At 40.5% G+C, this 57,671-nt stretch carries 57 protein-coding genes, 1 tRNA gene and 3 pseudogenes (1 of these 61 running past the window's edge); 56 read left to right on the top strand and 5 right to left on the bottom strand.

The genetic code is table 11. The features are described 5' to 3' along the window. The 25 genes and pseudogenes from HMPREF2571_RS08165 to HMPREF2571_RS08050 form a co-directional block, all read left to right on the top strand. On the top strand, positions 1-2,618 hold the 3' portion of the coding sequence (locus tag HMPREF2571_RS08165) for a glycoside hydrolase family 70 protein (protein ID WP_070847683.1). 2,185 nt of this gene lie to the left of the window's left edge; 2,618 of the gene's 4,803 nt are visible here — the last part of the coding sequence; its start codon lies off the left edge, out of view; its stop codon occupies positions 2,616-2,618. A gap of 140 nt (positions 2,619-2,758) precedes the next feature. Continuing rightward, positions 2,759-3,928: pseudogene (locus HMPREF2571_RS08160) on the top strand (FtsW/RodA/SpoVE family cell cycle protein); the annotation flags it as partial. A gap of 379 nt (positions 3,929-4,307) precedes the next feature. Further along, on the top strand, positions 4,308-5,546 hold the full coding sequence (gene hflX, locus HMPREF2571_RS08155; RefSeq protein WP_070847681.1) for a GTPase HflX: 1,239 nt from the start codon (positions 4,308-4,310) through the stop codon (positions 5,544-5,546). Further along, on the top strand, positions 5,539-6,180 hold the full coding sequence (locus tag HMPREF2571_RS08150; protein WP_070847679.1) for a cystathionine beta-lyase: 642 nt from the start codon (positions 5,539-5,541) through the stop codon (positions 6,178-6,180). Before hflX ends, HMPREF2571_RS08150 begins: the two co-directional genes overlap by 8 nt. Positions 6,181-6,211: 31 nt before the next feature. After that, positions 6,212-7,141 carry a ribonuclease Z gene (rnz, locus tag HMPREF2571_RS08145; protein WP_045001803.1) on the top strand — a complete coding sequence of 310 codons (930 nt, stop codon included), beginning with the start codon at positions 6,212-6,214 and terminating at the stop codon, positions 7,139-7,141. Then, positions 7,141-7,908, top strand: a complete 768-nt coding sequence (locus HMPREF2571_RS08140; protein ID WP_049528836.1) for an SDR family NAD(P)-dependent oxidoreductase — start codon at positions 7,141-7,143, stop codon at positions 7,906-7,908. The genes rnz and HMPREF2571_RS08140 overlap by 1 nt, the downstream gene beginning before the upstream one ends. Before the next feature lie 71 nt (positions 7,909-7,979). Beyond that, positions 7,980-8,117 (top strand): annotated as a pseudogene (locus HMPREF2571_RS11010) (class I SAM-dependent methyltransferase); the annotation flags it as partial. Between the two features lies 1 nt (position 8,118). Further along, a complete protein-coding gene (locus HMPREF2571_RS08135; RefSeq protein WP_045001800.1) occupies positions 8,119-8,523 on the top strand; it encodes a GNAT family N-acetyltransferase in 405 nt (134 codons plus the stop codon). A 305-nt stretch (positions 8,524-8,828) separates the two neighbouring features. Next, on the top strand, positions 8,829-11,030 hold the full coding sequence (recJ, locus tag HMPREF2571_RS08130) for a single-stranded-DNA-specific exonuclease RecJ (RefSeq protein ID WP_070847675.1): 2,202 nt from the start codon (positions 8,829-8,831) through the stop codon (positions 11,028-11,030). A gap of 118 nt (positions 11,031-11,148) precedes the next feature. Further along, on the top strand, positions 11,149-11,667 hold the full coding sequence (locus tag HMPREF2571_RS08125; RefSeq protein ID WP_048790968.1) for an adenine phosphoribosyltransferase: 519 nt from the start codon (positions 11,149-11,151) through the stop codon (positions 11,665-11,667). Between the two features lie 172 nt (positions 11,668-11,839). Next, a complete protein-coding gene (gene metA, locus HMPREF2571_RS08120; protein ID WP_070847673.1) occupies positions 11,840-12,784 on the top strand; it encodes a homoserine O-acetyltransferase MetA in 945 nt (314 codons plus the stop codon). 72 nt (positions 12,785-12,856) lie between these two features. Beyond that, positions 12,857-13,555 (top strand): DnaD domain-containing protein, encoded by a 699-nt coding sequence (locus tag HMPREF2571_RS08115; RefSeq protein ID WP_004182658.1) that lies wholly within the window; start codon positions 12,857-12,859, stop codon positions 13,553-13,555. After that, a complete protein-coding gene (gene nth / locus HMPREF2571_RS08110; protein WP_002884001.1) occupies positions 13,555-14,199 on the top strand; it encodes an endonuclease III in 645 nt (214 codons plus the stop codon). The genes HMPREF2571_RS08115 and nth overlap by 1 nt, the downstream gene beginning before the upstream one ends. 127 nt (positions 14,200-14,326) lie before the next feature. Next, positions 14,327-15,088: a hypothetical protein gene (locus HMPREF2571_RS08105; protein ID WP_070847670.1), complete on the top strand. Its 762-nt coding sequence runs from the start codon at positions 14,327-14,329 to the stop codon at positions 15,086-15,088. A 186-nt stretch (positions 15,089-15,274) separates the two neighbouring features. Continuing rightward, positions 15,275-16,603, top strand: a complete 1,329-nt coding sequence (gene xseA, locus HMPREF2571_RS08100) for an exodeoxyribonuclease VII large subunit (protein ID WP_070847668.1) — start codon at positions 15,275-15,277, stop codon at positions 16,601-16,603. Next, a complete protein-coding gene (locus tag HMPREF2571_RS08095) occupies positions 16,593-16,808 on the top strand; it encodes an exodeoxyribonuclease VII small subunit (RefSeq protein WP_002884058.1) in 216 nt (71 codons plus the stop codon). The genes xseA and HMPREF2571_RS08095 overlap by 11 nt, the downstream gene beginning before the upstream one ends. Further along, entirely contained in the window at positions 16,808-17,680 is an 873-nt protein-coding gene (locus HMPREF2571_RS08090; RefSeq protein ID WP_070847665.1) for a polyprenyl synthetase family protein, read from the top strand. Before HMPREF2571_RS08095 ends, HMPREF2571_RS08090 begins: the two co-directional genes overlap by 1 nt. Then, a complete protein-coding gene (locus HMPREF2571_RS08085; RefSeq protein WP_070847662.1) occupies positions 17,673-18,500 on the top strand; it encodes a TlyA family RNA methyltransferase in 828 nt (275 codons plus the stop codon). The genes HMPREF2571_RS08090 and HMPREF2571_RS08085 overlap by 8 nt, the downstream gene beginning before the upstream one ends. Continuing rightward, positions 18,487-18,933 carry an arginine repressor gene (locus tag HMPREF2571_RS08080; protein WP_002890762.1) on the top strand — a complete coding sequence of 149 codons (447 nt, stop codon included), beginning with the start codon at positions 18,487-18,489 and terminating at the stop codon, positions 18,931-18,933. The genes HMPREF2571_RS08085 and HMPREF2571_RS08080 overlap by 14 nt, the downstream gene beginning before the upstream one ends. Before the next feature lie 8 nt (positions 18,934-18,941). Further along, on the top strand, positions 18,942-20,612 hold the full coding sequence (recN, locus tag HMPREF2571_RS08075) for a DNA repair protein RecN (protein WP_070847659.1): 1,671 nt from the start codon (positions 18,942-18,944) through the stop codon (positions 20,610-20,612). 69 nt (positions 20,613-20,681) lie between these two features. Then, positions 20,682-21,524, top strand: a complete 843-nt coding sequence (locus tag HMPREF2571_RS08070) for a DegV family protein (protein ID WP_013990721.1) — start codon at positions 20,682-20,684, stop codon at positions 21,522-21,524. After that, entirely contained in the window at positions 21,517-22,392 is an 876-nt protein-coding gene (locus HMPREF2571_RS08065) for an SGNH/GDSL hydrolase family protein (RefSeq protein WP_004182649.1), read from the top strand. Before HMPREF2571_RS08070 ends, HMPREF2571_RS08065 begins: the two co-directional genes overlap by 8 nt. Further along, complete coding sequence (locus HMPREF2571_RS08060) at positions 22,385-22,957, top strand: YpmS family protein (RefSeq protein WP_013990720.1); 573 nt, start codon at positions 22,385-22,387, stop codon at positions 22,955-22,957. The genes HMPREF2571_RS08065 and HMPREF2571_RS08060 overlap by 8 nt, the downstream gene beginning before the upstream one ends. A gap of 136 nt (positions 22,958-23,093) precedes the next feature. Beyond that, complete coding sequence (locus tag HMPREF2571_RS08055) at positions 23,094-23,369, top strand: HU family DNA-binding protein (RefSeq protein WP_002884048.1); 276 nt, start codon at positions 23,094-23,096, stop codon at positions 23,367-23,369. A gap of 60 nt (positions 23,370-23,429) precedes the next feature. Next, positions 23,430-23,630, top strand: coding sequence for a hypothetical protein (locus HMPREF2571_RS08050; RefSeq protein WP_002883994.1), 201 nt, complete (start codon positions 23,430-23,432; stop codon positions 23,628-23,630). Positions 23,631-23,691: 61 nt separating this feature from the next. Here HMPREF2571_RS08050 and HMPREF2571_RS08045 read toward each other — a convergent pair whose 3' ends face one another. Beyond that, positions 23,692-24,627 (bottom strand): dihydroorotate oxidase, encoded by a 936-nt coding sequence (locus HMPREF2571_RS08045; RefSeq protein ID WP_004182647.1) that lies wholly within the window; start codon positions 24,625-24,627, stop codon positions 23,692-23,694. Positions 24,628-24,883: 256 nt separating this feature from the next. Between HMPREF2571_RS08045 and HMPREF2571_RS08040 the strand changes: the two genes are divergently transcribed. The 9 genes from HMPREF2571_RS08040 (at position 24,884) to pyk (ending at position 36,855) form a co-directional block, all read left to right on the top strand. After that, positions 24,884-25,576: a phosphoglycerate mutase gene (locus HMPREF2571_RS08040; protein ID WP_004182646.1), complete on the top strand. Its 693-nt coding sequence runs from the start codon at positions 24,884-24,886 to the stop codon at positions 25,574-25,576. A 346-nt stretch (positions 25,577-25,922) separates the two neighbouring features. Next, complete coding sequence (locus tag HMPREF2571_RS08035) at positions 25,923-27,479, top strand: 2-isopropylmalate synthase (protein WP_013990719.1); 1,557 nt, start codon at positions 25,923-25,925, stop codon at positions 27,477-27,479. Between the two features lie 18 nt (positions 27,480-27,497). Continuing rightward, complete coding sequence (gene leuB, locus HMPREF2571_RS08030; protein ID WP_013990718.1) at positions 27,498-28,535, top strand: 3-isopropylmalate dehydrogenase; 1,038 nt, start codon at positions 27,498-27,500, stop codon at positions 28,533-28,535. A gap of 4 nt (positions 28,536-28,539) precedes the next feature. Then, positions 28,540-28,821 (top strand): DUF1294 domain-containing protein, encoded by a 282-nt coding sequence (locus HMPREF2571_RS08025; RefSeq protein ID WP_013990717.1) that lies wholly within the window; start codon positions 28,540-28,542, stop codon positions 28,819-28,821. 30 nt (positions 28,822-28,851) lie between these two features. Next, positions 28,852-30,243, top strand: a complete 1,392-nt coding sequence (gene leuC / locus HMPREF2571_RS08020) for a 3-isopropylmalate dehydratase large subunit (protein WP_013990716.1) — start codon at positions 28,852-28,854, stop codon at positions 30,241-30,243. An 11-nt stretch (positions 30,244-30,254) separates the two neighbouring features. Beyond that, positions 30,255-30,845 (top strand): 3-isopropylmalate dehydratase small subunit, encoded by a 591-nt coding sequence (gene leuD, locus HMPREF2571_RS08015; RefSeq protein WP_013990715.1) that lies wholly within the window; start codon positions 30,255-30,257, stop codon positions 30,843-30,845. 214 nt (positions 30,846-31,059) lie between these two features. Beyond that, positions 31,060-34,170, top strand: coding sequence for a DNA polymerase III subunit alpha (locus HMPREF2571_RS08010; protein ID WP_013990714.1), 3,111 nt, complete (start codon positions 31,060-31,062; stop codon positions 34,168-34,170). A 93-nt stretch (positions 34,171-34,263) separates the two neighbouring features. Next, complete coding sequence (gene pfkA / locus HMPREF2571_RS08005) at positions 34,264-35,283, top strand: 6-phosphofructokinase (RefSeq protein ID WP_013990713.1); 1,020 nt, start codon at positions 34,264-34,266, stop codon at positions 35,281-35,283. A 69-nt stretch (positions 35,284-35,352) separates the two neighbouring features. Then, positions 35,353-36,855 (top strand): pyruvate kinase, encoded by a 1,503-nt coding sequence (gene pyk, locus HMPREF2571_RS08000; RefSeq protein ID WP_004182640.1) that lies wholly within the window; start codon positions 35,353-35,355, stop codon positions 36,853-36,855. A 358-nt stretch (positions 36,856-37,213) separates the two neighbouring features. Here pyk and tnpA read toward each other — a convergent pair. After that, positions 37,214-37,527 (bottom strand): annotated as a pseudogene (gene tnpA / locus HMPREF2571_RS07995) (IS200/IS605 family transposase); the annotation flags it as partial. 96 nt (positions 37,528-37,623) lie between these two features. Between tnpA and HMPREF2571_RS07990 the strand changes: the two are divergent. The 14 genes from HMPREF2571_RS07990 to HMPREF2571_RS07925 all read left to right on the top strand — a co-directional run bounded on the left by HMPREF2571_RS07990 (position 37,624) and on the right by HMPREF2571_RS07925 (position 48,890). Further along, positions 37,624-37,845 (top strand): DUF4649 family protein, encoded by a 222-nt coding sequence (locus tag HMPREF2571_RS07990; RefSeq protein WP_014633227.1) that lies wholly within the window; start codon positions 37,624-37,626, stop codon positions 37,843-37,845. 136 nt (positions 37,846-37,981) lie between these two features. Then, a complete protein-coding gene (gene trpX / locus HMPREF2571_RS07985) occupies positions 37,982-38,983 on the top strand; it encodes a tryptophan ABC transporter substrate-binding protein (protein WP_004182637.1) in 1,002 nt (333 codons plus the stop codon). Between the two features lie 9 nt (positions 38,984-38,992). Continuing rightward, positions 38,993-39,862 carry an ABC transporter permease gene (locus HMPREF2571_RS07980; RefSeq protein ID WP_002883493.1) on the top strand — a complete coding sequence of 290 codons (870 nt, stop codon included), beginning with the start codon at positions 38,993-38,995 and terminating at the stop codon, positions 39,860-39,862. Further along, a complete protein-coding gene (locus tag HMPREF2571_RS07975; protein ID WP_002883503.1) occupies positions 39,859-40,617 on the top strand; it encodes an ABC transporter ATP-binding protein in 759 nt (252 codons plus the stop codon). The genes HMPREF2571_RS07980 and HMPREF2571_RS07975 overlap by 4 nt, the downstream gene beginning before the upstream one ends. Positions 40,618-40,796: 179 nt before the next feature. Further along, entirely contained in the window at positions 40,797-42,458 is a 1,662-nt protein-coding gene (locus HMPREF2571_RS07970; RefSeq protein ID WP_049553841.1) for a ribonuclease J, read from the top strand. 134 nt (positions 42,459-42,592) lie between these two features. After that, positions 42,593-43,375 (top strand): alpha/beta hydrolase, encoded by a 783-nt coding sequence (locus tag HMPREF2571_RS07965; protein ID WP_049553840.1) that lies wholly within the window; start codon positions 42,593-42,595, stop codon positions 43,373-43,375. Positions 43,376-43,494: 119 nt separating this feature from the next. Further along, positions 43,495-44,214, top strand: a complete 720-nt coding sequence (locus HMPREF2571_RS07960; protein WP_049553839.1) for a matrixin family metalloprotease — start codon at positions 43,495-43,497, stop codon at positions 44,212-44,214. A gap of 12 nt (positions 44,215-44,226) precedes the next feature. Next, positions 44,227-44,598, top strand: a complete 372-nt coding sequence (locus HMPREF2571_RS07955; RefSeq protein ID WP_037611697.1) for a hypothetical protein — start codon at positions 44,227-44,229, stop codon at positions 44,596-44,598. Between the two features lie 85 nt (positions 44,599-44,683). After that, positions 44,684-45,127, top strand: coding sequence for a flavodoxin (locus HMPREF2571_RS07950; RefSeq protein ID WP_002888085.1), 444 nt, complete (start codon positions 44,684-44,686; stop codon positions 45,125-45,127). Between the two features lie 49 nt (positions 45,128-45,176). Continuing rightward, positions 45,177-46,712, top strand: coding sequence for a ClC family H(+)/Cl(-) exchange transporter (locus HMPREF2571_RS07945; protein ID WP_049553838.1), 1,536 nt, complete (start codon positions 45,177-45,179; stop codon positions 46,710-46,712). A 73-nt stretch (positions 46,713-46,785) separates the two neighbouring features. After that, the gene (locus HMPREF2571_RS07940) at positions 46,786-47,070 is read left to right on the top strand and encodes a chorismate mutase (protein ID WP_049553837.1); all 285 of its coding nucleotides are present in this window, start codon (positions 46,786-46,788) and stop codon (positions 47,068-47,070) included. After that, a complete protein-coding gene (locus tag HMPREF2571_RS07935; protein ID WP_049553836.1) occupies positions 47,067-48,293 on the top strand; it encodes a voltage-gated chloride channel family protein in 1,227 nt (408 codons plus the stop codon). Before HMPREF2571_RS07940 ends, HMPREF2571_RS07935 begins: the two co-directional genes overlap by 4 nt. Before the next feature lie 127 nt (positions 48,294-48,420). After that, positions 48,421-48,768: a 50S ribosomal protein L19 gene (gene rplS, locus HMPREF2571_RS07930; protein ID WP_002883489.1), complete on the top strand. Its 348-nt coding sequence runs from the start codon at positions 48,421-48,423 to the stop codon at positions 48,766-48,768. Positions 48,769-48,818: 50 nt separating this feature from the next. Continuing rightward, positions 48,819-48,890, top strand: a tRNA-Arg gene (locus HMPREF2571_RS07925). A gap of 11 nt (positions 48,891-48,901) precedes the next feature. Here HMPREF2571_RS07925 and HMPREF2571_RS07920 read toward each other — a convergent pair. Continuing rightward, positions 48,902-49,351 (bottom strand): site-specific integrase, encoded by a 450-nt coding sequence (locus HMPREF2571_RS07920; RefSeq protein WP_239665625.1) that lies wholly within the window; start codon positions 49,349-49,351, stop codon positions 48,902-48,904. A gap of 119 nt (positions 49,352-49,470) precedes the next feature. Between HMPREF2571_RS07920 and HMPREF2571_RS07915 the strand changes: the two genes are divergently transcribed. From HMPREF2571_RS07915 to HMPREF2571_RS07905, 3 genes are all read left to right on the top strand, one after another. Then, positions 49,471-50,184, top strand: a complete 714-nt coding sequence (locus tag HMPREF2571_RS07915; protein ID WP_014633218.1) for a phage minor head protein — start codon at positions 49,471-49,473, stop codon at positions 50,182-50,184. Positions 50,185-50,389: 205 nt separating this feature from the next. After that, entirely contained in the window at positions 50,390-50,632 is a 243-nt protein-coding gene (locus tag HMPREF2571_RS07910; RefSeq protein WP_013990700.1) for a hypothetical protein, read from the top strand. Positions 50,633-50,926: 294 nt separating this feature from the next. Further along, positions 50,927-51,076, top strand: coding sequence for a hypothetical protein (locus HMPREF2571_RS07905; RefSeq protein WP_371106576.1), 150 nt, complete (start codon positions 50,927-50,929; stop codon positions 51,074-51,076). A 363-nt stretch (positions 51,077-51,439) separates the two neighbouring features. On the opposite strand, the gene HMPREF2571_RS07900 is transcribed toward HMPREF2571_RS07905, so the two are convergent. Next, a complete protein-coding gene (locus HMPREF2571_RS07900; protein WP_003092510.1) occupies positions 51,440-51,616 on the bottom strand; it encodes a DUF3042 family protein in 177 nt (58 codons plus the stop codon). Between the two features lie 75 nt (positions 51,617-51,691). Between HMPREF2571_RS07900 and miaA the strand changes: the two genes are divergently transcribed. The 4 genes from miaA (at position 51,692) to HMPREF2571_RS10365 (ending at position 55,192) form a co-directional block, all read left to right on the top strand. Next, positions 51,692-52,603 carry a tRNA (adenosine(37)-N6)-dimethylallyltransferase MiaA gene (gene miaA, locus HMPREF2571_RS07895; protein ID WP_070847656.1) on the top strand — a complete coding sequence of 304 codons (912 nt, stop codon included), beginning with the start codon at positions 51,692-51,694 and terminating at the stop codon, positions 52,601-52,603. 33 nt (positions 52,604-52,636) lie between these two features. Further along, positions 52,637-53,137, top strand: a complete 501-nt coding sequence (locus HMPREF2571_RS07890; RefSeq protein WP_282098161.1) for a GAF domain-containing protein — start codon at positions 52,637-52,639, stop codon at positions 53,135-53,137. Then, the gene (gene dnaX, locus HMPREF2571_RS07885) at positions 53,137-54,789 is read left to right on the top strand and encodes a DNA polymerase III subunit gamma/tau (protein ID WP_013990696.1); all 1,653 of its coding nucleotides are present in this window, start codon (positions 53,137-53,139) and stop codon (positions 54,787-54,789) included. The genes HMPREF2571_RS07890 and dnaX overlap by 1 nt, the downstream gene beginning before the upstream one ends. 217 nt (positions 54,790-55,006) lie before the next feature. Further along, positions 55,007-55,192 (top strand): DUF3272 family protein, encoded by a 186-nt coding sequence (locus tag HMPREF2571_RS10365; protein WP_002883500.1) that lies wholly within the window; start codon positions 55,007-55,009, stop codon positions 55,190-55,192. Here HMPREF2571_RS10365 and birA read toward each other — a convergent pair. Next, positions 55,179-56,117 (bottom strand): bifunctional biotin--[acetyl-CoA-carboxylase] ligase/biotin operon repressor BirA, encoded by a 939-nt coding sequence (gene birA / locus HMPREF2571_RS07880; protein WP_013990695.1) that lies wholly within the window; start codon positions 56,115-56,117, stop codon positions 55,179-55,181. The genes HMPREF2571_RS10365 and birA overlap by 14 nt on opposite strands. A gap of 279 nt (positions 56,118-56,396) precedes the next feature. Here birA and metK point away from each other — a divergent pair, with 279 nt between their 5' ends. Then, complete coding sequence (metK, locus tag HMPREF2571_RS07875; protein ID WP_045772072.1) at positions 56,397-57,590, top strand: methionine adenosyltransferase; 1,194 nt, start codon at positions 56,397-56,399, stop codon at positions 57,588-57,590. The last annotated feature ends 81 nt before the right edge of the window (positions 57,591-57,671 follow it).

Below are 57,671 nucleotides of genomic sequence, written 5' to 3'. Positions count from 1 at the left end.
GTGGAAAATACGGTCGCAATTCAGGTATGTTGACCCTTATTGCTAATAACCCGGATTTGAAATTAGCAGATGGTGAAACTATTACTGTAAATATGGGTGCAGCTCACAAGAACCAAGCCTACCGTCCACTCTTGCTTGGTACGGATAAAGGTATCGTGTCATCATTGAATGATTCAGATACTAAGGTTGTTAAATATACAGATGCACAAGGAAATCTTGTCTTCACAGCTGATGAAATCAAAGGCTTTAAGACTGTTGATATGAGTGGTTACCTTTCAGTTTGGGTACCAGTAGGTGCGACTGAAGATCAAAACGTTCTTGCTAAACCATCAACAAAAGCCTATAAAGAAGGGGATAAGGTTTATAGCTCTTCTGCAGCACTTGAAGCACAAGTGATTTACGAAGGCTTCTCAAACTTCCAAGACTTTGTCAAAGAGGATAGTCAATACACTAACAAATTGATTGCAGCTAACGCAGACCTCTTCAAGTCATGGGGTATTACGTCATTTGAGATTGCACCTCAATATGTCTCATCTAAGGATGGCACTTTCCTTGATTCTATTATTGAAAATGGTTATGCCTTCACAGACCGTTATGACTTTGCTATGAGCAAAAACAATAAATACGGTTCAAAAGAAGATCTTCGTGATGCTCTCAAGGCTCTTCACAAACAAGGGATTCAAGTCATTGCTGACTGGGTTCCAGACCAATTGTATACTCTCCCAGGTAAAGAAGTAGTGACAGCTACTCGTACAGATACGCATGGTAAGGTGCTTGATGATACTAGCTTGGTTAATAAACTCTATGTGACAAATACCAAGTCATCAGGTAATGATTTCCAAGCCCAGTACGGTGGTGCCTTCCTCGACAAACTTCAAAAACTTTATCCAGAAATCTTCAAAGAAGTTATGGAAGCGTCTGGTAAGACAATTGATCCATCTGTGAAGATTAAACAGTGGGAAGCTAAATACTTTAACGGTACAAACATCCAAAAACGTGGTTCTGACTATGTTCTCAGCGATGGTAAATTGTACTTCACCGTTAACGATAAAGGTACCTTCCTCCCAGCAGTCTTGACTGGTGATACAAAAGCTAAGACTGGTTTTGCCTATGATGGTACAGGTGTAACTTATTACACAACATCAGGTACTCAAGCTAAGAGTCAGTTTGTAACTTATAACGGTAAGCAATACTACTTTAACGATAAGGGTTACCTTGTAACTGGTGAACAAACTATCGATGGTTCTAACTATTTCTTCTTGCCAAATGGTGTCATGTTTACTGATGGTGTCAGAAAAAATGCCAAAGGTCAATCATTGGTTTATGGTAAGTCAGGTAAATTGACGACTCAAACTGGTTGGAAAGAAGTTACCGTTAAAGATGATAGTGGTAAGGAAGAGAAATTCTACCAATACTTCTTCAAGGGTGGTATCATGGCTACTGGTTTGACTGAAGTAGAAGGTAAGGAAAAATACTTCTATGATAATGGTTACCAAGCTAAAGGTGTCTTCGTTCCTACAAAAGACGGCCATTTAATGTTCTTCTGTGGTGATTCAGGCGAACGTAAGTACTCAGGCTTCTTTGAACAAGATGGTAACTGGTACTACGCCAATGATAAAGGCTATGTTGCTACTGGGTTTACTAAGGTAGGTAAACAAAACCTTTACTTCAATGAAAAAGGTGTTCAAGTTAAGAATCGCTTCTTCCAAGTTGGTGATGCTACATACTATGCAAATAACGAAGGTGACGTTCTTCGTGGTGCTCAAACCATCAATGGAGACGAACTCTACTTTGATGAATCAGGTAAACAAGTTAAAGGTGAGTTCGTGAACAATCCTGATGGTACGACTTCATACTACGATGCAATCACAGGTGTGAAACTTGTTGATACATCACTAGTAGTTGATGGTCAAACCTTTAATGTCGATGCTAAGGGTGTTGTGACTAAGGCACATACACCAGGCTTCTATACTACTGGGGACAACAACTGGTTCTATGCAGACTCATATGGACGTAATGTCACAGGTGCTCAGGTCATCAATGGTCAACACCTCTACTTTGATGCTAATGGTCGCCAAGTTAAGGGTGGCTTCGTAACGAACACTGACGGTAGTCGTTCATTCTACCACTGGAATACCGGTGATAAATTGGTATCAACCTTCTTCACTACCGGTCATGATAGATGGTATTATGCTGATGATAGGGGTAATGTCGTTACAGGAGCTCAAGTTATCAACGGTCAAAAACTCTTCTTTGATACTGATGGTAAGCAGGTTAAAGGTGCTTTCGCAACAAATGCGAATGGTAGTCGCTCATACTACCACTGGAATACTGGTAATAAGTTAGTATCAACCTTCTTCACTAGTGGAGATAACAACTGGTATTATGCAGATGCCAAGGGTGAAGTTGTTGTTGGTGAACAGACGATCAACGGTCAACACCTTTACTTTGACCAAACTGGTAAGCAAGTGAAGGGGGCAACTGCTACGAATCCTGATGGCTCAATCTCTTACTATGATGTTCATACAGGGGAAAAGGCTATTAATCGTTGGGTTAAAATTCCTTCAGGGCAATGGGTATACTTCAACGCTCAAGGAAAAGGCTACGTGTCAAATTAAGAGTAATGAATGAAAGAAGTCAATCACTTTTGTGGTTGCTTTTTTCGTAAAAAATTGTCTAACTTTTATACATTCAGGTCATTTGTCTGGGTAAAAAAGTGGTATAATAACTCTTGCTAAATCTTTATTTTGGAGTACACATGGCTAAGTCAAAAAATACTATTGAAAGTCGGATAGATTACTCGATTCTCCTGCCAGTTCTCATATTGCTACTGGTTGGTTTGGTTTCGATATTTATAGCGACAAATTTTGATTACCCAAAGAATCTTGTGCAAGTCATGTCTCAGCAAGTACTATGGATTTTTCTAGGTTCAGTACTTGCTTTTGTTGTCATGTTATTTAATACAGAGTTTCTTTGGAAGGTAACCCCCTGGCTCTATATTTTCGGTCTGGGGCTTATGGTTCTACCTCTTGTTTTCTATTCTCCTGCTTTGGTTGCCTCAACAGGAGCGAAAAACTGGGTAAGCATTGGATCAGTCACCCTTTTCCAACCATCTGAATTTATGAAGATATCCTACATTCTCTTTCTATCGAGAATAGGTGTTTGGGCTAAGCAAGGTAAGGAAGTGACCAACCTTCAGGATGACTGGTTATTGCTCTTCCAATATGTTGCAGTCACGCTCCCTGTTTTAGGTTTACTAGTTCTTCAAGGAGATATGGGGACGGCCTTAGTCTTTCTGGCTATTTTAGCCGGTATCGTAGTGGTTTCGGGGATATCCTGGCGTATTATCTTGCCGGTAGTTCTAGCTTTTGCAACAGGGTTAGCCTTGTTTGTAATGGTATTTACTACAGATTGGGGTAAGGAAGCCATGCTCAAGATGGGGGTGCAAACCTACCAGATTAACCGTATCTCAGCTTGGTTGGATCCCTTCACTTATGCAGATGGTATCGCCTTTCAACAGACACAAGGGATGATTTCGATTGGTACTGGAGGAATCTATGGTAAAGGCTTTAATCATCTGGAGTTGAACGTACCGGTTCGTGAGAGTGATATGATTTTCACAGTCATTGCGGAAGATTTTGGTTTGGTAGGTGGTGGATTGGTTCTTCTAACCTATCTCTTCCTTATTTACCGCATGCTGCGAGTGACGTTTAAATCTAACAACCGTTTCTATACCTTTATTTCGACAGGCTTTATCATGATGATTGTCTTCCATATTTTTGAAAATATTGGGGCAGCAGTCGGAATTCTTCCTTTGACAGGTATTCCTTTACCCTTTATTTCTCAAGGGGGATCATCGCTCATCTCTAACTTGATTGGTGTTGGTTTGGTGCTTTCAATGGCTTATCAGACTAACCTGAACGAGGAAAATAAAATTCTCCTGGCTATGTCTCGTCGTATGCGTACATCTGGAACTAGTCAAGTGAAACCTGTTTCTAAGAGCAAGTCTAAGAAAAACAAGCCTTCGAAGAGTGTTACCAAGGCCTCTCAAGAATTGGTCAAGGCTAAAGATAAGGTTGATAAGGCTACTGAGAAAATGCGTCAAACCATTTCTCAAAATACGCCGAGCATTCATCAAGGCAAGCGTCGTAAGGGTTCGAAAAAGAAACCGACACGTAAACATTAAGAGAAAGCAAGTTGGTTAATCCAACTTGTTTTTCTTTGAAAAAAAAATTAAGGTCTGTGACCTTTTCTTTGCCCCTGCCTGTGGTATAATAGAAGTCGACTATTTCGAAAAGGGGTTTGCTATGATAGAGACAGCCAAACAGCAAGAACGTGCTATTTTAGTAGGTGTTGAATTGCAAGAAACAGAGCATTTTGACATGTCAATGGAGGAACTTGCCAGTCTTGCCAAAACTGCAGGAGCAGAGGTTGTAGCTAGCTATACCCAAAAACGTGAACGCTATGATAGTAAGTCTTTCGTAGGTTCAGGAAAATTAGAAGAAATCAAGGCCATGGTGGATGCGGATGAGATTACTACAGTCATTGTCAATAACCGTTTAACGCCTCGTCAAAATACCAATCTTGAAGCAGCATTTGGCGTAAAAGTTATTGATCGTATGCAATTAATTTTGGATATCTTTGCCATGAGGGCTAGAAGCCATGAAGGGAAACTTCAGGTTCACCTAGCTCAACTTAAATACATGTTGCCCCGTTTGGCTGGTCAGGGTATTATGCTCAGCCGTCAAGCAGGGGGCATTGGTAGCCGTGGACCTGGTGAAAGTCAGTTGGAACTCAATCGTCGTTCGATTCGTAACCAGATTGCTGATATTGAACGCCAGTTAAAAATTGTTGAGAAGAACCGAGAAACCATTCGCGAAAAGCGTGTTGATTCAACTACCTTTAAAATTGGTTTGATTGGTTATACCAATGCTGGGAAATCAACGATTATGAACCTTATGACGTATGATAAGCAATATGAGGCTAATGAACTTTTCGCGACCTTGGATGCAACGACTAAGAAAATTTACTTAAAGGATCAGTTTCAAGTGACCTTGACGGATACGGTTGGTTTTATCCAGGACTTGCCAACAGAATTGGTTGCTGCCTTTAAGTCAACACTTGAAGAAAGTCGTAATGTGGACCTTCTTTTGCATGTCATTGATGCGAGTGATCCTAATCACGAAGAGCATGAGAAGGTGGTCTTAGACATTCTCAAAGACTTAGACATGACTGATATCCCTCGTCTAGCAATCTACAATAAGATGGATGTAGCTGATAACCTAGTAGCAACAGTCTTTCCAAATGTTCGTCTCTCAGCACGTGACAAGGGAAGTCGTGAGGCACTCAGAAGACTCTTGATTGACGAAATTCAACAGATTTTTGAACCTTTTAGTATTAAGGTGCATCAGGATCAAGCTTATAAACTTTATCAGTTGAGTCAATTAGCCTTGCTAGATAGCTACACTTTTGAGACAGAAGTGGAAGAAATTACAGGTTATATTTCACCGAAAAATAAATGGAAATTGGAAGAATTTTATGACTGATTATATGGATTTAGCTTTAAAATATGGTGGTTTTACAAGTTTAGATAAGGTCTATTTGGAAAATACCTTGTCAGACCTTTCGGACAGTCAAAAATTGGCTTTCATTACGCCACCACCAAGCGTGATTAATGCTTATTTTGCAGAGATTTACCAAAAACAATCTCCTGAAGCAGCGACGGATTACTACTTGGACCTTTCAAAAGAGTTGAACCTCTTTAATTCTGCACCATCTTTTGATGAGTACAAGCCTTTTATTCGTCTCAATCTGTCAGGAAAATCTTATGGTTTTTGCTTTGAAAATGCTGATGAGGTGGCCTTAGTCTTTGCCGAGCATTTAGAGGTTCCAACGGCTAGCATTTTGTTTGAGCTTGCTCAAGTTTTCCCGCAGTATAAGGTTTATCTTGAAGGCACTCAAATTAAGATGACCAAGGTTGATTTTGACGAAGAAGTATTGGAAGAGTTAACACCTGAGACACAGTTACTTAGTCGTGTAACTAAGTTGAAAGGGAATGTCATTAAGTTGGCTAGCTTCAATCAAGATGAATTAGTGGAACTTTTGTCTCAATATAAAGGGCAAACCGTTTATTATGGCTTTGCTCAGCGTGAATGCTTGGCTTATATTGTCCAGAAATAAGAAGAACGATAGATAGAAAGTATAGGAAGTCATGGAATTACAATTTTTAGGGACGGGTGCCGGGCAGCCCTCCAAGGCCCGTAACGTGTCGAGTCTGGTTCTGAAGTTACTCGATGAAATCAATGAGGTCTGGATGTTTGACTGTGGAGAAGGTACCCAACGTCAGATTTTAGAAACAACAATCAGACCTCGTAAAGTTAAAAAAATCTTTATCACACATATGCATGGAGACCATATCTTTGGCCTACCTGGTTTCTTGGCTAGCCGTTCCTTCCAATCTAGTGAAGAACAAACAGATTTAGAGGTTTATGGTCCAGTTGGTATTAAACAATACGTTATGACCAGTCTTCGTACCTCTGGGACACGCCTCCCTTACCATGTACATTTTAAGGAAATTGATGAGCATAAGCTAGGCTTGGTTATGGAAAATGACAAATTCGCTGTTTATGCAGATAAGTTGGATCATACCATTTTTTGTATTGGTTACCGTGTGGTTCAAAAGGATCTTGAAGGAACCTTGGATGCTGAGGCCCTTAAAGCAGCAGGTGTGCCATTTGGTCCTCTTTTTGGTCAAATTAAGAATGGGCAAGATGTGGTTCTTGAAGATGGAACTAAAATCATTGCCAAGGACTTTATTTCCGCACCTAAGAAAGGTAAGGTTATTACTATCTTAGGTGATACTCGTAAGACGAATGCCAGTGTTCGTCTTGGCTTGGGAGCAGATGTCTTGGTGCACGAGTCTACTTATGGTAAGGGCGATGAAAAAATTGCCAAGAGCCATGGGCATTCAACCAACATGCAAGCAGCACAAGTCGCTAAGGATGCGTCAGCTAAACGTCTTCTTCTAAATCACGTATCAGCTCGTTTCTTGGGGCGTGATATCGGTAAGATGGCAGCAGATGCCAAAACGATTTTCGAAAACACCCACATCGTTCGTGACTTAGAAGAGGTAGAGATTTAATGGCTAAACAACGTATTATCGCTATTACTGGTGCTTCAGGAGGGCTTGCACAAGAAATTGTCAAGCAGCTCTCACCCAGTGATGGCATTATTCTCTTAGGACGAGATAAGGATAAACTTGAGAAATGTTATCGTCATGTGGAAAATAAAACCTGCCTTGCCATTGACCTTAGAGACGACAATGCCATTAAAAAAATGGTAGATTATCTCTATCAACGATTTGGACGTATTGACGTCTTTATCAATAATGCTGGTTTCGGTGAATTCAAGTCTTATGATCATTACACTAGCCAAGAGATCCGTGATATGTTTGATATCAATACCTTTGCGACGATGACCTTTTCACGTCTGATGGCTGAGAAAATGGTGGAGCAAGGCCGTGGTCATATCATCAATATTGCCAGTATGGCGGGAAAAATTGCGACAGCCAACTCAAGTGTCTATGCAGCGACAAAGTTTGCTGTGATTGGCTTCTCAGATGCCCTTCGTCTAGAGCTTGCTGATAAGGGAGTCTATGTGACAACAGTCAATCCTGGTCCAATTGAGACATCTTTCTTCGATCAAGCTGATCCTTCTGGAGCCTATCTTGAGAGTGTTAAGAAGTTTGTCCTCAGTCCTAAATACGTGGCTAAAAAGATTATCCGTATTCTGGGGAAAAACAAACGTGAAGTCAATCTACCACGACTCTTAGCGGCTGCGCACAAAGGATATACGCTATTTCCACGCATCTCGGACAAACTAGCTACCAATGTGTTTAACTACAAATAGGGGAATGCTAGATGGCAGTCAATATTCAAGTCTATTTAGAAACCATCCGGAAACCCGGAGGACAGGTATAATACGCCTTACAGGACAACCGCTTCAAGGGCCAAGAAGGCTGGCGAGAGTCTATGCTTCAGATGGAGCTGGCAGTCTGCCAAGAGTCCCCTTATCGGGATATCGCCCTCTTCCAGCACTATAGGTTAAAAAGGAGTTAAGATGTTAAATTATAAAAAAGAGATTCCAGAGATGACAGACCTACTCGCACTGTACAGTTCAGTCGGCTGGACCAATTATACTAACAATCCAACCATGTTGGAAGAAGCTGTCAAAGCCAGTCTCTGGCAGTTGGCAGTCTATGATGAGGAAGAGTTAGTAGCCTATATTCGCTTAGTAGGAGATGGCCACTCTGTCATTTTTGTACAGGACCTCTTGGTGCGACCAGATCACCAACGCCAAGGGATCGGAAAGAAACTCTTAGAAGAGGCTTTAGCAACTTTCCCCAATGTCTATCAAAGGCTCCTTGCAACTGATCGTAGCGAGAAAAATTTAGCCTTTTACCAATCCTTGGGCTTTGTCGAACTCTCAGAGCAAGCTTGTACAGGGATGATTTATAAATATTGATGAAAAGGATTTCCAAATAGGGAATCTTTTTCTTGTTTTTCCTAATATTACTTGAAAATGATAGTAGAATAGACCTAGATAAAAAGAAGAGAAGAATATTTGAGAAAACATAAGTCAAATAAGGAGCAATACCTAGTTTTTTATTTTGACTAGAAAAGCAGAGCTTTATTGGAAATGTAGCACGAGTCGAAGCACCTTTCGATGTTTTCCATTCTCTTTTTAGGAAACTTAGGCTTCTATCCACTATGATAAATTTATTCATGTTATAATAGGTAGACTAGATGACAGGGAGAAAATATAAAAACATGATTACATCAACGTATGATTGGAAAATAAATACAAAAGAGCCAGATGCTGGCTTTTTTAAACTTGCCAAAGAACATGGGCTGGCAGAAACAGCAGCCAAGATTGCTTATGAACGTGGCGTGACGACAGAAGAGGCCCTTGAAGACTTTCTTAAGGCTGATCTATCACACCTTCATGACCCTTATCTTCTTCATGATATGGATAAGGCAGTTGCTAGAATTCGTCAAGCCATTGAAAATTATGAGCAAATCTTAGTTTATGGAGATTATGATGCGGATGGTATGACGTCAGCCTCGATTGTCAAGGAAGCTCTTGAAATGATGGGCGCTGAGGCTCGAGTCTATTTGCCTAACCGTTTCACAGATGGTTATGGGCCAAACGAAAGTGTCTACAAGTACTTCATTGAGCAGGAAGGCATTTCACTCATTGTTACAGTGGATAATGGAGTAGCGGGTAATGAGGCTATTGCTTATGCGCAAGAGCAAGGTGTGGACGTTATCGTTACAGACCATCATAGTATGCCGGCACAGCTTCCAGATGCCTATGCCATTGTCCATCCAGAGCATCCGGATGCCGATTATCCTTTTAAATATTTGGCAGGATGTGGTGTAGCTTTCAAATTGGCAACTGCCCTCCTTGAAACTATTCCTACAGAGATGTTGGACTTGGTAGCCATTGGTACCATTGCCGATATGGTTAGCCTTACGGATGAAAATCGTATTATGGTCAAGGTCGGGCTGGAAATTCTCAAGACTACTGAGCGAATTGGGCTTCAAGAATTGCTCCGCATTTCAGATGTGGATCCAACAACGATTTCCGAAGAAACGGTAGGTTTTAAACTGGCTCCTCAACTCAATGCCTTGGGACGCTTAGATGATCCAAATCCAGCCATTGAACTGTTGACCGGATTTGACGATGAGGAAGCACAAGCCATTGCTCTGGAAATCAATGCTAAAAATGAAGAACGTAAGGAAGTTGTTCAAAAAATCTTTGATGAAGCTATGACCATGGTAGACTTGGACAAACCAGTTCAGGTTTTGGCCAAGGAAGGTTGGCATCCTGGTGTCCTCGGTATTGTGGCTGGGCGCATCATGGAGCAAATCAGCCAGACAGTAGTGGTTTTGAATATTGAAGATGGCTTGGCAAAGGGTTCAGCCCGTAGTTTGGAATCTATCAATATCTTCCATGCCCTTGATGATCACCGAGATATCTTTACTGCTTTTGGAGGACACGCTGGAGCCGCTGGGATGACCCTTCCGAAGGAAAATCTTGGTCAACTCTCAGATATTTTGTGTCATTATGTCTATGATAATGACATTGATACAAGTGCCAAAAATACGCTTAATTTAGACGAGGAGCTCCAACTCAGCGAGCTTAGCTTGGATACCATTAAGAGCCTTGAAAAACTAGCACCTTTTGGTATGGATAATAAAAAGCCAGTCTTTTGGCTACATGATATTACCGTTACTCAAGCTAGGACAATGGGACAAAATGGGGCTCATCTTAAGTTTAAGGTTAAGCAAGGTAAGGACAGCTTTGACGTTGTCGCTTTTAATAAAGGTAATCTACTTCAAGAATTTCAACAGGCTCAGGGTCTGGAATTGGCAGTGACCTTGTCTGTTAATGTTTGGAATGGACAGACAACGCTACAGCTTATGCTAGAAGATGTACGTGTGGATGGTGTTCAATTATTTGATTTCCGCTCAAAAAATATGGCACTACCTGAGGGCCTACCAACGGTAGAAGAAGCAGCAGACACAGAGCCTGCGGTTGTCCTCAACACCCTACCTGAATCAGCGACAGAATTAAAAGAGTGGTTTGAAGGTAAAGATTTCCAGGCTATCTATTTTAAAAATAGCATTAAGGAAGCCTATTATCTGACAGGTTATGGAACTAGAGAGCAATTTGCAAGGCTCTATAAAACCATTTACCAATTCCCAGAATTCGATGTCCGCTATAAACTGGATGAACTCAGTCATTACCTTAAAATCGACAAGATTCTCCTGATTAAGATGATTCAAATCTTTGATGAATTGGATTTTGTGACTATTGATAATGGTGTTATGACAGTCAATAAAGAAGCTGAGAAACGCGAGATTGAGGACAGTCAGATTTTCCAAGATCTGAAACGACTCGTTAAGTTCCAAGAACTCATGGCTTTGGGAACACCACAGGAAATTTATGATTGGCTGTATAAGTAGGGGAGTCTGAATTCAAAGGATTCGTCTCGAAATGAGGGTCAGCATTTTCTAAATTTACTATTTCATGCTATAATGATATGTAAATATTTTTTTGGCGAAAAGCCTATAGGAAGAACAAATGAAATTAGAAGATTATATTGCATCTATTGAAAACTACCCTAAAGAAGGGGTTACTTTCCGTGATATTAGTCCTTTGATGGCTGATGGAAATGCTTATAGCTATGCTATCCGTGAAATCGTTCAGTATGCGACTGATAAGAAGATTGACATGATTGTTGGTCCTGAAGCGCGTGGTTTCATCGTTGGTTGTCCAGTTGCTTTTGAACTTGGTATTGGTTTTGCTCCTGTTCGTAAACCTGGTAAATTGCCACGTGAAGTGATTTCAGCCGATTACGAAAAAGAGTATGGTGTCGATACACTTTGTATGCATGCCGATGCAATCAAGCCAGGCCAACGTGTACTTATCGTAGATGACCTTTTGGCAACTGGTGGTACCGTTAAAGCTACAATTGAAATGATTGAGCGCCTAGGTGGTGTCGTTGCTGGTTGTGCTTTCTTGATTGAGCTTGATGGTCTTAATGGACGTGATGCTATCGAAGGTTACGATACTAAAGTATTGATGAACTTCCCAGGATAAATCTATCTATGAATTAACAAAAGGCCTTAGGGCCTTTTTAACTCTTTTAAAACAAAGGTGGCCTCTAAATATAGTTTAAAGCTATAGCTAACTAGAGAAAATATATATTTGATAACAATACCTCCCCGGTTTATAATATGAAGATAGAATAAATAAGGATGGAGATATTGTTATGCCTATAAAACTTGATAATAAGTTACCAGCTCTTGATGTATTGCGTTCGGAAAATGTCTTCATCATGGATGAGAACAGAGCTAGTAGCCAGGATATTCGACCAATGGAGGTCTTAATCCTTAACCTTATGCCTACTAAAGAAGTTACGGAAACTCAATTACTACGTCTTTTGGCCAATACGCCACTTCAAATTAACGTCGAGTTTCTTTATATGGCTAGTCATAAGTCAAAAAATACCCATGCTGAACATATGGAAACTTTTTATAAGACTTTTGATGAAATTAAGCATAAGTATTATGATGGTCTCATCGTAACAGGAGCTCCTGTTGAGCAAATGCCTTTTGAAGAAGTTGATTATTGGCAAGAATTGACACAGGTTTTTGACTGGTCTAAAAAGCATGTCTATTCAACCCTTCATCTGTGTTGGGGAGCTCAAGCAGGTCTCTATTATAAGCATGGAGTCGACAAGGTCCCTTTGTCAGAGAAACTATCTGGTATCTATAAACAAACGGTTGACATGCCTGAAAACTTCCTTATGAATGGCTTTGATGATAGCTTTGTGTCACCACACTCTCGCTATACTGAGGTTACGCTCGAGGATATTAAAAACAAGACGGATTTAGATATTGTTGTGTCAGGACCAGAGGTCGGTTTATCCATCTTAGCAAGTAAGAATCTTCGTGAAGTATATAGTTTCGGTCATTTTGAATATGACCGTGATACTCTTGCCAGAGAATATCGAAGAGATTTGGATGCAGGGATTAATCCAGACGTACCAGCAAACTATTTCCCAGACGATGATCCAAGTCAGGAGCCTAAACTGCGTTGGAACCTTGCGGCATCTGCCTTCTTTAGCAATTGGATTAATTATGCGGTATATCAAGAAACACCTTATCGTTTAGAAGAGTTGGAAGACGATTTTTCATTCTACGGTTATTTGTAGTAGACAGTCTCAAAAGATTTATGTGAGCGCATAAAGACTTTTTGGGGTGTCTAGCTACTCTGAAAGGTAAATATGAGTTTTTTTGAACAGTATCGATCAGGCAATCTGGTCCTTCCTAATGCTTTATTTTTCCACTTTAAGGATATTTTTCCATCTGCGGATGACTTTCTGGTTTGGCAATTTCTCTATCTACAAACGACAACTCAGATTGGAGAAGTGGCTTCTAGTCAGATAGCGCAAGCAACTGGAAAGACACCAACAGAGGTTAATAAAAGTATTACGACATTGACTGAGGCTGGGCTCCTTGATTTCACGACTATCAAGGTTAATAATGAAATTGAGATGGTTGTAGATGCTTCACCTGCCTTGGCAGTTTTGGATAAGTTAGTGAGCAATGAAAAGACAACGACGGGGCCTGTAGTAGGTCAGCCAACAAATACACAGCTCATCAAGCAATTAACAGATGAGTTAGAACAAGCTTTGGGAATCTTGAATCCTATGGTTATCGAAGATTTAAACAAGGAAATTCAAGAAGAACATACTGATCCCGAACTTATCCGTGAGGCTTTGAAAGAAGCAGTATTTAACCGCAAGACAAATTGGAATTACATCAAAGGGGTTCTGCGTAACTGGAAATTGAGTGGTATTACGACGAAAATTCAAGTTGAAGAGCGACGTTTGGAGCATCAAGGTAAGAAGCACCATCACCAAGTTTCGGATGACTTCAAAACAGGTATGGATGCAGCCCGTCAATTATGGGGTGGCCAATAATGTTAGGAAGAAAACGTGTTAATGAGGCTCTAGCTCTCATGGGGGAGATGTTTCCCAATGCTCATGGAGAGTTGGAGTGGGAAACTCCTTTCCAACTATTAGTTGCTGTTATTTTATCGGCACAGACAACTGATAAGGCTGTTAACAAGATTACACCGGGCTTGTGGGCGCGTTATCCAGAAATTGAGGATTTGGCTTCGGCTAATCTTGATGATGTTGAAATGTGTTTGCGAACAATCGGTCTTTATAAGAATAAGGCAAAGAACATCATCAAGACTGCTAGAGCTGTTTTAATGAATTTTGATGGACAGGTTCCGAAAACGCATAAGGAATTGGAAAGTCTACCTGGTGTGGGACGAAAAACAGCTAACGTAGTATTGGCTGAAGTCTATGGAATCCCTTCTATTGCTGTAGATACGCATGTCTCACGTGTATCTAAGAGGCTAAATATCGTGCCAGAGGATGCTAGTGTAGAGGAAATTGAAGCAGAACTGATGAAGAAAATCCCAAAGAGGGATTGGATTATCAGTCATCACCGTATGATTTTCTTTGGACGTTATCATTGCTTGGCTAAGAATCCTAAATGCCAGACATGTCCTCTTCAAAGTTATTGTAAGTATTATAAAGAAACAACCAAGAAATAAGCTGGAGAATGTGACTTTCTTCGGCTTTTTACAGCTGTAAGAATTTGTTACAAACTAGTAACTTGACAAAAGTCTCAGGCTTTAAGAAAATAGAAGAAACGATTTAGAAGCAGGAGCGATATAGTGAATGGCTGAATTCAGTAATGAAGAGTATCTGAGAGCCTTAGCTGATAATGGTGATAGAGAAGCAGCCAAAGAATATGAGCAAGCTTTGGATAATCGTATTTTTCAGTTGCAGATTTCATTGGCTCAAACGAGTGATCCGCAGGGTCGTAGGGAAGTGCAAAAACTCTTGGAACAAGAGGAAAAGAAAAAAAGGGACTACTTTCAAGAAAAAGAGGAAAAAGCTGTGAGCGAATTTAGACGTCGTAAAAATGAAACTACAAAGGGAAGAAAAGTTTCGAGTTTTGATAAACTCAAAGATCCTAAAATCATTAGATGGGTAATTGGAGTTGTTGCAGTACTTGCAGTGGTTATTCCTGTGGTTACCTTGATGTGGTATAGTAATAACCAAAAAGAGAGTGTAACAAATCCATGGAAAAATGGTCAGTTAGCTAAAAGTAAGGAACAAGCAGCAGCATCATCAGATAATCAATCTTCTCAAGTTGATACCTCATCCTTGTCTGACCAGCAGTTGGAAGACTGGGTGGTTTCTACCTATGCTAAAGAACAAGGGTCAACAGGAGAAAATTATAAGAATCTAGGTTGGAATGTTTATTCATGGACGGATGATGATGATAACCTAGTTTATGCTCAACTTTATGATGCCTATGGTAATGATGTTCTTCTTTTCCGTGTAGATAAGAAGGGACAACTCGAAGCCTATGGTGGTATTGACGGTTCAAGCGATTCTTGGGACGTCGTTTCAAAAACATATACAACCGATTAATGAAACCATATAAAACACCTGATAATGGTGGTTGAGACTGTCTTTTGACAGTCTTTTTTGGTATAATTTTAAGTAATCGTGTATACAATTAAAAAGCCGACTGAGAAGATTTGGAGATGATAGTTCTGCAGAACTTTTTTAATGTCTTCAGGTTTTCAAGGCTAGCTTAAATAAAGGAGAGTTGTCGTGTCAGACTATTTATCGGTCACATCCTTAACCAAATATTTGAAAATGAAATTTGACCGTGATCCTTATTTAGAGAGGGTATATTTGACGGGGCAGGTTTCCAATTTTCGTCGACGTCCGAGTCACCAATATTTTTCGCTAAAGGATGAAGGGGCTGTTATTCAGGCGACGATTTGGGCTGGAGTTTTCAAAAAACTTGGTTTTGAACTCGAAGAAGGGATGAAAATCAATGTCGTCGGTCGGGTTCAGATTTATGAACCTAGTGGTTCTTATTCCATTATTATCGAGAAGGCAGAGCCAGATGGTATTGGTGCTTTGGCCATCCAGTTTGAACAGCTTCGTAAAAAATTGACTGCAGAAGGCTACTTTGATGATCGTCATAAGCAAGCTCTGCCTAATTTTGTCAAAAAAATAGGGGTTGTCACTAGTCCTAGCGGTGCGGTTATTCGAGATATTATTACGACCGTTAGTCGTCGTTTTCCTGGGGTAGAAATCTTACTTTTCCCTACCAAGGTTCAAGGTGAAGGAGCTGCACAGGAAATTGCTGAAAATATTCAAAAAGCCAATCAAAGGGATGATCTAGATTTACTTATCGTTGGCCGTGGTGGAGGTTCTATTGAAGATCTCTGGGCTTTTAACGAGGAAATTGTAGTTCAGTCGATTTTTGAGAGTAGTCTCCCTGTGATTTCAAGCGTTGGTCACGAAACAGATACAACTTTGGCTGACTTTGTTGCAGATCGTAGGGCTGCTACGCCTACAGCAGCGGCAGAACTTGCTACTCCGGTATCAAAGGCTGATACCTTGGTTTGGATTCGTGAAAGACAAAATAGAGCCTATCAAGCCTGTTTGAGACGTATACAATATAACCAGGAACGCTTGGCCAAATTGTCACAATCTGTTGTCTTTAGGCAACCTGAGCGCCTTTACGATGGTTATCTACAAAAGTTGGATCGACTAACAACAAGGCTTGAAACATTCATGAGTCAAGATTTCGAACGCAAACAAAAAGAAGCGCAACTTTTGAGACAACGATTACAAGGCTTAAATCTTCTAACTAGTGTTCAGAACTACCAAGACCGTCGAGAGTCTTTGCAACGTTTATTGGTGACTACAACCAAGAATACTATTAATGGTAAGCGTGTGAGATTAGAAAAGGCACAGGATGCCTTATTGTCTCTAGATACTAGCCGTATTGTTGCAAGGGGCTATGCCATTGTCAAGAAAGATGATAAACCTTTAACAAGTACCAGGAATATTACCGAAGGTGATCAATTAACCGTCCAAATGAGAGATGGAGAACTAGAAGTAGAGGTGAAAAATGTCAACTAAAAAAACATTTGAGGAAAATTTACAGGACTTAGAAGCTATCGTCACGAAGCTCGAAACAGGTGATGTTGCTCTTGAGGATGCTATTGCTGAGTTCCAAAAAGGTATGGCCTTGTCTAAAGATTTGCAGAAGACCTTGGAAGATGCTGAAAAAACACTAGTTAAGGTCATGCAAGCAGATGGTACAGAAACGGAAATGGATGCCTAATGAGCAAGCTAAATAAAATTGATGCGGCTATCCGTGATTACTACCAAAAAAAGAATCTTCCTGTATCGAGTGATTTAATCACTGCCATCCTTTATTCAGTTGATAGTGGAGGCAAGCGTATTCGTCCACTGATTTTCTTAAATTTACTTGAAGGATTTGGTTTAGAGCTTACTCCTAGTCATTTCGATGTCGCAGCAAGTCTTGAAATGATTCATACTGGAAGTTTGATTCACGACGATCTGCCGGCCATGGATGATGATGATTACCGTCGAGGACGTTTAACCAACCATAAGAAATTCGATGAAGCAACGGCAATCTTGGCTGGAGATTCTCTCTTTTTGGATCCATTTGACCTCCTGGCTCAAACAGAGCTATCAGCAGAAATTCGAGTTCAATTGATTCAAGCATTGTCTCATTCTTCAGGTACCTTCGGTATGGTTGGTGGTCAGATGCTGGATATGAAGGGTGAAGGTCAGGAACTTGATTTATCGCAACTGGCTAAGATTCATGAGCATAAGACAGGTAAGCTTTTAACCTTTCCTTTTGTGGCGGCTGGTATTGTTGCTCAAAAAGATCAACAGGTCTTGGAAAACCTTCAAGAAGCTGGTCGCTTGATTGGTCTTGCCTTTCAAGTACGTGATGATATTTTGGATGTGACTGCTGATTTCGAAGAACTTGGGAAGACACCTGGAAAAGATGTAGTTGCTGGGAAATCAACCTATCCTGCTCTGCTTGGTCTGGAAAAATCACATGCTATCCTAGAGGAATCACTTGATAAAGCTGAGGCTATTTTCCAAAATCTAGCTGAAACTCAAGGTTTCAAGAAAGACAGTATTATAGAAATCATAGAAAGGTTACGACTCCATGCCTAAGGAAAGAGTAGACGTTTTGGCTTATAAACAAGGCCTTTTTGAAACACGAGAACAAGCTAAACGTGGCGTTATGGCTGGTTTAGTTGTTAATGTTATCAATGGTGAACGTTACGATAAACCCGGTGAAAAAATCGACGACGGTACAGAGTTGAAGCTTAAAGGAGAAAAAATCAAGTATGTGAGCCGTGGAGGACTCAAACTTGAAAAAGCTTTGGAAGTATTCAAACTGTCAGTTGAAGGCATGACGACCATCGATATCGGAGCTTCAACAGGTGGGTTTACTGATGTTATGCTTCAAAATGGGGCTAAACTGGTTTATGCTGTGGATGTCGGTACCAATCAGTTGGTTTGGAAATTGCGTCAAGATGAGCGTGTTCGTTCCATGGAGCAATATAATTTCCGTTATGCTGAACCTATTGATTTTACAGAAGGACTACCGTCTTTTGCATCAATTGATGTCAGCTTCATCTCTCTTAATCTGATTCTGCCGGCGCTGGCTAAGATATTGGTTGATGGAGGGCAAGTTGTTGCTCTTGTGAAACCCCAATTTGAGGCGGGCCGTGAACAAATTGGGAAAAACGGGATTGTCCGTGAGAGCAGTGTTCATGAAAAAGTGTTAGAAACAGTGACAGCTTTTGCGGTTGACTATGGCTTTTCAGTTAAGGGACTGGACTTTTCACCTATCCAAGGTGGTCATGGTAATATTGAGTTTCTCGCACACTTGGAGAAGACAAATTCTTCTCAAAATGATGCTCAAACCTCTATTAAGGAAGTTGTAGCACAAGCACATAAGGAGTTTAAAAAGAATGAAGAAGAATGATCGTTTGGAGTTAATCCGAAAGATTGTCCAAGAAAATAAAATTACGACTCAGGGAGAATTGGTAAAATTACTCCAAAATGAGGGATTAAAGGCTACTCAAGCGACCGTATCGCGTGATATCAATGAAATTGGTATTACCAAGGTACCAACTGAAGACGGTTCATACATCTATGGGCTCTCAACTGCTCCTAGACGAGTAGGTGGAACCTCTGTTGCGACTCGTCGCTTGTTGCGTGTTGATCGTCAACATGCCTTTATGAATATCGTTGTTCAACCTGGGACTAGCCGCCTCATCAAGAAGATTCTTTTGGATGAGTACAAGCATTTGATTTTTAGTGTCATTGCTGACGATGATACCCTCTTTTTAGTGGCTCAGTCAGAGTTAGCAGCCATCGAACTACAGGGGCAAATCATTAAGTGGGTTGAAGAATAGGAGGGCCTATGCTTCTCGAAATTACGATAAAGAATTTCGCAATTATTGAAGAGATTTCTCTAAACTTTGAGAATGGTATGACCGTCCTTACTGGTGAAACAGGTGCTGGTAAGTCCATTATTATAGATGCCATGAATCTTATGTTGGGCGCACGTGCTTCTAGCGAAGTCGTCCGTCATTCGGCACCTAAGGCTGAAATTCAGGGCTTCTTTTCAATCGAACAAAATCCTGCCTTGATTAGTATCTTGGAAGATAATGGGATTCCTGTTGAGGATGAATTGATTATCCGTCGTGAAATCTTCCAAAATGGTAGAAGTGTTAGTCGTATCAATGGACAGATGGTCAATTTAACAACGCTTAAAGCTGTTGGGCACTTCTTGGTAGATATCCATGGACAGCATGATCAGGAAGAGCTTATGAAACCTGCTCTGCATATTACCATGCTTGATGCCTTTGGTGACAAGGAATTTTTCCAAACTAAGAAAGAATACCAAGAGTATTTTGACCGCTATCGTGAGTTAAGAAAAGCCGTTCTTGAAAAGCAGAAAAATGAGCAAGAGCATAAGGCTCGAATTGAAATGCTAGCTTTTCAGATTGCAGAAATTGAAGCAGTCTCTCTAAAATCAGGAGAGGATTTGGCATTGATGAAGGAGCGAGACAAACTTCTTAATCATAAGCAGATTGCTGATACCTTAACGAATGCCTATGTCATGCTGGATAATGAAGAATTTTCAAGCCTTTCAAATGTCCGTTCTGCCATGAACGACCTCCAGTCTCTTGAAGAATATGACTCTGATTACAAAGAACTCTCTGGAAATCTATCAGAAGCCTATTATGTTCTAGAAGATGTCACTAAACAACTTGGTGACCTTTTGGATAATTTGGACTTTGATGCTGGGCGTTTACAAGAGATTGAACACCGCTTAGATACCATTAATGCAATTACTCGTAAATATGGTGGAACTGTTGATGATGTCTTAGATTATCTGGAAAATTCAAGTAAAGAGTACAATCTTCTGACTGGCAATTCCAGTTCGTCAGATGCCATGGAACAAGAGCTTAAGCAACTTGAAAAAGACCTGCTGGCGTCTGCAGAGACCCTACAAACGGCACGCCATCAAATTGCTACAGCCCTTGAAGCTGAGATTAAGAACGAGTTATGCGACCTTTACATGGATAAGGCTGATTTTAAAGTTACCTTTACTAAAGGGAAATTTAACCGTGATGGCAATGAGCAGGTTGAGTTTTACATCTCAACCAATCCAGGTGAAGGCTTTAAACCGCTTGTTAAGGTTGCTTCAGGAGGAGAATTATCTCGACTCATGTTAGCGATTAAGTCAGCCTTTGCCCGCAAAGAAGACAAAACAAGTATCGTCTTTGATGAGGTTGATACTGGCGTTTCAGGTCGTGTTGCCCAAGCCATCGCTCAGAAAATTCATAAGATTGGGAGTCATGGTCAGGTTTTGGCTATCAGTCATCTTCCGCAAGTTATTGCAATTGCTGATTATCAGTTCTTTATTTCTAAGGAAAGCGATAATGAGACGACTGTCTCTCGTGTTCGTCTTTTGACACCTGAGGAAAGGGTGCAAGAAATCGCTAAGATGTTAGCAGGAGATAATGTGACAGAGGCTGCCTTGAGCCAAGCAAGAGCCTTGTTAAAGGTGGATGACTCTCTTTAGAAAAAGACTTGGGAAAAGTTTTCCAGTCATGCTATAATAGAATAAAAATTTGTGTTAAGCGAGAAAAATATGAGTAAAATCAGAATTGTAACCGATTCGTCAATCACGATTGAACCAGAATTGGTTGAAAAATATAATATCACTGTTGTTCCATTGTCGGTTATGGTGGACGGTGTCATCTATTCAGATAGTGATCTTCGAGAAGAAGGCCGTTTCTTGGATATGATGAAGCATAGCAAAGAGTTACCAAAGACAAGCCAACCACCAGTAGGTTTGTTTGCTGAGACATATGAAAAGCTTGTCAAAGAAGGTGCAGAACAGATTGTGGCTATCCACATCATGCATACACTCTCTGGGACATGTGAAGCCTCACGTCAAGGCGCTAGCCTTTCAGGAGCAGATGTAACCGTTATCGATTCAGGCTTTACGGATCAGTGCCTTAAGTTTCAGGTTGTTGAAGCAGCCAAATTAGCTGAAGCAGGAGATAGTCTAGATGAGATTGTAGCACGTGTGGAAGAAGTGAAAAGTAAATCTGAACTACATATCGGTGTTTCTACCCTTGAGAATCTTGTCAAAGGTGGTCGTATTGGACGTGTAACAGGTCTACTATCTTCATTGCTCAATATCCGTGTCATTATGGAGTTGAAAGACTATCAGTTGAATACGATTGCGAAGGGTCGTGGTGCTAAGACATTCACAAAATGGTTGGATTCTTATATTAATGGTATCAAGGATAAGGACCGCAAAGTGGCAGAGATTGGTATTTCTTATGCAGGGACACCTGATTTTGCACATGAAATGGCTGAAAAACTTGAGGTTTTGGGCGCTCCGATTTCAATCCTTGAGACTGGTTCCATCATTCAAACGCACACTGGTGAAGGCGCCTTTGCCGTAATGGTTCGTTATGAATAAGTGGAAAGAATCAGAATTAGTTAGAAGCCTCGTAGGCTTCTTCTTGCTTTTTCTCTTATTTATCGGCCTCTTTATTTTTGTAGTTCCTAGTACGCATCAGTCATCAAAAATTGCAGAAAAAATTAAATCTATTAAAAATGAAAAGGTCACCTATGTTGCTATCGGTGATTCCCTTACGCAAGGTGTAGGTGATAGTAGTAATCAAGGGGGCTTCGTTCCTGTTTTGTCTCAGGCCTTAGAGTCAGATTTTGACTGGCAAGTGACCTCTCGCAACTATGGTATCGCAGGGAATACGAGCAATCAAATTCTCAAGAGAGTGCAAGAAAAGAAGGATATTCAAAGAGATCTCAAGAAGGCTAAAGTGATGACTCTGACAGTTGGTGGTAATGATGTAATCCATGTCATTAAGGACAATATCACTAATCTTAATGTAGACACCTTCACTAAGCCAGCTCAGGCCTATCAAAAGAGATTAGGACAGATTATTGAGTTAGCTCGTAAGGATAATAAAACATTGCCAATTTATATTGTTGGTATTTACAATCCTTTTTATCTTAATTTTCCAGAGATGACAGAAATGCAAACTATTGTAGATAATTGGAACCAATCTACTGAAGAAGTGTGCAAGAAGTACGATAATGTCTATTTTGTTCCTGTAAATGATTTGCTTTATAAGGGAATTGACGGTAAGGGCGGTGTTACAAGCTCTGATGATACGTCTCAGTCTAGTAACTCTTCTCAAGGTAGCCTGAATGATGCTCTTTTTGAGGATGATCATTTTCATCCAAATAATACAGGTTATCAAATTATGTCAGATGCCATTTTGAAACGTATTAACCAAACAAAGAAGGAGTGGTCAGGTGAGTAAGATATGGAAGTGGTTATTTTTAGGACTCTTGGCCTTAAATCTAGCCTTAGTAAGTGTTGTGGCCTATAGAATCATGACTCCAGTGGAGACGACGAGTTCTGTATCCCTACCTAAGGGAGCAACTAAAATTGGTAAGTATAGTATGACAAGGGAGGAGCTTGACGCTGCTCTTACGGGCTTTGCCCAAGATTATTCGACCGATAAGATGCGTTTCAAGGTCAAGGTTACTAATTCTAAAATTGTTTTCGAAAGTAGCTATAAGGTTTTAGGTCACTCTGTCCCTCTTTATGTCTACTTTACGCCGGTTGTTAGTGAATCAGGAGCAATTGTACTTCATGTTTCTGAGCTTTCGGCTGGAACCTTGAAACTGCCTGTTTCGGATGCCCTTAAGATGATTAAACGTTCAACTAACCTCCCTGATTACATCGCCATCAATAGTAAGAAGGGAAAGGTTACCTTAAATATTCAGTCTATGAAGAATGAGAAGGGGATTACAGCACGTGCTCAAAGCCTTGATTTGGTTAATGACCGTATCGAATTTGACATCTATAAGACAATAAATTAAAAAGCCTTTACTTTTTGCAAAAAAGCGATTAAATTAGCGTTTATTACTTGACCTCATAGGCCTTTTAGGATAAGATAATACTTGTTCAAGCGCTAAAAAAACTATTCGCTTAGAAATAAATTGGAGGATTGTTACAATGGCTAACAAACAAGATTTGATCGCTAAAGTTGCAGAAGCAACTGAGCTTACTAAAAAAGATTCAGCAGCAGCTGTAGATGCAGTTTTCGCTTCTATCGAAGAATTCCTTGCTGCAGGTGAAAAAGTACAATTGATCGGTTTCGGTAACTTTGAAGTACGCGAACGCGCTGCTCGTCAAGGTCGTAACCCACAAACTGGTGAAGCTATCTCAATCGCAGCTTCTAAAGTTCCTGCATTTAAAGCTGGTAAAGCTCTTAAAGACGCAGTTAAATAATGTAAAAACCCCTAAAATTTTAGGGGTTTTGATTTATATGAAAATAAGTTAAGGAAATCTATGAAAACCATAACAGTGGTATTGATTTTTCTTTTGGTTTTTACTGTTATTAAACTATCAGGTATTGTTGCTATCAGCAAACTGATGAAGCCAAGTGAAAAACAAATCGAAGAAGCTCGTCAGAAACGTCTTCAAGCTGAGAAAGAGGGCAAGGATCCTTTTGAAGACTGGGATGAACGTGACGATGATGGTCTTGTCTAATAAGAGAATCCTCATCAAATAATAAAAAAGTTTGGAAGGTCTTCCAAACTTTTTTTGTAGACTAGTCAATGTAGTGAAGTTTTCCTCGGAAGTCTTCAAGAGTTTCGTAACCTTTTTCTTCCATGATTTCTTTAAGTTCTTTAGTAATACGGTCAAAAACAGCGACACCTTCTTTTTGAAGGGCAGTACCCACTTGTACCATACTTGCACCACAAAGGATGTGTTCAAAGGCATCACGACCAGATTTGACACCACCAGTACCAATAATTTGGATTTCAGGTTTCAGACGTTGGTAGAAAGCGTGAACGTTTGCCAAGGCAGTAGGTTTGATGTAGTCACCACCGATACCACCAAAACCATTCTTAGGTTTGATGACAACAGACTCATCTTCAATGTAAAGGCCATTACCAATTGAGTTCACACAGTTAACAAAGACAAGTGGAAATTGGTTAAACACTGCAGCAGCTTGGTCAAAGTGCACAATATCAAAGTATGGTGGTAATTTCACACCAAGAGGTTTTGTAAAGTAAGAGAAGACTTCAGTAAGGATCTCGGTTGTTGTTTCAAAATCATAGGCAATTTGAGGTTTACCAGGAACGTTAGGGCATGAGAGGTTGAGTTCAACAAGTCCTTCATAGTCGCTTTCTTGAACTTTTTTGAGAATCGTGTGGGTTTCTTCAGGTGAGAGACCAACTAGTGAAAGGAAATGATTTTTGGTATTGGGTTGCTTTTGCAATTCAATCACATAGTCAAGGTAGTATTCAAAACCGTTATTTGGCAAGCCCATTGAGTTGATTGACCCAAGAGGTACATTAACATAACGTGGTTCAGGATTACCAGGGCGGGCTTCAAGTGTCCCTGTTTTTGTGACGAATGAACCTGCAGCTGAAGCCTCGACCTCTGCCAATTCTTCCTTAGTCATACAATGAACACCCGCAGCATTCATAAGACAGTTAGAAAATGTAAACTGACCAACTTTTGTAGCAGTAGAAACCATAAGATCCTCCTTTAAAGATCACAATGTAAAATGTTACTATTTCATCTCATTTTAGCATGAATGAAGGCCTAAAACAAGGAAATAATGGATATGCAAAAGCATCTAAAGTGAATTTCTAATACCCTCGCTTTTGAGACTGACAGGATGCAGTAGAATTTTACAGAATTTTTTGGATTTTGCTAGCTTTTTCAAGGTTTTTTGGGTAGAATAGAAGGAGTAAATGGGTTTAACCCAAAATAAAAAGGAGACATAACTAATGGTAAAATTGGTTTTCGCTCGCCACGGTGAGTCTGAATGGAACAAAGCTAACCTTTTCACAGGTTGGGCTGACGTAGATCTTTCTGAAAAAGGTACTCAACAAGCTATCGACGCTGGTAAATTGATCAAAGAAGCTGGTATCGAATTTGATCAAGCATACACTTCAGTATTGAAACGTGCGATCAAAACAACTAACTTGGCTCTTGAAGCATCTGACCAACTTTGGGTTCCAGTTGAAAAATCATGGCGCTTGAACGAACGTCACTACGGTGGTTTGACTGGTAAAAACAAAGCAGAAGCTGCTGAACAATTTGGTGATGAGCAAGTTCACATCTGGCGTCGTTCATACGATGTTTTGCCTCCAGCAATGGATCGTGATGATGAGCACTCAGCACACACTGATCGTCGTTATGCTTCACTAGACGACTCAGTAATTCCAGATGCTGAAAACTTGAAAGTTACTTTGGAACGTGCCCTTCCATTCTGGGAAGATAAAATCGCTCCAGCTCTTAAAGATGGTAAAAACGTATTCGTAGGTGCACACGGTAACTCAATCCGTGCCCTTGTTAAACACATCAAACAATTGTCAGATGACGAAATCATGGATGTTGAAATTCCAAACTTCCCACCATTGGTATTCGAATTTGACGATAAATTGAACGTTGTTAACGAATACTACCTCGGAAAATAAGCTGAGATAAGTAGTTATCAATAATAAAGAAAAAGTTGGTTTAAGCCAGCTTTTTTCTTTTCCTGAAAAAAATTGTAAATAGTGGTCAGAAAAGTCAGTCAATTCAGTATTTTTTCCTTGACTTTCAAGTTGGAAAGATGTATCATATTAACCAAGATACATCGAAAGGAAATGAGTCAAATGACATTCGCAACTACAACAGTTTTGCTATTGCGTAATGAGGGCTAGTGCAAAAGCATTAGTCCTGTTTGGCTTACCAAGCGGGAGATAAAAACATCTCGCTTGGGTTTCCGAGTGAGATGTTTTTTTACTACTATCGTTTTTACTTTTAGAAAGAGGATTGTCTATGCGTAAAGTTGAATTTTTTGATACAAGTCTTCGTGATGGGGAACAAACACCTGGTGTTAACTTCTCAATCAAAGAAAAAGTTGCTATTGCTAAGCAACTTGAAAAATGGGGAATTTCTGTAATTGAAGCTGGTTTCCCTGCAGCTAGCCCAGATTCATTTGAAGCAGTAAAACAAATTGCAGAAGCTATGACAACAACTTCTGTTACTGGCTTGGCTCGTTCAGTAAAATCTGATATTGATGCTTGTTATGAAGCTTTGAAAGATGCTAAGTATCCACAAATTCATGTCTTTATCGCGACAAGTCCTATTCACCGTGAGTTTAAATTGAAGAAATCAAAAGAAGAAATTCTTGAAGCTGTAAAAGAACATGTGTCATATGCACGTTCAAAATTTGAAGTTGTTGAGTTTTCTCCTGAAGATGCTACTCGTACTGAGCTTGATTTCTTGACTGAAGTTGTTCAAACAGCAGTTGATGCTGGTGCCTCATATATTAATATTCCTGATACAGTTGGCTTTACGACTCCAGAAGAGTTTGCACGTATTTTTGATCACTTGACTGAAAATATTAAATCAGACCATAAAGTTGTCTTTGGTGTTCACTGTCACGATGACCTCGGTATGGCAACTGCAAATACTTTGACAGCAATTAAACATGGTGCTGGACGTGTTCAGGGAACAGTCAACGGTATTGGTGAGCGTGCGGGTAATGTTGCTCTTGAAGAAGTAGCTGTCGCTTTGAAAATTCGTGAAGACTTTTTCCAAGCAACAAGTGATATTGTTCTTAATGAAACAATGAATACTTCAGAGCTTGTTTCTCGCTTCTCTGGAATTCCTGTTCCTAAAAATAAAGCTGTTGTTGGTGGAAATGCCTTCTCTCATGAATCAGGTATCCACCAAGATGGTGTTCTTAAGAACCCACAAACTTATGAAATCTTCACACCAGAATTGGTAGGTGTGAAGAGTAACAGTCTTCCTCTTGGTAAATTGTCAGGACGTCATGCCTTTGTTGAAAAATTGAAAGAACTTGAGCTTGACTTTGTTGAAGAAGATATCAAGCCACTCTTTGCCAAATTCAAAATCTTGGCTGGGAAAAAACATGATATTACTGATGCAGACATTCGTGCACTTGTTGCTGGTACTAGTGTAGATAATCCAGAAGGTTTCCACTTCGAAGATCTTCGTTTGACCACTAATGCTGATGAAACAATCACTGCTACAGTTAGCTTGGCTAATGAAGACGGTGAATCTGTAGAATTTTTGGCAAACGGTCAAGGATCAGTTGAAGCTATTTTCAATGCTATTGATAAATTCTTCAACCAAACAGTTCGCTTGACTTCTTATAATATTGACGCTGTAACTGATGGTATTGATGCACAAGCGCGTGTACTTGTAACTGTCGAAAATGTAGATACAGATACTATTTTCAATGCATCTGGTTTGGACTTTGATGTCTTGAAAGCATCAGCAATTGCCTATATCAATGCTAATACATTGGTTCAAAAAGAAAATGCTGGTGAGATGGCACGTAAGGTTTCTTATCGTGACCTTCCATAAGCCAAAGAGGAGTTAAACATGACAAAGAAAATTGTAACACTTTCAGGTGATGGAATTGGACCTGAGATTATGGCAGCAGGTCTTGAAGTTCTTGAAAAAGTAGCTTCAAAAATTGGATTTGATTATGACATTGATGCTAAACCATTTGGTGGTGCTGGTATTGATGCTGAAGGTCATCCACTTCCTAAGTCAACTTTGGATGCTGCTAAATCAGCAGATGCTATCCTCTTGGCTGCAATTGGTGGACCAAAATATGACAATGCGCCAGTTCGTCCTGAACAAGGACTTTTGGCCATTCGTAAAGAGTTGAATCTCTTTGCTAATATCCGTCCTGTCCGCATCTTTGATGCTTTGAAACACTTGTCACCTCTTAAACCTGAGCGTATCGAGGGCGTAGATTTTGTCGTTGTGCGTGAACTTACAGGTGGTATTTACTTTGGTGAGCATATTCTCGAAGAAGACAAGGCTCGTGATATCAATGATTATTCAGCAGATGAGATTCGTCGTATCATTCGTCGTGCTTTCAAGATTGCCCAAGGTCGTGGCAAAAAGGTCACTAGCATTGATAAACAAAATGTTTTGGCAACTTCTAAATTGTGGCGTAAAGTTGCTGATGAAGTTTCTTTGGAGTTTCCAGATGTAACTCTTGAACACCAACTTGTTGATAGTGCGGCAATGATCATGATTACCAATCCAGCTCGTTTTGACGTGGTTGTGACAGAGAACCTTTTTGGAGATATCTTGTCTGATGAATCAAGTGTCCTTCCAGGAACTTTAGGTGTTATGCCATCTGCCAGTCATTCTGAAAATGGTCCTAGTCTTTATGAACCAATCCATGGTTCAGCACCAGACATCGCTGGTCAAGGTATTGCCAACCCAATTTCAATGATTTTATCAGTAGCTATGATGTTGCGTGAAAGTTTCAATGAAACTGAAGGGGCAGAATTGATTGAAAATGCTGTTGATAAGACCTTGAACCAAGGCATCTTGACACGTGATTTGGGTGGTCAGGCTTCGACTGCTGAAATGACAGCAGCTATTATTAGCAATCTCTAAACTCATGACACTAAAACTAGTGTTACTAAGCGTTTTGTTGGTATGGAATCTCCTTGTTTTATGTGCTTATGGACTTGATAAAAGCAAGGCCATTCAACATAAAAGACGGATTTCTGAGAAGGCATTATTATTGCAGACTCTGATTTTCGGTGGTATTGGTGCCTTTCTAGGTGGGAAATTTTTTAGACATAAAATTAACAAATGGTATTTTAAGCTATGTTGGCTTATAGGCATTGTTATTGATGTCGTTCTTTTATACCTTATTCTAACAAGACTTTCGGATTAGCTAATCCTTAGATTATATTTGGAGTATTTTATGAGCGGAAAATCAATTTTTGATAAACTTTGGGAACGCCACGTCGTTACTGGAAATGAGGGCGAACCACAATTGATGTATGTGGATCAGCATTATATTCACGAGGTTACAAGTCCACAGGCCTTTCAAGGACTTCGTGATGCTGGACGTAAAGTTCGTCGCCCAGATCTAACTTTTGGTACGACAGACCACAACGTTCCTACGGTTGATATTTTTAACATTCGTGACCTTATTTCTAAAAACCAAATTGATACTTTGGCGAAAAATGTTGAGGAATTTGGTATTGATGCGGCTACCCACGGTACTGCTCGTCAGGGGATTGTCCACATGGTTGGTCCTGAAACAGGTCGCAGTCAACCCGGTAAATTTGTAGTTTGTGGGGATAGTCATACGGCTACCCACGGTGCCTTTGGTGCCATTGCCTTTGGTATTGGTACATCTGAGGTGGAACATGTCTTTGCGACACAATGTTTGTGGCAAGTAAAACCTAAGAAAATGAAGGTTGAATTTGTTGGTAAACCACAGCCAGGTGTCTATTCAAAAGACTTTATTCTTGCACTTATTGCACGCTATGGCGTTGATGCTGGTGTAGGATACGCGGTTGAATATTGTGGTGAAGCTATTGATGCACTTTCAATGGATGAACGCATGACTATCTGTAACATGTCTATTGAATTTGGTGCTAAGATGGGTCTTATGAATCCAGACCAAAAAACTTATGATTATGTTGAAGGGCGTCCTTGCGCACCTAAGGGTGAGAAGTTTGAAGAAGCAGTAGCTGACTGGAAAACCTTGGTCTCAGATCCAGATGCTGAATACGATAAAGTAATCACTATTGATGTTTCAGAATTGGCACCTATGGTTACATGGGGAACTAACCCTGAAATGGGTGTTGAGTTTGATCAACCATTTCCAGAAATCAAAGACTTTAATGATGAACGTGCTTACGAGTATATGGATGTTAAGCCTGGCGAATATGCTAAAGATATCGATCTTGGCTATGTCTTTATTGGTTCTTGTACTAACGCACGTCTTAGCGACCTTGAGTTAGCTGCTAAATTCGTTAAAGGAAAACATATCGCACCAACATTGACAGCTATTGTTGTTCCAGGTTCACGTCCAGTTAAGAAAGAAGCTGAACGTCTTGGTTTGGATAAAATTTTCTTGGATGCAGGATTTGAATGGCGTGATCCAGGTTGCTCAATGTGTCTTGGTATGAACCCAGACCATGTTCCAGAAGGCGTTCACTGTGCATCTACAAGTAACCGTAACTTTGAGGGACGTCAAGGATATGGAGCTCGTACTCACCTTTGTAGTCCAGCAATGGCAGCAGCTGCGGCAATCGCTGGTAAATTTGTAGATGTACGCGATATGCCAGAAGTTCAAGCATAAGGGAGAAGATAATGGAAAAATTTACCGTCTATACAGGGAAATCAGTACCTTTGATGAATGATAACATCGATACGGACCAACTCATTCCCAAACAATTCTTGAAAGCTGTTGATAAAAAAGGCTTCGGTAAGAATTTGATGTTTGAATGGCGTTATCTTAATGATGACTACGAAGAAAATCCTGATTTCGTCTTCAATAAACCTGAGTATCGCGATGCGACTATTTTGGTTACTGGTGATAACTTTGGTTCAGGATCATCTCGTGAACACGCTGCATGGGCATTGGAAGACTATGGTTTCCGCTGTGTTATCGCTGGATCATTTTCAGATATCCACTATAACAACGAATTGAAGAATGGTATGTTGCCAATCGTTCAACCCTTGGAAGTACGTCAAAAATTGGCTGCTCTTCCTGCAGGTGAGGAAATCACGATTGACCTTCCAAACCAAGTCATTAAATCTTCAGCAGGAGAGTTTCCATTTGATATCGATCATGAGTGGAAACGTAAATTGGTTGAAGGGCTTGACGATATTGGAATCACTCTTCAATATGAAGATTTGATTGCTTCCTATGAAAAACAACGCCCATCATATTGGCAATAAGGGATTAAGTTGTTTCTCTAAGCTTTGATATTCAATCTTGCTATCAGAAGCAATGATGTGTTAGTAAAAAAATAATGAGCACTTAAAAGAATGGGATAAGGACAATATCAAAAATGTTGTTCTATCTCATTCTTTTTGTTTGAAACAGTTAATATGGTAGAGGCGTTTTTACTAGTAGCGTATGCTATAATAGAAAGATAGAAAGGAGGCCTTCATGTTTGCACAATTGGATACAAAATCTGTCTATAGTTTCATGGATAGTGTCGTAGATTTGAACAGCTACGTTGAGCGTGCCAAAGAGCTTGGCTATCAAGCCCTTGGTTTGATGGATCGTGACAATCTTTATGCTGCTTATCATTTTGCCAAGCTTGCAAGTAAAAACGGTTTACGTCCTTTGATTGGTATGGAAGCTAATCTATTTTACGAGGGAAGAAAAATTCCTTTTCGCCTGTTAGCTAAAAATAATCAGGGCTATAAAAATTTGATGAAGTTGGCAACAGAGCTTTCCTCGGGACAGCGTGAATTTACAGCTTTTTCGGACTATCTAAACGCTATTGCCCTCATCCTTCCGAGTGAAGACTGGGAGCCAGGAATGACTCTTGGTTCAGAGGTTTTTATTGGGGTAAGGCCTGAAGATGCTGGCAAAGAGTTTGATTATCCTGTAATTCCTTTACATACAGTGCGTTATTTTGAAAATGTAGATCGCTCGACGATTCAGATGTTACACGCCATCTCACAAAACGTTTCCTTGTCAGAGGCCTCTATTTGTCCTATGAATCAGCTTCTTTTCTCGCCTCAAGAAATGGAAAGTGCATATAGTGATATTCCAGAGGCTTTGAACAATTTGGAGCAACTTGTTTCAGACATTACTTATCAGTTTGATACGGATTTGAAGCTTCCTCGTTTTAATCGTGATATGCCAGCAGTTGACCAATTACGTCAATTAGCCCAATCTGGATTAGAAACTAAAAAGTTAAGCGCAGCAGTTTATCAGGAACGTTTAGACAAAGAATTGTCTATCATTCATCAGATGGGCTTTGATGATTATTTCTTGATTGTCTGGGATTTATTACGCTTTGGGCGTAGCCGTGGTTATTATATGGGAATGGGACGTGGGTCTGCTGCAGGAAGCTTGGTGGCTTATGTCCTTGATATTACCGGAATTGATCCCGTTAAAAATGACTTGCTTTTCGAGCGTTTTCTAAATGAAGAACGTTATAGCATGCCTGATATAGATATCGACTTGCCTGATATCTATCGAAGCGAGTTTCTTCATTATGTTAGGGACCGTTATGGTAGTAAGCACTCTGCTCAGATTGTTACTTTTTCAACTTTTGGGGCCAAACAGGCTATCCGAGATGTTTTTAAACGTTTCGGAGCCAAGGAATTTGAACTGTCACAACTTAGTAAAAAGATTTCTTTTCGTGACACCTTGACCTCTGTCTATGAGAAGAATATGTCATTTAGACAGTTGATTAATCAAAGACAAGAATTTCAGAGGGCTTTTGAGATTGCTAAGGCTATTGAAGGCCAGCCAAGACAGACCTCAATCCATGCTGCTGGTATAGTGATGAGTGACGATGACCTAACCAACCATATTCCTCTAAAAGATGGTGAGGATATGATGGTTACTCAGTACGATGCCTCCGCGGTCGAAGCCAACGGCTTGCTTAAGATGGATTTCTTGGGCCTCCGTAATTTGACCTTTGTTCAAAAAATGAAGGAGAAACTTGAAGAAGAGCAGGGAGTCGCTATAGATATCAAATCCATTGATTTGGAAGATCCACAGACCCTAGCTCTTTTTGCCAAGGGGAAAACTAAGGGAATATTTCAGTTTGAGCAGGCGGGTGCTATTAACCTTCTTAAACGGATTAAACCCGCTAAGTTCGAAGAAGTGGTAGCGACAACCTCTCTTAACCGACCTGGAGCTAGCGATTATACAGATAATTTCATCGCTCGTAAGTACGGTAAGGAAAAAGTAGATTTGATTGATCCAGTAGTTGCACCAATCCTTGAGCCTACGTATGGCATCATGCTTTATCAGGAGCAGGTTATGCAGATTGCCCAAGTATTTGCAGGCTTTACACTCGGAAAAGCCGATTTGCTTCGTCGAGCAATGTCGAAAAAAGATGCCAATGAAATGTCCAAGATGTCCGAAGAGTTCATGGAAGGAAGTCGTCGGTTGGGACGTGACCCACAGATTGCTGAACGACTCTTTAGTATGATGGCTAAGTTTGCAGGTTATGGCTTTAATAGAAGTCATGCCTATGCTTATTCAGCACTAGCCTTTCAATTAGCCTATTTCAAAACGCATTACCCTCAGATTTTCTATGACGTCATGTTAAACTATTCGTCTAGTGATTACATTAAGGATGCAATTGAAAATGGCTTTTCTCTAGCCAGCCTTGATATTAATAGAATTCCCTATCTGGACAAGATTTCAGATGGAAAGATTGTATTAGGTCTTAAGACTATCAAAGGCTTGCCAAGAGATTTTGCCCTTTGGATTATTGAGGATCGCAAACAAAATGGTAAATACATTTCTATAGAAGACTTTTTGACACGTATTCCTAGCAAATATCAGAAAGTCGATAGTCTGACACCTCTTATCCAGATTGGTTTGTTTGATATTTTTGAACCAAATCGACAGAAAATCATTGGTAATTTAAGCAACCTCTTTACTTTTGTCAATGAGTTAGGAAGTTTGTTTGCAGAATCATCTTACTCTTGGGTTGATTATGAAGACTATAGTCAGACGGATCGTTATAATTTAGAACAGGAGTTACTAGGAGTTGGGCTTAGCCCCCATCCTTTACACTTGGCTCAAAAAATGGCCTCTCGTCCCTATCAACCAATTTCTGATTTGGCTGTTAATACTAAGGCAACGGTTTTGGTTCAGCTAGAATCCGTTCGAATTATCAGAACTAAAAAAGGTGATCAGATGGCCTTTCTGAACGTCACTGATGGGATCAATAAACTTGATGTTACCCTATTTCCAGAAACTTATTTCTATCATAAGGATAAATTAAGTGAAGGTGGTCTCTTTTATCTTGATGGACGGACCCAGGAGCGTGATGGACGCATTCAGTTAATCTTGTCAAACATGGAGGAAGCCAGCACGGAGCGTTTCTGGATTTTACTTGAGAATCATGATAAAGACATAGAAGTTTCTCAAATATTAGCTAAGTATCCTGGACACATTCCTGTCATTATCCGTTATCAAGGAAGTAAGGAAACTATCGTTAGTCAAAGATACAGAGTAACTAAGAACGAGGAACTTAATCGGGAATTAGCACCTTATGTGCTGAAAACGGTTTTACGGTAAAAAAAAACAATAAATCTTTTCAAATTTAAAGCCATTTAGAATTCTTTGTGTTATAATGAAAATGTTAAATATATAAAAGGAGTATCAGGAATAATGAAACGTATTGCTGTTTTAACTAGTGGTGGAGATGCCCCTGGTATGAACGCTGCCGCTCGTGCAGTTGTTCTCAAAGCAATTTCTGAAGGAATTGAAGTCTTCGGCATTAACCGTGGATACGCTGGTATGGTTGAAGGAGATATCTTCCAACTTGATGCCAAAGGCGTAGACAACATCCTCAGCCGTGGTGGAACTTTCCTTCAGTCTGCTCGCTATCCTGAGTTTGCCCAACTTGAGGGTCAACTTAAAGGTATTGAGCAACTTAAAAAACATGGAATCGAAGGTGTAGTAGTTATTGGTGGAGATGGTTCTTACCATGGTGCTATGCGTTTGACTGAACATGGTTTCCCAGCTGTTGGTCTTCCAGGAACTATCGATAACGATATCGTTGGTACAGACTACACAATTGGTTTTGATACTGCTGTTGCAACAGCAACAGAAGCTATCGATAAGATTCAAGACACTGCTTTCAGTCACGGACGTACTTTCGTCGTTGAAGTTATGGGACGTAACGCTGGTGATATCGCTCTTTGGGCTGGTATTGCTTCTGGTGCAGACCAAATTATCGTACCTGAAGAAGAGTATGATATTAATGAAGTTGTACGTAAAGTTAAAGAAGGTTACGAATCAGGTGCTAAAACTCACCATGTAATCGTAGTTGCTGAAGGTGTCATGGGTGCTGAAGAATTTGCAGCTAAAATGAAAGAAGCTGGAGATACTTCAGATCTTCGTGCAACAAACATTGGACACGTGGTTCGTGGTGGTTCACCAACTGCGCGTGACCGTGTTCTTGCTTCATGGATGGGGGCACATGCGGTTGACCTCCTTAAACAAGGTATTGGTGGTGTAGCTGTTGGTATCCACAATGAAGAGCTTGTTGAAAGCCCAATCCTTGGTACAGCAGAAGAAGGAGCTTTGTTCAGTCTTACTGAAGACGGTAAAATTATCGTCAACAATCCTCACAAAGCACGTCTTGACTTTGCAGACCTTAACCGTTCATTGTCTAACTTGAGCTAATCTCAGTTACTTAAATTATTGTTAATCCGTCGCTAAGGCGACAAAAAATATAAGGGAGTTTTATTTATCATGAATAAACGTGTAAAAATCGTTGCAACACTTGGTCCTGCGGTTGAAATCCGTGGCGGCAAAAAATTTGGTGAAGATGGTTACTGGGGTGAAAAACTTGACCGTGAAGCATCTGCTAAAAACATTGCTCAATTGATCAAGGAAGGTGCTAACGTTTTCCGTTTCAACTTCTCACATGGTGACCACGCTGAACAAGGTGAACGTATGGATGTCGTTCGTATGGCAGAAGACCTTGCTGGTCAAAAAGTAGGTTTCCTTCTTGATACAAAAGGACCTGAAATCCGTACTGAATTGTTCGAAGGTGATGCTAAAGAGTATGCATACAAAACTGGTGAACAAATTCGTGTTGCTACTAAACAAGGTATCAAATCAACTCGCGACGTTATCGCATTGAACGTTGCAGGTGCACTTGACGTTTTTGACGATGTAGAAGTTGGTAAACAAGTTCTTGTCGATGATGGTAAACTTGGTCTTCGTGTTGTAGACAAAGATGCTGAAAAACGTGAATTCATCGTTGAAGTTGAAAATGATGGTATCATCGCTAAACAAAAAGGTGTAAACATCCCTTACACTAAAATTCCTTTCCCAGCACTTGCTGAACGTGATAACGCTGATATCCGTTTTGGTCTTGAACAAGGTCTTAACTTTATCGCTATCTCATTCGTACGTACTGCAAAAGACGTACAAGAAGTTCGTGCTATCTGTGAAGAAACTGGTAACGGTCACGTTCAATTGTTGGCTAAAATCGAAAACCAACAAGGTATCGATAACATCGATGAAATCATCGAAGCTGCTGACGGTATCATGATCGCTCGTGGTGACATGGGTATCGAAGTACCATTCGAAATGGTTCCAGTTTACCAAAAAATGATCATCACAAAAGTTAACGCTGCTGGTAAAGTTGTTGTTACAGCTACAAACATGCTTGAAACAATGACAGAAAAACCACGTGCAACTCGTTCTGAAGTATCTGACGTATTCAACGCAGTTATCGATGGTACAGATGCTACAATGCTTTCTGGTGAGTCTGCAAATGGTAAATACCCAGTTGAATCAGTTCGTACAATGGCTACAATTGATAAAAACGCTCAAACTCTTCTTAAAGAGTATGGTCGTCTTGATTCATCAACATTTGACCGTTCAACTAAGACTGAAGTAGTTGCGTCTGCAGTTAAAGATGCTACTAACTCAATGGATATCAAACTTGTTGTTGCTCTTACTGAATCAGGTAACACTGCTCGTTTGATTTCTAAATACCGTCCAGAAGCTGATATCTTGGCTGTAACATTCGATGAAATTACTCAAAAATCATTGATGCTTAACTGGGGTGTTATTCCAGTAGTTACTGAAAAACCAAGCTCAACTGATGACATGTTTGATGTTGCTGAAAAAGTTGCATTGGAATCAGGTCTTGTAGAATCTGGTGACAACATTGTTATCGTTGCTGGTGTTCCTGTAGGTACAGGTGGTACAAACACTATGCGTATCCGCACAGTAAAATAATTTAAGTAGAACTTAAATAGAAAGAAGATCCTAGGGGTCTTCTTTTTTTGCTCTCAGCTCTCAGTCAACTGTAGTGGGTGATGAAAAGCTAACATCTAGAGAGGACCGGATAGGGATTCCACTGAAAAAGTCATCAATCGATGTTTTTTGTTATCTTATATCGTATATTCAAGTAATAAAAATACCCCAAAAGTTAGATTTTCTCTGTCTAATTTTTGGGGTGCAGTTTAATTTACGGGTAGTTTGATTAAGGGCTATAAGTCCATAATAGTAACCAGCGTCTTAAGACGAAGTCTTTCACTTTGTTCAAGCCTTTATTTCTTTTATTCGTCATAAGCTTCTCAAAGAGGCAGACGCATTACTTACCGTTATCACTGAAGGGATTTTTATATTCTTTCACACTTAATTGTTCAATGCGGTATCATACTTCACTAGTTCCTAGATATATTTCTTAATTGTGGCTTCATTAAGTCCTATCGTACTTACATAAAAACCTTCTGCCCCAAAATGTTTGTTTCCAAATTTATATTTTAAATTGGCATTTCTATCAAACATCATTAATGCACTTTTACCTTTTTAATATCCCATAAAACTAGCCACACTCATTCGTTGTTGTATACTTACTAGCATATGAACATGATCTGGCATTAAGTGACCTTCTATTATTTGTATGGCCCAGCCTGCTGTTTTTTAAGTCGTCATGATTGACTTTGCTCTCTAGGAAGCGTAATCTAGACCTTAGGTAAAGGATTATAAGGAGGTCCCTCAATGATTGAAGTAACTTATTTAAATACTGCCAAGCAAGAAAAACACACTTCCTTTGAAGATTACAATGAATTTGTCAGAGCCCAGCAAGCTTGTTGGATTGCCTTGCCAGATGCAACACCAGTTACTAAGGTGACAATAAACGGACATGATATTGGCTACAAAGGACAATATGGTGACCTTTACTTTTTTATTATGAAGCTAGACTTGGCACAGTATCAGTAATAATAAGGGAAAAGAATCAGACATCGTGTTCTGGTTCTTTTTCTTTAATCAGGGTAATTTTTATAAATTAAGAATATTGCTAATTGACTGAAAATGACTTACAATAGAAAGGAAGAATTTATAGAAGGAGACACATATGAAAAACAAGCGTTTAATTTGGACTTTGATTTTCTTAGCTATCTTGACGCTCGGTTCTATTGGTACAGATCTTTTCAAAAAAGAACACCAAGATGCCAATAAGGTCGTCAAAGTAGGGATCCTCCAGTTCGTGACTCACGACGCCCTGGATCAAATTGAGAAGGGAATTGAGGATGGCCTTAAGGAAGCTGGTTATAAGGGGGACAAGGTTAAAATCACCCTCCTAAATGCCGAAGGAGACCAGTCTAAAATTCAAACCATGTCTAAACAATTGGTTAATGACAAGAACGATGTTGTTATCGGTATTGCCACACCAGCAGCACAGGGGCTAGCGGCAGCTACCAAGGATATTCCAGTCATTATGGGGGCTATCTCAGACCCTGTTGGGGCAAAATTGGTTAAGAATCTCAAGCATCCAGAAGGCAATGTTACTGGTACCTCAAACCAAGTGCCGATTAAGCAGACAGTAGAATTGGTCAAATCACTGACACCAAATGCCAAAACGATTGGTATTCTCTACGCTTCAAGCGAGGACAATTCCAAATCACAGGTTGAAAGCTTTAAGAAGTACGCTGAAAAAGATGGTCTGAATGTGGTCGAGTACGCCGTCCCATCAACTAATGAAATCAATACAACCATGTCAGTCATGACTGGTAAGGTAGATGCCATCTGGACGCCTCAAGATAATACGATTGCCTCGGCCTTTTCAACAGTAATCTCATCAGCCAACCAGGCTAAGATTCCAGTTTATACGACAGTTGATACGATGGTGAAAGAGGGCGGTTTGGCTTCAGTTGCTCAAAGCCAATATGAACTTGGAAAGGCTACAGCTCGTAGTGCAGTTAAGGTTCTTAAAGGTAAGAAAGTTAAGGATGTTCCTGTAGATGTTATCGATGATGGCACACCAACGCTTAACCTTAAAGTTGCTCAAGACCTCAACATCACCATCCCTGACGATGTGCTTAAACAGTCAGACATCGCTGTTAAAGCTGATAAATAAGGAGGACTTATGATTATTTCATCTATTTATCAGGGGCTTCTATACGGAATCCTAGGTCTTGGGATTTACATGACTTTCCGTATCTTGGATTTTCCTGATTTGACAACAGAAGGTTCCTTCCCTCTTGGTGGGGCAGTAGCAGTAACCCTTATGAACTTTGGTTGGAACCCTATCTTGGCAACCTTGGTTGCCGTTTTGGCCGGCTGTGGTGCCGGACTTGTGACTGGTCTCCTCTATACTAAGGGAGAGATTCCTACTATTTTGGCAGGGATTTTGGTCATGACCTCTCTTAACTCAGTCATGCTTATGATTATGGGGAGAGCCAACCTAGGACTTCTTGATATTAAGACTATTCAAGATTTGCTTCCTTTCAGCAAGGACTACAACCTCTTGATTGTTGGTCTCATTGCGGTAACCATTGTTATCACGGCCTTGATTGCCTTTCTTAACACGCGCCTAGGTCAAGCTTATATTGCCACAGGTGATAATAGAGACATGGCCAAATCATTTGGTATCAACACAGACAATATGGAAGTGATGGGGCTTGTTATCTCAAACGGTATTATTGCCCTCTCTGGAGCCCTGATTAGCCAACAGGATGGTTATGCAGACGTTTCTAAAGGGATTGGGGTTATCGTCATTGGTCTTGCCAGCATTATCATTGGTGAGGTCCTTTATGCGACTAACTTGACTCTGTTGGAACGTTTGATTGCCATCTGTATTGGTTCAATCCTCTATCAGTTCCTTTTGACAGCGGTTATTGCTCTTGGTTTTAACACAAACTACCTCAAACTCTTTAGTGCGATTGTTTTGGCTATTTGCTTAATTTCGCCTGTCCTACGTCGAAAATTCTTTAAGGGGGTGACCTTATCACGATGACAGCTATTGTAGAACTCAAAGATGCGACTGTTAAGGTCAATAACGGTTTTGACACCGAAAAAACCATTCTGGACCATGTTAATCTTACCATTAGAGAAGGTGACTTTATTACCATTCTTGGTGGAAATGGTGCCGGAAAATCAACCCTCTTCAATGTCATTGCAGGGACTCTCATGTTGACCAGTGGTCAGATTTTCATCATGGGTGAAGATGTTACGGCTCTCCCTGCTGAGAAGCGTGCCAAATACCTCTCACGAGTCTTCCAAGATCCTAAAATGGGGACGGCTCCTCGTATGACTGTTGCAGAAAACCTCTTGATTGCCAAATACCGTGGCGAAAAACGAGGGCTTAAATCACGCCAAATTCATCTCTACACAGAGGAATTTCAAGGTCTGATTGAACGTATCAGTAATGGTTTAGAAAAGCACTTAGATACACCAGCAGGTCTCCTTTCAGGTGGTCAGCGTCAGGCTCTCAGTCTTTTGATGGCGACACTTAAACGTCCTGAGCTCTTGCTCTTAGACGAGCACACTGCAGCTCTGGATCCTAAGACCAGTGTAGCCCTCATGGAGTTGACTGATGAGTTTGTAACAGGTGACCATCTAACAGCTTTGATGATTACCCATCACATGGAAGATGCCCTAAAATATGGAAATCGTCTTATCGTTATGAAGGATGGTCAAATCATTAAAGACCTTACCAAGGAAGAAAAAGGCCAATTGGATATCACAGACTATTACGCTATGTTTGAGTAAGCCTAGTCTGACTCTAAATTGTAAAATAAGCCAAAAAGTTGTATACTTAAAGGGTATGCAACTTTTTGTTGTGGCCTGTAAATCGACAAGGAGACTGTTCGCACGAACGTTCAGCTTCTTGGACCGTCTGTAAAAATAGGCTCTAGAAGAGAGTCAAACTAAAAAGGAGAAAAACAAGCATGAGCGATATTAAAATTATTGCCCTAGGTGGAGTACGTGAAAATGCTAAGAACCTCTATATTGTTGAGATTAACGACTCTATCTTTATCTTGGATGCTGGTCTAAAGTATCCTGAAAATGAACAACTAGGTGTTGACTTTGTCATCCCTAACTTAGATTACTTGATTGAAAATAGAGATCGTATCCAAGGGATTTTCTTAACTCACGGACACGCCGATGCCATTGGTGCCCTACCTTATATCTTGCAAGAAGTCAAAGCACCAGTCTTTGGATCATCACTTACAATCGAGTTAGCTAAACTGTTTGTGAAGAATGCTGGCGTTAAGAAATTCAACAATTTCCATGTTATTGACGCAGAGACTGAAATTGAATTTGAGGATGCTGAGGTTTCATTCTTCAAGACAACTCACTCTATTCCAGAATCAATGGGGATTGTTCTTGGCACTGACCAAGGCAATATTGTCTATACCGGTGACTTCAAGTTTGACCAAGCTGCCCGTCCTTACTACAAAACTGATTTAGGTCGTTTGGCAGAAATCGGACGTGAAGGTGTTTTGGCCCTCTTGTCGGACTCAGCAAATGCGACAAGTACTGATCAAACAGCTTCTGAAGCAGAAGTTGGCCAAGAAATTGACCAAGTAATTGCTGATGCAGAAGGACGTGTTATTGTTGCTGCAGTTGCCTCAAACTTGGTACGTATTCAACAAGTCTTTGATTCAGCTGCTGATCACGGACGTCGTGTTGTTCTTACTGGTTTTGACGTAGAAAATATTGTCCGCACAGCCATTCGTCTCAAAAAATTGACTGTGGAGCATGAAAAACTTATTGTTAAACCAAAAGACATGAACAAGTTCGAAGACCACGAGTTGATTATCCTCGAAAATGGTCGTATGGGTGAACCAATCGATGGCCTTCAAAAGATGGCTGTTGGTCGTCACCGTTACGTTCAAATCAAGGATGGAGATTTGGTTTATATCGTAACAACTCCAAGCATTGCTAAGGAAGCCGTAGTGGCACGTGTTAACAACGCTATCTATAAAGCTGGTGGAACTGTTAAGATGATTACGCAGAGCCTTCGTGTATCTGGACATGCCAATGCTCGCGAACTTCAATTGATGGTTAACCTCCTTCGTCCACAGTATCTCTTCCCTGTTCAAGGTGAGTACCGTGACCTTCAAGCGCATGCAGAGTTAGCCTTGGAAGTTGGTATTCTTCCAGAAAATATTTATATCGTTAAACGCGGTGACATCATGCACTTGTCTGAAGATCAAGGTTTCCTTCATGAAGGAGCTGTTCCAGCTGGTGATGTTATGATTGACGGTAATGCCATTGGTGATGTAGGTAATATCGTCCTTCGTGACCGTAAGGTCTTGTCTGAAGATGGTATCTTTATCGTAGCTATCACTGTTAACAAGAAGGAGCGTAAGATTGTCTCTAAAGCGCGTGTGAATACACGTGGGTTCGTTTATGTGAAGAAGAGCCGTGACATTCTCCGTGAGGCTGCTGACATTGTCAATGCTACCGTTGAAAATTACTTGGCAGGAGACAGCTTCGACTGGGGTGAACTTAAAGGAGCTGTCCGCGACGATGTGGCTAAGTTCCTCTTTGACCAAACCAAACGCCGTCCTGCAATCCTTCCAGTAGTCATGGAAGTCCGCTAATAACTGACTAAAACATAAGAGTGTGAGCGTGATGTTTGCACCATAGACATTGAGAAAAGTCTCAATAAGACTTTGTTCTAAAATCAAAAGCTGGGGTGTCCCAGCTTTTCTAACATTAAGAAAGGAAAATACAAATGGCTTTTTTTCAAATTGAATACTCATCAGATGTTCTAGGACAATACCGCCAAGTGGATGTCATCTATCCAGATCGCGATCAGATTGCTGAAACGGGAAGTGATACGGACATCCCAGTTCTCTATCTCCTTCATGGCATGGGGGGCAATCATAATTCTTGGGCCTTCCGTACCAATATTCAGCGTCTCCTTCGTAAGACTAATCTCATTGTTATTATGCCTAACACGGAAAATGGCTGGTATACAAATACCAACTACGGGGTTAAGTATTACGATGCCATTGCTAAGGAGCTTCCTCAAGTCATGCAACGTTTCTTTCCTAGTATGACTAAGAAGCGAGAAAAGACCTTTATCGCTGGACTTTCTATGGGTGGATATGGTTCTTTTAAACTGGCCTTAACGACAAATAACTTTGCTTGTGCAGGTTCCTTCTCTGGTGCCCTTGGATTATCAGCAGAGATGATTACAGATGAAACGAGTGAGTCTAAGGAATACTGGCAAGGTGTCTTTGGCGATTTGGAAGGGAAAGACATTGAGCAGCACAAACTAGTTAACCTAGCCAAACAACATGACAAGAAAACCAAATTCTTTGCCTGGTGTGGCCTCGAGGATTTCCTTTTTGATTCTCAAGATAAGGCAGTTGCTGATTTGAAGGCCCTTGGTTTAGACATTGACTACCGTACAGACCATGGAAGGCATGAGTGGTATTACTGGGAAAAACAACTAGAAGCCTACTTAGAATGGTTACCTATTGATTACGTTAAAGAAGAACGCTTGTCTTAATAGGTCAAGTTTGTAACATCTTATCAAAGAGATGATAAAAGCTTAAAGTGATATTTTTTGCTTGTCAGAACTATTAGAGCTTGATATACTAGGGGAAGTTTCGAAAAGGAGGCTCAATAATGAAAAAATTATTCAGAGTAATCTTCTATATTCCCAAACTTCTTTTACAATTTATTTGGAATCTTATTTGGGCTATATTTAAACTTGCCCTAGTCCTAGCCCTTATTGCTTATGGACTCGTCTACTATGCCAATAATTCTTCAAGTACCTTAGCCACAAACATTAACCAAGCCTTTCATCAAGTAGAGCTAGGTTTTAGTGGTACCAGTACTAATGACGTTGAGAAAGTTGTCTCTAACCTATCAACGACTGATACCATTCCAGAGTCTAATGGAGCTAGATGGGCGCAAAATACAGCTAGCATCTATATACAATCTACAGATGAAACCTTGGTAGCAGCTTATAAGGAAGCTATTACTAGCTGGAATAACACGGGTGCTTTCATCTTTACTTTAACTGATGATGCCTCAACAGCTGATATTGTTGCGACTGACTATTCCGATGCGAATTCACAGGCAGCAGGTTTAGCAGACACTCAAACCAATGTTTTGACCAATCGCATCACTCATGTAGATGTGAAGTTAAACCGTTATTTCCTTTTGAATAGTGACTTTGGTTATACTCACAAGCGTATTGTGAATACGGCTGAACACGAATTGGGACATGCCATTGGCTTAGACCATGATGACTCTAAGACATCCGTTATGCAATCAGCTGGATCTTATTACGGAATTCAACAGGTGGATATTGATACGGTCCATGCTCTCTATGCAAACTAAGGAGGGGCTGTCATGCGCTATTTGAAACGCCTTGCTAGACGTTACCCCATGCAAACCTTCCTTTTTCTTTTCAATGCTGGGGTCTTTACTTGGTTGCAAACAACAGGAACCATGATTGCCAATCGTTTGGGCCTATCAGGTGATGGCATTTGGATTTATATTCCCAATTGGGTAAAAACGCTGACCAGTCATTCTATACAGAGTATTCAAACCCTTTACGGAGCCTCTGGTTGGAGTTGGCTAATCACCTCTATGCTTCTCACTTGGCTCTTGACTTTTCTTAGAGGTCTCATGAGAGCAGTGATTCTCATTCTGATAGTTGGTCTTGGCTTATGGCTAGTTTATCGACACTTTGAACTCTTACAAAATCTAAAACTGTCCTGATGGGCAGTTTTTTTGAGTTGTTAGGTCATTTATTTTCTGAAGAAATATGATATAATATAACTAATTTATTATTTTGGAGGACATTATGGCTTTAGCAAAAATCGTTTATGCCAGTATGACCGGTAACACGGAAGAAATCGCAGATATCGTTGCCAAAAAATTGGAAGAATTAGGTCACACTGTAGATGTAGACGAGTGTACAACGGTTGATGCCGCTGATTTTGAAGATGCGGACATCTGTATCGTAGCGACTTACACTTATGGTGATGGTGAGTTGCCAGATGAAATCGTTGACTTTTACGAAGATTTGGCTGACCTCGACTTGTCAGGTAAAATCTTTGGTGTTGTAGGTTCAGGAGATACTTTCTACGATTATTTCTGTCACTCAGTTGATGAATTTGAAAATCAATTCACCTTCACAGGGGCGACTAAAGGAGCAGACAGTGTCAAGGTTGATCTTTCTGCTGAAGATGAAGATATCGAGAACCTCGAAGCTTTCGCTGAAAAAATTTCAGAAGCATTAGCATAAAAAAAGCAGAGTAAAGTCTGCTTTTATTGTAGTCAAAAATGGAGTTTTTATGAATGAAATAGAAAGAGATTTTAGGACGCAATCTCAACATCTTCTTTGGTCCGTTTGGCGAGGGCTCTTAGTGGGGGTGACGGCAGGAGCAGTGGTCAGTCTTTTTCGCTGGTTAATTGCCAAAGGGGCCGCATTTTCTGTAGCTATTTACGAAGACGCCCTTCGTAATCCACTTCTGATTCTGGGAATTGTACTTGTTAATCTCTTGATTGCCCTTTTTATTGGTTACCTTATTAAGCAGGAAAAAGACATAAAGGGCTCAGGGATTCCCCATGTTGAAGGTGAACTGATGGGGCTCTTACATCCGTCTTGGTGGTCAGTTTTATGGCGTAAATTCCTAGGTGGAGTCCTTGGGATTTCAATGGGACTGATGTTGGGACGTGAGGGACCTAGTATTCAATTAGGTGCTATGACTGCTAAGGGATTAGCCAAGGGACTTAAGCTCTCTGCGCGTGAGAAGCGTGTCTTGATTGCTGCAGGAGCAGCAGCAGGGTTATCTGCTGCCTTCAATGCCCCAATTGCTGGTCTTTTGTTTGTCGTCGAAGAAGTCTATCATCATTTCTCTCGTCATGTTTGGGTGACTGCTTTAACAGCATCTTTAGTGGCCAATGCTGTTTCTCTACGCATCTTTGGCCAGGTACCGGTCCTTGCTATGACAGAAAAATTACCCGTATTTCCTTTGAAAGATTATTGGATTCTTATTGTTTTGGGGATTTTTCTAGGTGTGCTTGGATACGGTTATGAGTGGGTTGTCTTACGTATTGGTAAGGCCTACCAAGGGTTAGGGAAAATCTTCCACTTGCCATCTCATTTTCATGGCCTCTTGGCAGTTCTGTTTATCATTCCTATTGGTCTCTATTTTCCACATCTTTTAGGTGGTGGGAATGAATTGATTCTTGCTCTAAATGGTTTACATCCTGCTCTAGCTGTGGCTATCCTCTATTTGGCTATTCGCTTTGTTTGGAGTATGTTGTCCTTTGGTTCAGGTTTTCCTGGTGGGATTTTCTTGCCGATTTTGACCCTAGGTGCTCTTTCTGGTAGTGTATTTGCGGCAGCTTTTGAAAATCTAGGATTCTTACAAGTCAGTCAGTTCCCTATTTTTATCATTCTTGGTATGGCTGGTTATTTCGGTGCGGTATCTAAGGCACCGCTAACTGCTATGATTTTAGTGACTGAGATGGTGGGTGACCTTCACCAATTGATGACAATTGGTGTCGTGACCCTGATTGCCTATCTAGTCATGGATTTCATGGGAGGAGAACCTGTCTATGAAGCCATGCTTCACAATCTAATCGCTCACAAACCAGAGCAAGTTGATAATATACCGACGATGATTGACTTACCGGTTACAGATAGTCTAGCTGGTCGATTGGTTAAGGATTTAACCTTACCTGATGGAGTTTTGATTTCCACTCAGATTTTTCAAGACCAGTCTGAGGTTGTTCATGGAGACACACGTCTAAAAGCAGGAGCAACCCTGTATCTGGTTGTTAATGAAAGTAATATCAGTCAGGTAAGAAAACTCTTTTTATAAGCAATTCAATGGCTTGAGGCTCTTTTGTCCTCAGGTCATTTTTGTTATAATGAAGAGAAAAAAGGAGGTCAGTATGGACTTAAATGAGATTCGCCAACAGATAGACACCGTTGATAATGAGATTGTGGCTTTGTTGGAAGAACGTATGAAATTGGTAACTCGAGTAAGTGCTTATAAACAACGCACCGGAAAGGCGATTTATGATCCCGAACGAGAGCAGGCCCTGTTAGACAAGGTAGGCGCTAGTGTCCTTAATCCCGAATATAAAGAAGCTATCGTCGCAAGTTTTGCGGATATTATGAAGCGTTCACGCATTTATCAAGCAAGTAAGCTGGAAGAAAGTAGGTATCTAGAATGAAAGTAAAACAATTAAGTGATAGTCAAGGTCTTTCTTACTTACATTTAGTAATGTTAAGTCTTTATGCAATCTTGTTAGGGGTGCTGGTTGGACTGATTGATGCTGTTTTTGGGCGCGTGCTGATAGGACTCTCGGAATTTCGTGACCACCATCTCTTTTATCTAGTCCCGGCACTTCCTTTAGCAGGTCTTTTGATAGTTTACCTTTACCAAAAGTTTGCGGGTAAGGCGGCACAGGGAATGGGCTTGATTTTCAAGGTTGGACATAATGAGGAGGATCAAGTCCCCCTAAGGTTAATTCCACTTGTGACTGTAACCACATGGCTGACCCACCTTTTCGGGGGTTCTGCAGGTCGTGAGGGAGTTGCTGTACAACTGGGGGCCACAGTTTCTCATGCTTTTAGTCGCTATTTTAAGCTCCCGAATGCTTCACGTATTTTCTTGATCATGGGTATGGCCGCTGGTTTTGGAGGACTCTTCCAAACACCAATCGCTGCGACCTTCTTTGCGCTTGAGGTCTTGACCCTAGGACAGTTAAGTCTGCCAATCTTGGTACCGACTCTTATTGCATCTTTTATGGCTAGTACGACAAGCCATCTCTTAGGTCTTGAAAAATTTAGCCACTTTGTCTCCGAAAGTTTGACTATTGACCTTGAGACGTTTATGAAATTAGCTCTTTTAGGTTTGGCCTTTGGTATTGCAGGAAATCTCTTTGCTTATCTCTTGTCACTAGCTAAAAAGAAAGTAGCAAGTCTGCTCCCAAATCCTTATTATCGTGTTCTCTTAGGAAGTGTCGTCTTAACCTGTCTTCTTTTGATTTTGTGGAAGGGACGCTATACAGGTCTTGGAACGAATTTGATTGCTTTAAGTGTTGGTGGTGGGACCATTTATCCATTGGATTGGCTCTTGAAATTGCTCTTGACCGTCTTTACCCTATCTCTTGGTTTCCAAGGAGGAGAAGTAACCCCTTTGTTTGCTATCGGAGCCAGTCTTGGTGCTGTTCTAGCACCAGTTTTAGGACTTCCAATTCCACTTGTAGCAGGTCTAGGCTATCTGTCTGTCTTTGGTAGCAGTACCAATACCCTTTTAGCCCCTATTTTCATTGGCGTTGAAGTCTTTGGTCCCGCTAATGCAGTCCCTTACGCGATTGTCATGGCTTTTGCTTATCTCATAAATCATAAGACGAGCATTTATGGACAACAAAAAATGCTAGAAATGCAATAAGATACTAGACATCCTGATAATTTTTTGATAAGATACTAAGAGTGTGTAATGGACACACAAAAATAACGGCTAATCCGCTGAGACACAGAGGTTGCTCTTAAGATTAGTAAGATAGGAGTATATAAAAATGAATCCATTGATCCAAAGTTTGACAGAAGGTCAACTTCGTACTGACATCCCATCATTCCGTCCTGGTGACACAGTTCGCGTTCACGCGAAAGTTGTCGAAGGAACTCGTGAACGTATCCAGATCTTTGAAGGTGTAGTTATTTCACGCAAAGGTCAAGGGATCTCAGAAATGTACACAGTTCGTAAAATTTCAAGCGGTATCGGTGTAGAACGTACTTTCCCAATCCACACTCCACGTGTTGAAAAGATTGAAGTTGTACGCTACGGTAAAGTCCGCCGTGCTAAACTTTACTACTTGCGTGCTTTGCAAGGTAAAGCTGCACGTATCAAAGAAATCCGTAAATAATTTACAGATTTCACATAAAAAATCTGTCCTCGTGGCAGATTTTTTCATAAGTCCTCTTAGTTAAATGGATATAACAACTCCCTCCTAAGGAGTCGTTGCTGGTTCGATTCCGGCAGGGGACATTTTTAAGCCTTTAACCATGCGGTTTTAAAGCGTTTTGTCCACATTCTGTCCAAATTTGTTTTATCTTTTCGTCATTGCGTGATTTCTGCTCTTGTAACTGGTGGGCGTAAACTTCCAGTGTGATGTTTAGGTTTTCATGTCCTAAAACTTGCGATACAGAAATCAAGTCGATATCATGGGCTATTAGATAGCTGGCATAAGTGTGCCTTAACGAGTGGACACGTACTTCACGCCCAATGATTTTACGCAAGGTCTTATTAACTGCATTGTTGGACAAGGAAGGCATCAGTCTGCCGTCCTCGGTAGGTGGTAGCTGGTCAATAAATTTTATAAATTCATCATCAAGCGGTATCTCTCGGATACTGCTTTTTGTTTTGGTCGGTAAAAAACCAGTATTGTTTTTATAGTCCCATGTCTTATTGACTGACAGCATGCCAGTATCTCGGTTGATATCATCCACTGTCAGTCCTAGACACTCAGCAAAACGGATACCAGTTTTACCTATAAGCTAAACAGTATGTAGCTGACAAAGATTTTAGTCCAGAGGCAAACAAGGAGCTTCGAGACTACAACTTTTCTATGTCTGTTGGTCGTCAAGAGCTTCTTATCCAAGAGTTAGAACTCGAACTATTGGTTTTATCTGAAGGCGAACGTCAATTAACTAACGATTATCTGATGAATGGCTATAAGAGCGAAATTGTAAGAGGAAGCCTGCTTGATCAGACGGTGCCTAACAAGAAAACACTTGAAAGGTACATGACGACGGCTGTTAACGCTAATTTCGAAGGCGCTAAATGGTCGGAGCGTATCTGGGGTAGAAATGCTCAGCTACGGCAACTTGTTAGAACTGAGGTAACGAGGGCTTTAATTCGTGGAAATAACGGCTTAACGATTGCGAGACGCATTAGAAAACACATGGATGTGCTCCGTACTAATGCAGAGCGTTTAGGTATCACGGAACATGCTAGAGTTCAAACTTTGGCGCAGAAAGATATTATGAAAGAAAACGGTTTTGAGTATTTCAAACTCATGCCAGATTCAAGAGCTTGCGATTATTGTAAACAGGTTGGCCGTGATACCGAGAAGGAACCTGTTCCAATTGACAAGATTGATAGCGGACTAAATGCCCCGCCTATGCCCCCATATTGTCATTGTGCAGTTGCTGAAGTGTATTTGGACAAAGAGAAATTGCATAAAATTAATGAAAATGGTATTGTACAAGTGGATGAAGTAATCAATGGAACTCCGCACCCTGTCGGGGAGGCGAGAAAGGTGATTCAACACAATGCTTAGAACGGTGATATTCTTGGGTGTTCTTTCTATAACTATGATGGTATGAGGTATAAGGATATTCACTTCACGAATCACAGATAACCAGATAAACATTCATTTTGAAAAAACAGGGAATACGCTCACGATATTGATTACCACGAACCTAGTAAATCAAAAGCCAAGAAGAGAACAACCAGGAAGTTAACTGATGAAGAGAGGAGTGAGAATGGCGATGTCTTATAGTCAAAACCTAAAGGAATTAAAACAACTTTGCGAATATCTTTGGGATGCAGATTTTGAAGTTGATGGTAAAACTGTTAGCATTCTTCCTGAATCAGAAAATAACATAGTTGTTGTTTACGATGGCAAGGAGATAATCGTAAAGTCGTTTGATGAGCTCATAGAACTGAAACTGGACGGCGTTACACTGCCAAAATTGATGGAAAACGTCGAAGTAAGGTATGCTTAATAAATAATTGAAGTCGTAGCAATACGGCTTTTTCTTATGCGCTGATAGCCGTGCTAGCTAAAGGGCTTTGGGGTTCGATACCTCGTCAGCGCATAGGGCTAATTTAAGCCCTAAATAAACAATACTAGCGTGGCTTGTAACGTAGTATTTCAGATGAGACTAGAAGGGGATAGCTACCTCATTCGTGGCTCTGACGGTGTACAACTAGGGGACTAGGTGGGAGGAAATTATGGAACAAGATAACAATATCGAAATGACAAAGGAGCAATTGGCGAATTCTATTCAGATGGTCATTTGACTTTGGTGCCAAATGGTTCATTGGGTTCTACCGTTTTCGGTACAACTCCAGAAGAGTCAGATTTGCAATCTGGCAATACTCCAGAAGCAGAAGTTGAAGTTGTTGATCAAGGTTTCGCAATTACAACTACTAAAACAATCGACTAGGTTAACAACCAAACCAAGGTATCAATGATTCTTTCCTTTTTTGATGCTCTCTATTTCGTAACGATTAATCAATTTAAGTATGTACCTATGTTTGTAAACGATTATTCCAAATTTATTTGAAAGTTCGTCTAATTTTTTCTTGATTTCAAAATTCATAGACCAGAACATTGTCCCCATAAGTTAATTTCATAAGAAAAACACCTCAAAAGTTAATTTTTTTCTGTCTAACTTTTGGGGTGCAGTTCACAAATGTAATGATATTATATTTTTTCTTTTCTTTTCTTTTCAATTTGGCTCTGTTCCTAGTCATAGATGAAGAGTTAAAAATAACAGTAAAAAACCAGGTTTCCCTGGTTCTCATTATTAGCGACTTACACGACGGCGAGCTGCTTTTTTACGATTTTCTTCGATGAAAGCCAATTTCTTTTCTTCTGGTTCGATAATTGTCTTTTTAACTGCGAAAACGGCACCTGCAACGGTAGCAGCAGTTCCAAGAACGCCAGTAGCAAGACCTTTAGCAAATGAATGTTTTTTAGCCATGAGACTATCCTCCGTATATGTTATAATATGCTTATATTATCTAAAAAAATATCTAGAATAGCAAGTGAAAACATTATGAAAACCAAACTTATTGTAGTAGCTGGTCCTACTGCTGTAGGAAAAACAGCGCTTGGAATTGAATTGGCCAAGCGTTTTAATGGCGAAATTATTTCAGGAGATAGCCAGCAGGTTTACCGACAATTGAATATAGGAACCGCCAAGGCCACTCCTGAAGAGCAGGCAGCAGCAGTGCATCATCTGATTGATGTTCGCGATGTTGATGAGTCCTATTCAGCCTATGATTTTGTGATAGAGGCAGAGGTTGCCATTTCTGACATTGTTAGTCGTGGCAAGCTGCCTATTATAGTAGGAGGAACAGGTCTCTATTTACAAAGTCTCCTAGAAGGGTATCACCTAGGGGGACAGGTAGATCAGGAGCAGGTTTTAGCCTATCGCTCGGAATTAGAGCAATTATCTGATCAGGAACTTTTTGAAAAAATTGATCGCTTAGGTATTGAGATTAAAGAGATTAACCGTCGTCGTGCCATTAGAGCACTTGAACTTCATCGTTTTTCGGAGAATCTTGAAAATACTGAGACGACTTATGATCCCTTTCTTATCGGATTAGATGATAAACGTTCCTTGATCTATGACCGCATCAATACACGAGTAGACAAGATGGTTGAACATGGTCTCTTGGAAGAGGCCATATGGCTGTACGAAAATTATCCTAATGCCCAGTCAGCTCGTGGTATAGGCTACAAGGAGTTGTTTCCTTATTTTGCTGGGAACCAGAGCTTGGACGAAGCCTTGGAAAAACTCAAGCAAAATACGCGTCGATTTGCTAAACGTCAATTAACCTGGTTCAGAAATCGAATGACTGTTAAGTTTTATCAGATTTCTAGTCCAGAATATCCTAAAAATGTCGTTCAAGATCTTGAATTATTTTTAAATGAAAGGGAAGGAGAAAAGGTAGGTCAATCTTAGTTTTAAGAACCTATCTTTGCTATAATGGTAGTTATGACTAACGAAGAAAAAAAATCAGCCTATGAATTAATGCTAGCACAGGCTAAGGTGCTTTTTGCCAATGAAGACAATGCTATGGCCAACTTTTCTAATGCCTCAGCTCTCTTGAATACAACCCTACCAAATTCTGTGTTCACAGGCTTCTACCTGATGGATAATGTCAAGAATGAGTTAATCCTTGGCCCTTTCCAAGGTAATGTTTCTTGTGTTCGAATTGCCCTAGGTAAGGGTGTTTGTGGCCAGTCTGCAGCAGAAAATAGAACCCTAATTGTCGAAGATGTCACCAAACACGCCAATTACATTGCTTGTGATTCCGCTGCTCGAAGTGAAATTGTTGTACCAATGGTCAAAGATGGCAAATTAGTTGGTGTTCTCGATTTGGATTCTCACCAAGTAGGAGACTATAACGACGTAGACCAAGATTATCTGGAAGCGTTTATCAAAATTCTACTCGAGAAAACCGAGCTTACATTTGGAATGTTTGAGGTAAACTAATGTATCAAGCCTTATATCGTAAATACCGTAGTCAGACCTTTGGTGAAATGGTTGGTCAAAAAGTGATTTCAACCACGCTCAGACAGGCGGTAGAGTCAGGGAAAATCAGCCATGCCTATCTCTTTTCTGGGCCACGTGGTACCGGTAAAACCAGTGCGGCGAAAATCTTTGCCAAGGCTATGAACTGTCCTAATCAAGTTGATGGTGAGCCTTGTAATCACTGCGATATTTGTCGCGATATTACTAACGGAAGTCTCGAAGATGTTATCGAGATTGATGCGGCTTCCAACAACGGTGTGGATGAGATTCGTGAGATTCGTGATAAGTCGACCTATGCTCCAAGTCGTGCGACTTACAAGGTCTATATTATCGACGAGGTTCACATGCTTTCGACAGGTGCCTTCAATGCTCTTTTGAAGACTTTGGAAGAACCAACTGAAAATGTGGTCTTTATCCTGGCGACCACTGAATTACATAAGATTCCAGCAACCATCCTCTCTCGTGTTCAACGTTTTGAGTTTAAATCGATCAAGCAGGGAGCTATTAAAGAACATTTGGCTTCAATTCTGGAAAAAGAAGGATTAACCTTTGATGATGAGGCTTTGACCATTATTGCTCGTCGTGCGGAAGGTGGTATGCGTGATGCTTTGTCAATCTTAGACCAAGCACTGAGTCTGTCTCCGGACAATCATGTCAGCCAAGCCGTAGCTGAAGAAATCACAGGTTCTATTGGTTTAACAGCCCTAGACAGTTTTGTCGCTAACGTTCGCAATCAAGAGACTACGCAAGCTTTATCAAATCTTGAAACTCTTTTTGATAATGGCAAGTCTATGAGCCGTTTTGCGACGGATCTCTTGGAGTATTTCCGTGATCTTTTGATTGTCAAAGCGGGCGGAGAGAACAGTCACCATAGTCCCCTTTTTGAAGAGAATCTTTCTCTGGAGCAAGACCGACTTTTCCAATTGATTGACTTGGTTACAAGTGCCTTGCCAGAAATTAAAACTGGAACACATCCTAAAATCTATGCGGAAATGCTGACTATAAAATTGTCAGAGACTCATACTCAGGCTTCACAAGAAATTCCGGGGAATTTGCAAGAAGAGTTAGATAGTCTTCGTCGCGAGGTAGAAGGTCTACGTAAAGCTCTTAAAGAGGGCAAAGCCCAAGGAGAAGTAGCACCAACTCGAAAAGCCAAACCTGCTTATCAGTACAAGGTGGATCGTGAAAAGATTCTTACTATTATGCGTGAAACCATGGAAAATCCGCAGAAATCACGCCAGTGTCTGGATGCCCTAAAGGCAACTTGGCCTGAAATCTTGGATTCTATTAGCCCACAAAATAGGGCACTTTTGAATGGCTCCGAGCCTGTACTGGCCAATCAGGAAAATGCTATCCTGGCATTTAATGCCGCTTTTAATGCTGAACAGGTCATGAAACGCAGTGATCTCAATGATATGTTTGGCAATATCATGAGTTCAGCTGCCGGTTTCTCACCTAATATTATGGCTGTTCCAAAAGCAGAATTTGAAAAACTCCGAACAGAATTTGCACGAAGTCTCAAATCCAAAGAAGAATTGGAAAAAGAAGATCGCGAAGAGTATATCCCTCAAGAACTCGACTTTCTCTCTGATGTAGTAGAAATAGAGGACTAAAAAGGTCCAGTGGACCTTTTTAGGTCCGAGCCAAGAAACCCAAAAGCGAGGCTGTTCAGTGGACCTTTTTAGGTCCAATCCCAGTAAGTTAGATGGCGAGATAGTCAAGTGTAATTTGATAGATTTCTGAAGCTAATAATTGGAAGGTCCATCCGTGTAAAAATGAAAAGAGCCTAGACTGCTTGTCCTAGGCTCTATCTATTGATATAATAATCTTATGATTCAACAAATTTTGTTTATAACGCTTGAAACTATTTTTGAAACGGTTTGTTTTAATTACAGTTTACAACACGGCTATTACTTTTTTACAGCCTTTTTTGGGTATTTACTGTTTCGTCGTCTTTGGACAACCTACGTTGTTTCACGCATTGCGCGTGCAGCCGACAAGTCTACCAAGAAGTAAGGCTCACTTCGCCAGCGGTCAACCATTTTTCCCGACCATCATCAGTAAGAACGAGAAGTTGGCCCTTATCGCCAATTTCCTTGGCAACACCAGTATAAGTCTTTCCAGCTTGTTCAAAGGTCACTTGTTTGTCTAAAACGAGGGACTTTTCTTTATAGACCTTGACCAAATCGCTAGTAGGAATGGTTAAAAAGAGTCTCCAAATTTCTGAAATGAGCTGGTTTCGAGTAATGCTTGGTTTTTCAGAAGTAAAAAGACTAGTAGCTTTATTAGCTAACTCTTCAGGAAAATCACTGATTGAGAAGTTAAGCCCAACCCCGATAATGACATCTGTGATGCGACCAGATTCGATAGAACTAATGGCTTCGGTAAGGATACCAGCCATTTTTTTGTTGTTGAGGTAGATGTCATTAACCCATTTGATTTCTGTATTGATGCCAGTTAGACGCTGGATAGCTTTGACAATAGCAGCTGCCGCCATCATCGTATAAGGTGGTAACTCCTCAAAATGACAGTTGGGCTTTAAGTGGATACTCATATAGATACCACCTTGTGGACTGGCAAAGAAGTGACGTTCAAATCGTCCTTTGGCTGCCTTTTGACTTGATGCCAGGTAAAGTGCAGGCGTCGGATTATTCTTTTCCATGCCATGTTTAGCATCTAGTTGGGTAGAGTTAGAATCTGGATTAAAGTAGACTGGAATGTTGAGTTGCTTAGAGATGTCTTGAGGAAGAAGAATATCTCCCTTTTCTAAATAGTAGCCTTTCTTGCGGACACTTGTAATGTCAATTCCTTGTTCTTGAAGTGTTTGAATTGCCTTCCAAATGGCTGTCCGTGAGACACCAAGGCTTTTAGCCAAGCTCTCTCCCGTCACAAAGTCAGGACTCTTCGATAAGATGTCATAAACGTGTTCATAAGTTTTCATATCCTAAGTATAATACAAATGATGGCAAAATGCTCACTATAACTTATTGATAAGGCTTGATAATAAATAACTATATGACTAGACTGAAAAAACATGATATAATGGAAGGTAGTTATTAAGTCCCGATAAGGCAACAGTCATTCTAGAGTTGGCTGTTGGTTCTTTGTAACTTTTTAACGGCGTCTAGCTCCATTAGGAGTATAGCGTTTTACCTATTAGGAGACGGTTAAATCCGTGCTGTCTAATACTATTTTTCATATTAAAAGGGGGACATTTTATATGTCAGAACGTAAACTTTTCACGTCTGAATCAGTATCTGAGGGGCATCCAGATAAAATTGCAGACCAAATTTCAGATGCCATTCTTGATGCGATTTTAGCAGAGGATCCAGATGCACACGTTGCAGCAGAAACAGCTGTCTACACTGGTTCTGTCCATGTTTTCGGTGAAGTTTCTACAACAGCTTATGTAGATATTAACCGTGTGGTTCGTGATACTATCGCTGAAATTGGTTATAACAATGCAGAATACGGCTTTGCGGCAGAATCTGTTGGGGTTCACCCATCATTGATTGAACAATCTCCAGATATTGCTCAAGGTGTCAATGAAGCACTTGAAGTTCGTGGAACTGGTGATCAAGATCCACTTGATCTTATCGGAGCTGGTGACCAAGGTTTGATGTTTGGTTTTGCTATTGACGAAACTCCAGAGTTTATGCCACTTCCAGTTAGCCTCTCACATAAATTGGTTAAAAAATTGGCAGATTTGCGTAAATCTGGTGAGATTTCATACCTTCGTCCAGATGCTAAATCTCAGGTTACCGTTGAGTATGATGAGAATGACCAACCAGTACGCGTTGATACAGTTGTTATTTCAACACAACACGATCCTGAAGCGACTAACGACCAAATTCGTCAAGACGTTATTGAAAAAGTCATTAAGGCAGTTATTCCAGCCGAATACTTGGATGATGAGACTAAATTCTTTATCAACCCAACAGGTCGTTTTGTTATCGGAGGACCTCAAGGAGACTCTGGTTTGACTGGTCGTAAGATCATTGTTGATACTTATGGTGGTTACTCAAGACATGGTGGTGGTGCCTTCTCTGGTAAGGATGCCACTAAGGTTGACCGTTCAGCTTCATATGCAGCTCGCTACATTGCCAAAAATATCGTAGCTGCTGGTCTTGCTAAGAAAGCAGAAGTACAATTGGCTTATGCTATCGGTGTTGCTAACCCTGTGTCTGTCCGTGTTGATACTTTCGGAACGGCGACAGTTGCTGAAAGCAAACTTGAAGCTGCTGTCCGCGATCTCTTTGACTTGCGTCCAGCAGGTATCATTCAAATGCTTGATCTTAAACGTCCTATCTATCGTCAAACAGCGGCCTATGGTCACATGGGACGTACGGACGTCGATCTTCCATGGGAAAAATTGGACAAGGTAGATGCCCTCAAAGCAGCTGTAGAAGCTTAACGAATAAAATTAGTTCCAAAAAACAGAATTTTAATATAAATTCTGTTTTTTTGTCTCTTGAATATACAATATAAGTGCACA

This window comes from Streptococcus sp. HMSC068F04 (assembly GCF_001837455.1).
In the GTDB taxonomy this organism is placed as follows: Bacteria; Bacillota; Bacilli; order Lactobacillales; family Streptococcaceae; genus Streptococcus; species Streptococcus salivarius_D.
This window is presented reverse-complemented; position numbering and strand designations above follow the sequence as displayed.

Coding starts and splice junctions, on each gene's coding strand:
- HMPREF2571_RS08035 (WP_013990719.1), top strand. CDS start 25,923: ATGCGTAAAGTTGAATTTTTTGATACAAGTCTTCGTGATGGGGAACAA.
- HMPREF2571_RS08135 (WP_045001800.1), top strand. CDS start 8,119: ATGTTAAATTATAAAAAAGAGATTCCAGAGATGACAGACCTACTCGCA.
- HMPREF2571_RS08150 (WP_070847679.1), top strand. CDS start 5,539: ATGACTGATTATATGGATTTAGCTTTAAAATATGGTGGTTTTACAAGT.
- recJ (WP_070847675.1), top strand. CDS start 8,829: ATGATTACATCAACGTATGATTGGAAAATAAATACAAAAGAGCCAGAT.
- dnaX (WP_013990696.1), top strand. CDS start 53,137: ATGTATCAAGCCTTATATCGTAAATACCGTAGTCAGACCTTTGGTGAA.
- HMPREF2571_RS08095 (WP_002884058.1), top strand. CDS start 16,593: ATGTCAACTAAAAAAACATTTGAGGAAAATTTACAGGACTTAGAAGCT.
- HMPREF2571_RS08065 (WP_004182649.1), top strand. CDS start 21,517: ATGAATAAGTGGAAAGAATCAGAATTAGTTAGAAGCCTCGTAGGCTTC.
- recN (WP_070847659.1), top strand. CDS start 18,942: ATGCTTCTCGAAATTACGATAAAGAATTTCGCAATTATTGAAGAGATT.
- HMPREF2571_RS07965 (WP_049553840.1), top strand. CDS start 42,593: ATGGCTTTTTTTCAAATTGAATACTCATCAGATGTTCTAGGACAATAC.
- trpX (WP_004182637.1), top strand. CDS start 37,982: ATGAAAAACAAGCGTTTAATTTGGACTTTGATTTTCTTAGCTATCTTG.
- HMPREF2571_RS07980 (WP_002883493.1), top strand. CDS start 38,993: ATGATTATTTCATCTATTTATCAGGGGCTTCTATACGGAATCCTAGGT.
- HMPREF2571_RS08045 (WP_004182647.1), bottom strand. CDS start 24,627: ATGGTTTCTACTGCTACAAAAGTTGGTCAGTTTACATTTTCTAACTGT.
- HMPREF2571_RS08070 (WP_013990721.1), top strand. CDS start 20,682: ATGAGTAAAATCAGAATTGTAACCGATTCGTCAATCACGATTGAACCA.
- HMPREF2571_RS08080 (WP_002890762.1), top strand. CDS start 18,487: ATGAAGAAGAATGATCGTTTGGAGTTAATCCGAAAGATTGTCCAAGAA.
- HMPREF2571_RS07940 (WP_049553837.1), top strand. CDS start 46,786: ATGGACTTAAATGAGATTCGCCAACAGATAGACACCGTTGATAATGAG.
- HMPREF2571_RS07935 (WP_049553836.1), top strand. CDS start 47,067: ATGAAAGTAAAACAATTAAGTGATAGTCAAGGTCTTTCTTACTTACAT.
- HMPREF2571_RS08025 (WP_013990717.1), top strand. CDS start 28,540: ATGACACTAAAACTAGTGTTACTAAGCGTTTTGTTGGTATGGAATCTC.
- HMPREF2571_RS07890 (WP_282098161.1), top strand. CDS start 52,637: ATGACTAACGAAGAAAAAAAATCAGCCTATGAATTAATGCTAGCACAG.
- pyk (WP_004182640.1), top strand. CDS start 35,353: ATGAATAAACGTGTAAAAATCGTTGCAACACTTGGTCCTGCGGTTGAA.
- hflX (WP_070847681.1), top strand. CDS start 4,308: ATGATAGAGACAGCCAAACAGCAAGAACGTGCTATTTTAGTAGGTGTT.
- HMPREF2571_RS07990 (WP_014633227.1), top strand. CDS start 37,624: ATGATTGAAGTAACTTATTTAAATACTGCCAAGCAAGAAAAACACACT.
- leuC (WP_013990716.1), top strand. CDS start 28,852: ATGAGCGGAAAATCAATTTTTGATAAACTTTGGGAACGCCACGTCGTT.
- HMPREF2571_RS08050 (WP_002883994.1), top strand. CDS start 23,430: ATGAAAACCATAACAGTGGTATTGATTTTTCTTTTGGTTTTTACTGTT.
- metK (WP_045772072.1), top strand. CDS start 56,397: ATGTCAGAACGTAAACTTTTCACGTCTGAATCAGTATCTGAGGGGCAT.
- HMPREF2571_RS07955 (WP_037611697.1), top strand. CDS start 44,227: ATGCGCTATTTGAAACGCCTTGCTAGACGTTACCCCATGCAAACCTTC.
- pfkA (WP_013990713.1), top strand. CDS start 34,264: ATGAAACGTATTGCTGTTTTAACTAGTGGTGGAGATGCCCCTGGTATG.
- metA (WP_070847673.1), top strand. CDS start 11,840: ATGCCTATAAAACTTGATAATAAGTTACCAGCTCTTGATGTATTGCGT.
- HMPREF2571_RS08085 (WP_070847662.1), top strand. CDS start 17,673: ATGCCTAAGGAAAGAGTAGACGTTTTGGCTTATAAACAAGGCCTTTTT.
- HMPREF2571_RS07945 (WP_049553838.1), top strand. CDS start 45,177: ATGAATGAAATAGAAAGAGATTTTAGGACGCAATCTCAACATCTTCTT.
- leuB (WP_013990718.1), top strand. CDS start 27,498: ATGACAAAGAAAATTGTAACACTTTCAGGTGATGGAATTGGACCTGAG.
- HMPREF2571_RS08115 (WP_004182658.1), top strand. CDS start 12,857: ATGAGTTTTTTTGAACAGTATCGATCAGGCAATCTGGTCCTTCCTAAT.
- HMPREF2571_RS07910 (WP_013990700.1), top strand. CDS start 50,390: ATGGCGATGTCTTATAGTCAAAACCTAAAGGAATTAAAACAACTTTGC.
- HMPREF2571_RS08010 (WP_013990714.1), top strand. CDS start 31,060: ATGTTTGCACAATTGGATACAAAATCTGTCTATAGTTTCATGGATAGT.
- nth (WP_002884001.1), top strand. CDS start 13,555: ATGTTAGGAAGAAAACGTGTTAATGAGGCTCTAGCTCTCATGGGGGAG.
- rnz (WP_045001803.1), top strand. CDS start 6,212: ATGGAATTACAATTTTTAGGGACGGGTGCCGGGCAGCCCTCCAAGGCC.
- HMPREF2571_RS07950 (WP_002888085.1), top strand. CDS start 44,684: ATGGCTTTAGCAAAAATCGTTTATGCCAGTATGACCGGTAACACGGAA.
- HMPREF2571_RS07900 (WP_003092510.1), bottom strand. CDS start 51,616: ATGGCTAAAAAACATTCATTTGCTAAAGGTCTTGCTACTGGCGTTCTT.
- HMPREF2571_RS07915 (WP_014633218.1), top strand. CDS start 49,471: ATGTCTGTTGGTCGTCAAGAGCTTCTTATCCAAGAGTTAGAACTCGAA.
- HMPREF2571_RS07960 (WP_049553839.1), top strand. CDS start 43,495: ATGAAAAAATTATTCAGAGTAATCTTCTATATTCCCAAACTTCTTTTA.
- HMPREF2571_RS08125 (WP_048790968.1), top strand. CDS start 11,149: ATGAAATTAGAAGATTATATTGCATCTATTGAAAACTACCCTAAAGAA.
- birA (WP_013990695.1), bottom strand. CDS start 56,117: ATGAAAACTTATGAACACGTTTATGACATCTTATCGAAGAGTCCTGAC.
- HMPREF2571_RS07975 (WP_002883503.1), top strand. CDS start 39,859: ATGACAGCTATTGTAGAACTCAAAGATGCGACTGTTAAGGTCAATAAC.
- HMPREF2571_RS10365 (WP_002883500.1), top strand. CDS start 55,007: ATGATTCAACAAATTTTGTTTATAACGCTTGAAACTATTTTTGAAACG.
- leuD (WP_013990715.1), top strand. CDS start 30,255: ATGGAAAAATTTACCGTCTATACAGGGAAATCAGTACCTTTGATGAAT.
- miaA (WP_070847656.1), top strand. CDS start 51,692: ATGAAAACCAAACTTATTGTAGTAGCTGGTCCTACTGCTGTAGGAAAA.
- HMPREF2571_RS08105 (WP_070847670.1), top strand. CDS start 14,327: ATGGCTGAATTCAGTAATGAAGAGTATCTGAGAGCCTTAGCTGATAAT.
- HMPREF2571_RS07970 (WP_049553841.1), top strand. CDS start 40,797: ATGAGCGATATTAAAATTATTGCCCTAGGTGGAGTACGTGAAAATGCT.
- HMPREF2571_RS08040 (WP_004182646.1), top strand. CDS start 24,884: ATGGTAAAATTGGTTTTCGCTCGCCACGGTGAGTCTGAATGGAACAAA.
- HMPREF2571_RS08140 (WP_049528836.1), top strand. CDS start 7,141: ATGGCTAAACAACGTATTATCGCTATTACTGGTGCTTCAGGAGGGCTT.
- HMPREF2571_RS08090 (WP_070847665.1), top strand. CDS start 16,808: ATGAGCAAGCTAAATAAAATTGATGCGGCTATCCGTGATTACTACCAA.
- HMPREF2571_RS08055 (WP_002884048.1), top strand. CDS start 23,094: ATGGCTAACAAACAAGATTTGATCGCTAAAGTTGCAGAAGCAACTGAG.
- rplS (WP_002883489.1), top strand. CDS start 48,421: ATGAATCCATTGATCCAAAGTTTGACAGAAGGTCAACTTCGTACTGAC.